The following is a 56,072-nucleotide window of genomic DNA, read 5'->3' as shown; positions in this document are numbered from 1 at the left end:
TTGGACGATTTTCCAGATCACCAGGTCATTCTGACCTATCCCAATGCAGACGATGGCGGCCGCAAGATCATTCCGCTGCTCAATGACTATGCTGCCGGACGGTCAAATGTCCTGGCAATGCCATCGCTTGGGCAGGTTCGCTACCTCAGCGCAGTCAAACATGCCACAGCCGTGATTGGGAACTCCTCCAGTGGAATTATCGAAGTCCCGGCATTTGCTGTTCCGACGGTCGATATCGGACAACGTCAAAAGGGTCGGCTGGCAGCCGCCAGCGTCATTCATTGTGATGCCAACCGCCTTGCAATCAAGACCGCCATCAAGGCGGCCGTAAGCATGCACGCCAAACTTGCAGGAAAGCCTGTGGCCAACCCCTACGGACAAGGGGATGCCAGTGGCCGGATTATTAGCCTGCTTAAGAATCTGCCCACTAACGTGGTCAAAATATTCCATGATTTGAACAAGGATGCCACGCAATGACCCAGATAATTGCCGAAGCCGGAGTAAACCATAATGGCCATGAAGATCTGGCGTTCGAACTCGTCAAGGCTGCTCATGCTGCCGGTGCCGATATAATCAAATTTCAGACCTTTAAAGCAAGCAAGCTGGTAACCGCTACTGCACGCCAAGCCGAGTATCAGCAAAACAATACCGGCAAGACGGAAAGCCAACTAGCCATGCTCAGCCGGCTGGAACTCTCCTATGAAGCGCATCACCGCCTGCTGGCCTATTGCCGTCAGCTCGGTATCGAATTTCTGTCCACGGCGTTTGATAACGACAGCCTGATCTTTCTGGTGGAAGACCTGAAGCTTGCGACACTGAAAATCCCGTCTGGCGAGTTGACCAATGCACCATTTGTGCTGGCTCATGCACGTACCGGCTGCAAGCTGATCGTTTCAACAGGCATGGCAACACTGGCCGAAGTAGAAGCAGCGCTGGGTGTTATCGCATTCGGACTGATTGCACCTCGCGATGCCGAGCCGTCAGAAAGCGCATTTGCTAGGGCCTATGCATCAGAAGAAGGCCAGGCGGCCCTGACCAGCCAAGTCACACTCCTGCACTGCACAACCGAATACCCGGCCCCGCTGCACGAAATCAACTTGCGAGCAATGGACACCATGGCGGCTGCTTTTGGACTGCAAGTGGGTTACTCCGATCACAGTGCCGGTATCAGCGTGCCGATTGCTGCGGTAGCTCGGGGCGCGATGCTCATCGAGAAGCACTTCACTCTAGATAGGAACATGGAAGGACCTGATCACCAGGCATCGCTTGAACCGCAGGAACTGGCTGATATGGTACAAGCCATCCGTGATGTGGGCCTTGCACTGGGCAACGGCCGTAAAGGTCCCCAACCGTCCGAAATCAAGAACAAAGAAATCGCACGCAAGAGTCTTGTCGCGGCCAAGGAAATCCAGATAGGTGACCCTTTCTGCGCAGAAAACCTGGAGATTAAGCGCCCCGGCACAGGTACGAGTCCCTATCGTTATTGGGGTTTGTTAGGCAAAGCAGCCCAACGCAGTTATCAGGAAGGCGATGTCATCGTTGAATAAACCACTGATTATTTTGGGTGCGGGTGGCCATGCTGCGGTGCTGGTAGACATTCTCAGGCAGCAGCGCCGTGACATTATGGCAATAATCAGCCCAGGCAACGACGTACTACGACCAGTGTTCGATGGCTTGTCACGCTGGCATGATAATGATGATGTACTACAGTGTGCTCCCGACGAGGTCGAGCTGGTAAATGGCCTTGGCTCCTTGCCTGGCAATACCCACCGCCAAAAGCTATATGGCGACTTCGTTTGCAAGGGCTATGTCTTTGCAAAAGTTATTGCTGACAGCGCGGTGATTTCTCCCTATGCGCATTTGGGTGATGGCGTTCAGGTGCTGCACAAGGCTGTAGTACAAGCAGGGACAGATATCTCAGAAAACACCATCATCAATACAGCTTCTGTCGTTGAACATGACTGTTGTATCGGTGCTCATAACCATCTAGCGCCAGGTAGTGTACTCAGTGGAGGAGTTCACACTGGCAACAGTGTGCATATCAGCACTGGAGCTGTAGTAATTCAAAATATCAATATTGGTGATGATGTTGTTATTGGTGCGGGTGTCACCATCAACAAAAACGTAGCAGAAGCCGTTACGGTATATGGCGCGCGCCCCTTTGTAAAAACGCACTGAAAGAAAGAGCAACAAGTGCAAAAAGACTGGAAAAAAGTTCGACTGTCCCCGACCCAAACGCTTCGTGAAGCATTGGCCATCATCAACGAAGAAGCTTTGCGCATTGCATTGGTCGTTGATGAATGGCAAAAGCTGCTTGGCATTGTGACGGATGGAGACATCCGCCGGGCTCTTCTCAAGGGCCTTGGTCTCGAAGCCCCAGTGAATCTTGTCATGAACCGGACACCTGTTCTTGTTGGTCCCGACATGGGGCGCGCCCATGCCTTGGCACTCATGCAGCAGAAAAGCGTTCTCTCCCTCCCAATTGTTGATGATAATGGCACGTTATTGGGACTAGAAACGTGGGAGCATGCACTTGAGCCATCCCGCTATGACAATCCCGTGTTTCTGATGGCTGGAGGTTTTGGCACAAGGCTTAAGCCACTCACCGACCATTGTCCGAAGCCTTTGTTAAAGGTGGGGGATCGCCCCATTTTGGAAACACTGCTGCTAAGCTTTATTCGCCACGGCTTTTCCGATTTTTATATTTCTACCCACTACATGCCGGAGCAGATTCGCCAACACTTTGGCGATGGCAGCAAATGGAATGTCACCATCACTTATGTGCATGAAGAAAAGCCGTTGGGTACTGGCGGAGCGCTCGGTTTGTTACCGAAGACACTGCCGGATCTGCCACTGATCATGATTAACGGTGATGTACTCACCACGGTAGATTTTGATCGTCTTTTAGCTTTTCATAGTGAGCATTTGCCAGCAGCCACTATGTGCGTGCGCGAGTATGACTATCAGATACCTTATGGTGTCATCCAGGGAAATGGCCACCGTATCATCAGCATGGTGGAAAAACCGATTCAACGTTACTTTGTCAATGCTGGCATCTACGTTGTGAGCCCCCATGTGTTCAAATCCGTACCAGCACACCAACGCATTGACATGCCGACTTTACTGGAGCAACAAATGGAGGCAGATAAAGATGTCTTGATGTTCCCTATCCACGAGTACTGGCTGGATATTGGCCACATCGATGATTTCAGGCGAGCCCAGACAGATATTTATGGCTTAGGATTATGAGAAGTGACATTTGCATCGTTGTTGTAGGCTTGGGAAATATTGCACGCCGGCATCGGCGTAACCTGCGCCAGCTTTTTCCGGAAAGCACAATTGTTGCCGTATCGGCAAGTGGCCGCGAGCCACAAGAAGCAGTTTGCAACGCCGACAAGGTGGCGTCATCAATCGACGCAGCGCTTGCCATACCGTCTGCATTTGCCATTGTGGCTTCACCTGCCAGCTACCACTACCAGCATGCAGCGCCGTTTATTAACGCCGGAGTTCCAGTATTAATCGAAAAACCGGTTGTAGCGGATAGCAGCGATGCAGCCCGCCTACAAGAGTTGGCCCGCAGAACAAACACGATGGTCGCTGTTGCCTATTGTCTGCGTTATCTACCCTCTACGATTATCGCCAAGCAGCTACTTGATGCAGGTGATATTGGACACATTCATAACGCTCTAATAACGATAGGGCAGTTTTTGCCTGATTGGCGCCCGACCACCGACTTCAGACAGTCGGTCTCGGCACGACAAGCCTTGGGTGGCGGCGTCTTACTCGAGCTAAGCCATGAGCTGGACTACCTGCAATGGTTACTAGGCCCTCAACAAGTATTACATGCTGTGCTGCGCAACTCACGGGAGCTGGATCTGGAGGTGGAAGAAATTGCCGATATGGTGATGGTAAACACTCGGGGAACCATTAGCACCCTGCATATGGATTTCTTGCAAAAGCAGGCTTGCCGCCGTTGCACTTTCATCGGCAGCAAGGCCCGACTGGAGTGGGACCTGATAGCTAATAGCGTAACCCGTCACAGTGCGGATGGTACCGTAAGCTGCTATAGCCAGCCAAGTTGGGACAAAAATGGTATGTATTTGGCCATGTTGGAGGATTTTATGGCTGCCATAGCAGGCAAGCCCAACAACTGCATAACGCTGGATGAGGCATTGGCTACTGTAGAACTGATAGAACAGATAAAGAAAATGGCAACACAAGGGAAAGTCCAATGACCATTCATGCCTTCATTTTTGCACGCGGCGGCTCGAAAGGTTTGCCGGGGAAAAACATCAAGCTACTGGCAGGCAAACCCCTCCTTGCCTATTCGATAGAGGTTGCGAAGCAGTTACCTGAAATTTCACAAGTTTTTGTTTCAACCGATGACAAAGATATTGCTAGCGTTGCTGTCGAGTATGGTGCAACGGTCATCCCCAGGCCTGATAACCTGGCGCAGGACGACACTCCAGAATGGTTTGCCTGGCGCCATGCCATTAACTGGGTAAAAGAACGGTACGGTGAGTTTGACGATTTTGTTAGCTTGCCAGCCACCAGCCCACTGCGAAGTGAGCAAGACGTGCAAACAGCCATCAAGAAGCGGCGGCAAACCGGTGCAGATATCTGCATCAGCGTCACCCCTGCCTCGCGCAGCCCCTATTTCAATATGGTAAAGGCTACGGCCGAAGGCGAGGTTGAATTAGTTATTCCTCCGACCGGAGAAGTGCAGCGCAGACAAGATGCGCCCACCGTTTTCGACATTACTACCGTGGTATATGCCACCACACCACACTTTGTACTGGAACAGTATGGCCTATTTAGTGGCAAGGTGGTGGCAATAGAGGTTCCTAAACATCGTGCGGTGGACATTGACGACATCTGTGATTTTCGCCTAGCCGAAGTCATGCTGTCCTACGGAGAATAAACATCATGTTGCTCAACAAGAAAATTCTGGTAATGGGTGCGGGTGGCTTACTGGGCAGCCACCTGGTGCCCGCCCTGCTGAAAGCAGGTGCTGCGGTTATCGCTACCGATATCAGCGTGGCACATATGCAGCAACGCCTGTACCCTCAAGGCATCGACAATAACCAGCCTAGCCTACTTTTGCGTGAGTGCGATATTACCGATGCTGAACAAGTAAAGCAGCTTCTGCTTGAGTGCGAGGGGTTGTCTGGTGCAGTGAATACCACGTATCCGCGTAACAAGCAGTACGGTGCACATTTCTTTGATGTAACTGCCGAGAGCTTCAATGAGAATCTGTCGCTGCACTTGGGCTCGTCCTTCCTGTTCATGCAGCAGAGTGCAGCCTATTTCAGACAACAACAGCGACCATTCTCGCTGGTAAATGTTGCATCCATCTATGGTGTAGTAGCTCCCAAATTTGACATCTACGCAAACACCCCAATGACCATGCCGGTAGAGTATGCCGCCATCAAGTCAGCTATCATTCACTTGGGCAAATACGCTGCCGCTTATGTCTGCGACAGCCGGTTTCGTGTCAATACTGTAAGCCCTGGCGGCATTTTCGACCATCAGCCCGAGCCTTTCCTAACAGCCTACAAGGCGCAAACCCACGGCACGGGGATGCTAGATGTAACAGAAGTGCTAGGGAGCATTATTTATTTGCTTTCCGATAGTTCCCGCTATGTCACTGGGCAGAACATAGTCATTGACGATGGCTTTTTACTGTGAAAATTACGGTCGTCAGATTTGTCAATATCACTGCAAGATTCATAACTCTTGCTTCCAAATTTGGTTTTTTGTTTTTTATAGCCAAGTTTTTAACGGAGAACGAAGTTGGCCTGTATGGGTTAATTTCCGCTGCTATTGTCTACGCAGTTGGATTTGTCGGGTTGGAGTTCCATGTATACAGTTCTAGAGAGCTTATTGTTTCAGGCAACGACCGCAGAGGGTTTGTTCTAAAAAACAATATAATGCTATACTTTTTGTCTTATATTATCTCATTTCCCTTGTTGTCGTTAATTTTCTTTTTAAATCTTATTCCTTTCGATTATTTGTTCTATTTTTTCTTGTTGGTGATAGTTGAGCATTTTTCTCTGGAGCTATATAGAGTGCTGACGGCTCTATCTAGAAATTTGTCCGCCTCTATTGTTCTTTTTGTTAAGTCTGCATTCTGGTTTGTTTTGGCCGCCCCATTGTTTTTTTATTCCAAAACCTTCCACAGTCTTCACTTCATACTTGGATTTTGGCTCTTAGGCGGATTTTTAGCTTGCTGCTATGGCTTATATGAACTTAGGGATTTAGTAGGGTTGTCGCTACGCGCTCAGATTGACAAAGACTGGATAAGGCAAGGGTTAAAGAAAACCTCTCTATTTTATTTTTCAACAATTTTTGTTGTCCTTATGCTAAGTGCCGATAGATTTCTTGTTAATTATTTTGGCGGAATTATACAGGTTGCCCCTTATGTAGTTTTCATCGGCGTTGCAAATGCAATGATTTCCCTAGTAGAAGCAGGTGTATTTGTATTTTATTACCCTAAATTGGTTGCGGCTGTTTTTGAGGTGCGTTTTTTTGATTTTCAGAATCTTTATAAGAAAATGTCAGCCCAGGCAGTGCTCTCATTTTTTGCATTTTCTATTTTGTCGGCATTCTTTACCATTTTCGCATTTCGTTACCTAGGCAAAGCCGTTTACCTTAATTCAAAAATGATGTTCTTTTTGGTGTTGCTTTCTAGTTTTTTTAAAGTACTATCTATGATTCCACAGTATGCCCTTACAGCACTCAAGAGAGATAATTGGATTGCCACGATTAATTTCATCTCCGTAGTACTGTTTTTTCTGATTGTTTTTGGGCTTGGCTTCTGGATCGAAGAAATGTCAGTTCCCGTGGCCCTAGTCGTTGTTTATTTTTTCCAGTGGTTTACCAAGCAGAAAGCCTGTCAAGCATGTTTATCCTTCAGATATAAAAGTCTGGCAGGTGAAATAAAATGACAAAAACCTTGCAGCTACATTGTAAATTCATTTTTACGATGTTTTTTTCATTTATCATCGCCGGTTTGTCGTTGATCGCAATCCCCGCCGTGTCAAAAATTCAGGAATTAAATTTTATACTTCTCCTTAATTCAACTTTTCTTCTGTTTGTTACTTTAGGCTCAGTTCTTTGCATTTTGATTCTGACTGGCTTTAAGCCAAAGCCTGGCCGAAAAATAGAAGGAGCACAAATGGTTGCAAATTTCAAGCTTGCAGCCTATGGCTCTTTGAGTGGCATCTTGATGATGTCTTATGATCGGGTGTTTATTCGAGGAATTGATTATACACAAGGATTGCGAGCCTCTCGCTATGAGTGGCTAGATACAACCGGAGGTTCTCTCTCCAGCATTCTTGGCAATTTATTAGTGCACCTAGCCTATTATGGAATTTTCTTGTGTGTTGCACATGGCTATAAAGTCACAAAGAACATGAGGTATTTCGTCATGCTATCATCCCTTGTCGGCATATTTGGCCATGCTGCATTAAATGGTGGGCGAAGCAATATTCTTTTGGCAATAGTGATTTTTATTATTGCCAGAGTTGTTCGTCGCGCACCGAAAGAAATTGAAAGCAGGATAGTCAAGAGGTCCAGATGGGCTTGGCTTAGCGGCTTGATCATATTAGTAATTGCAGTTAGATACGTTGCATATATCATTCAATCGAGTGCTGATATTGGTGGCGTTGATTTAAAGACCATTACCTATCTTGGCATAGATATGCTTTATGGAAAAGAAACTGATTTTTTCCATAAAATTGGAGGGGTGAATGAATCTCTATATTTTCCAATCTATGCTCTTGCATATTTGTACCATGGGAACTGGACGTCGCAAATCGCATTTGCTATTAGCCAAAGACCTGGAAGTTATGTTTTTTTTCCAATAAGCGTAATTCTTAATAATATGGGAATCCTAGATAAGCCTCTTGAACCTGGATATTTTTCTGATGTTGGTGCATTTATCAGCCTTCCTGGTGCATTTTTCTATGATTTCTCTTGGGTGGGAGTTGTGGTCCTATCAACTTTGTTGGGATTTCTTGTAGGACTATCCATACTATTTGCAGGCGCAGGCCGAGTCGGATCTATAAAAATGGCCGTTATTTTATATGCATTATACATGACCATCTTGGCCCCCATAGTACCTGGATATGGCTTCGCATACTTAAATTTTATCGTCTTTGCATTTGTTATGGCTGATTTTTTTAATTCCATTATTTACGGACGAAGAACATGCTTTCTAAGTTGAGTAGGAATAAAAGTATAGATTTTTTGATCATATATGAGCGAAAAAATAGGGAGCTAGAGAACGCTATTCTTTTGCAATCAGAATTAGAGCGCAGGGGCTTTGTATGCAAAATTGCACAATTTTATGATGGCGCCGCTTTTAATATTTTTAACCATAATCCTCCTGGGGTAATAGTTGTCCCGCATTTATATGATACGAACGAAGTCGCTCGTGTTGTCGCAAGATTCGGCCGCCCATCTGCAATCGTCAACTTACAATATGAGCAGGTCCTATCTGAAAAGTGGGAAAAACATGGCCATCACAATCCAAAAGGATTAGCTATTTATGGGCATCATGTTTGCTGGGGATGGAAAACCGTTGATCGGCTTCACAATGCAGGAGTTCCAAGAGATAACCTTCATTTGTTAGGGGCTATTCAACTTGATTTGTTACGCAGCGAGTTTACCCAGCCTGAAAATTCAAGAAAGCAGCTTGCAAAAGAGTTTTGCCTGCCTGATGCTAAGGCATGGAATTTATTTTTGTCTAGCTTCACGTATGCCGACATAGAAGAACATCGTCTAGCGATGAATGAATCTGTCGCAGGCACAAACTTGAGTTCTTTTGTAAAGATTCACACAAAATCAAGAGATGAAATTCTGATTTGGTTTGAACGTATTTTGGAAATCGATGTAGAGACGATATTTATTTATCGCCCACACCCTGATGAGTTAAACCTTGAAAAGGTTTTAAAACTTCAAGAGAAATTCGATAATTTCCATGTTATATCGGCTTTTGCAGCCAAGGTTTGGATTGAGGCAAGTGACAAAATTTTCTCTTGGTATTCTACTACGATAGTAGAGTCACACTTTCTTGACAAGGCTTATTCTATTTTGCGTCCGTATGAGTTGCCAGATTATTTTGACAGCGTACTATTAAGACATGGGGTGTTTGTAGAAACCTACAGTGATTTCAAAGGGATTTACCTATCTTCATCTAAAGTCAAATCCAAGGCATTAGATAATAAATTTATTGACATGTACTATTCCACTGACAATGCGCAGCCATCCTTTGTGTTGCTTTCAGATTTTCTTGTTAATTTGCTGGGTCGATCGACAAGGCTTATCACGCCTAATTGGAAATTGATTTTTAAGTATAAAATAATTTCACTGGCTGTCCTGTTGGTGTATTGGCTCTATTGCACTTTCAGCCTTGAGTCGATCAAGCCTTTAAAATTTAAATTTCTGGCAAATTGGTTTAAAGAGTTTAAAACTCAAATTGCAGACGGCCAAGAGCTGAATTCTATTAGAAAAACTATTGATAGCAGAATCGGTCCGAGCTAAATTCATGAGAATTTCTAGCCTGTTTTATCTCTTGTATCGACAAGCCAGGTGTGCTTACTCCAGGCGCCGCTATCGCCTGCGTTTCGCAGGGAGGAATGTCTTAATTGCGGGCGGTTGCCGGATCTCTAGAGATTTGGTGGTCGGTGATTTTTCATACATAGGTCCAAACTCAATAGTTTGCCCAAAAGTTAAAATGGGGCGTTTTGTAATGTTTGGCCCGTCAGTAGTGATTATGGGGAAGGATCATAGGTTTGACATTATAGGCCAGCCAATGATTTTTTCGGGAAGAGAGCCACTAAAAGGCACCACCATTGGTGACGACGTTTGGATTGGGGCGGGTGTATTTATAATGGAGGGTGTTACCGTAGGTGCCGGTGCAATAATTGGTGCTAACTCAGTAGTTACTAAGGACGTGCCGGCTGGCGAAATACATGCCGGCAATCCCGCCAAAAAAATCAAGGAGCGCTTCTCCTCCCACAATGAGCTACAAGTTCATTTGGAAAAATTGGCCAAGGGAAATTATAAGATTTGTTATTCGGAGCGACGATAACCATGTTTTTCTTTAAAAAAACCCTTCTCATTACTGGCGGTACCGGCTCTTTCGGAAATGCAGTTCTGCATCGCTTTCTGAATACGGACATCAAGGAAGTCCGCATCTTCAGCCGTGACGAAAAAAAGCAGGACGACATGCGGAAGAAGTACAACAGCCCCAAACTGAAGTTCTATATCGGCGATGTACGCGACTACACGAGCGTGCTGAATGCGACACGGGGCGTGGACTACATTTTCCACGCAGCCGCCCTGAAGCAGGTGCCGTCCTGCGAGTTCCACCCGATGGAAGCGGTCAAAACCAACGTGATGGGCACCGAGAACGTACTTGAGGCTGCCATTGCCAATGAGGTGCAGCGCGTCGTGTGTCTGAGCACCGATAAGGCGGTGTACCCCATCAACGCCATGGGCATTTCCAAGGCAATGATGGAAAAGGTCATGGTGGCCAAGTCGCGCAATGTCGACGAGAACAAGACCATGATCTGCGGTACGCGCTACGGCAACGTGATGGCGTCGCGTGGCTCGGTGATTCCTTTGTTCGTCGATCAATTCCGGGCAGGAAAGCCACTGACCATCACCGATCCGGCCATGACCCGTTTCATGATGACGCTGGATGACGCTGTAGAACTGGTTCTCTATGCCTTCGAGCACGGTCGCAACGGCGATATCTTCGTGCAGAAAGCCCCTGCCGCCACGGTTGAAACACTGGCCCATGCACTGCTCGGCATCCTGGATAAACCTCACCATCCAGTACATGTGATCGGCACTCGCCACGGTGAGAAGCTGTATGAAGGTCTGCTCAGCCGGGAAGAAATGGCAGTGGCAGAAGACCTGGGGGGCTACTATCGGGTGCCACCAGACTTGCGTGATCTCAACTACGGCAAGTTCGTGGAACAAGGCGATACGCGTATCAGCGAAATGCAAGACTACAACTCTCACAACACCGAGCGACTGGACGTGGCAGGCATGCAAAAGCTGCTGTTCAAACTGGACTTTATCCGTGCAATCCACGACGGCCTCGATGCCGAGCCGGAGGCTTGATCATGAAATTGGTAATCACTGGCGCACATGGCTTTGTCGGCAAGAACCTGCAAGTTCACTTGCAAGAGGCTGGCTATAGTGACATCCGCTGTATTGGCCGGGACTCGTCCCAGGAAGAGCTGAGGGCGGCGCTGGCCGATGCGGATTTCGTATTTCATCTGGCAGGCATCAACCGCCCACAGGACGTGACCGAGTTCCATACCGGCAACGTCGGGCTGACTGAAATACTGCTTGCCGAATTGCAATCGGCCGGCCGAGCCGTGCCGGTGGCTTACACCTCGTCCACCCAAGCCACCCTGGACAACCCCTATGGCGTCAGCAAGCTTGGGGGCGAGCATGCCCTGCTGGCCTACGGGCAGAAAACTGGCGCCCCCGTGTATGTGTTCCGGCTCCCGAACATTTTTGGCAAGTGGTGTCGCCCCTTCTACAACTCCGCTGTAGCGACATTTTGTCATCAGATCGCTCGCGGTGAGCCAATTACCATTCACAATCCTGATGCGCCGCTACGCCTGGTGTACATCGATGATGTCTGCCGTTGCCTGATCGACTTGCTGGGCAGCGACGCCACTTTGCCCGGCTATGTCGAAGCCTCTCCAGTTTATGACGCCACGGTAGGCGCTCTCGCTGACCAGATTCAGGCATTCCGTAATAGCCGTGAAATGCTGGTAACCGAGCCTGTGGGCACGGGTCTTGTCCGGGCACTCTATGCCACCTATGTCAGCCACCTGCCCCACGATGACTTTGCCTATACCGTGCCCAGCTATGGTGACTCCCGTGGAGTGTTCGTGGAAATGCTGAAAACCAAGGACTCCGGCCAGTTCAGCTTCTTCACGGCGCATCCGGGCATTACCCGGGGTGGGCATTACCACCACAGCAAGACGGAGAAATTCCTGGTAATCAGAGGTGAAGCCCGCTTTGGCTTCCGCCACATTCTGACAGGAGAACGGTTGGAACTTGTTACCTCCGGCAGCAAGCCGCAGATCGTAGAAACCATTCCAGGCTGGATACATGACATCACCAATATTGGTGATGACGAGATGATCGTCATGCTGTGGGCTAATGAAATTTTTGACCGGCAGAATCCGGACACTATCGCGCACAAGGTTTGACATGAAGAAATTAAAAGTAGCCACCGTAGTCGGCACCCGCCCCGAGATCATCCGACTGTCCCGTGTACTGGCTCGCCTTGATCAGTACTGTGACCATGTATTGATCCACACCGGCCAGAACTACGATTATGAGCTGAACCAGATTTTCTTTGATGATCTTGGCGTCAAGAAACCGGACTATTTTCTGTCCGCTGCCGGCAAAAATGCAGCAGAAACCATCGGTCAGGTGATTATCGCGGTGGACCGCGTGTTGGAAGAGGTAAAGCCGGACGCGTTGCTGGTGCTGGGGGATACCAACAGTTGCCTGGCCGCCATCCCGGCCAAGCGCCGAAAGATTCCCATCTTCCACATGGAAGCCGGTAACCGTTGCTTCGACATGCGCGTTCCGGAAGAAACCAACCGGCGCATCGTCGACCATACTGCCGACATCAATCTGACCTACAGTGACATCGCACGCGAGTATCTACTACGCGAGGGCTTGTCGCCGGACCGTGTCATCAAGACCGGCAGCCCGATGTTCGAGGTGTTGACATACTATCTCCAGAATATCGAGGCGTCCGATGTGCTGTCTCGCCTGGGTCTGGAGCAAGGCAGGTTCTTCGTGGTGAGCGCGCACCGCGAGGAGAACATCGATTCCGATATCAACCTCGCTAAGTTGGCCGAAACCTTGAATACGGTCGCGGAGCATTACGGCGAGCCGGTGATCGTATCCACCCACCCGCGCACACAGAAGCGCATCGATGCCAAGGGGCTGGTTTTCCATCCGCAGGTAAGGCTATTGAAGCCACTGGGCTTTACTGATTATGTGCATCTGCAGATGAAGTCGCGCGCGGTGTTGTCCGATAGCGGCACGATTACCGAGGAGTCATCCATCCTCAACTTCCCTGCGCTGAATATTCGGGAGGCTCATGAGCGTCCGGAGGGCATGGAAGAGGCTTCGGTGATGATGACGGGCCTGGATGTAGAGCGGGTGATGCAGGCACTCAACATCCTGCAAGATCAGCCCCGTGGAGAGGGACGTCTGTTGCGCCTGGTAGCTGACTACTCCATGCCCAACGTATCCGACAAAGTGATACGTATCATCCATAGCTACACCGACTACGTGAAACGTGTGGTATGGAGGCAGAACTAAGATGCGCCTAGCCTTGGTCATTGATGACTACCTCCCCGACAGTACGCGGGTCGGGGCAAAAATGATGCACGAACTGGCCTTGGAGTTACTACGCCAAGGCCATGAGCCATTTGTCATTGCTCCGGGGGGGCATCAGAAGCATAGCTTGCTCGAAGATACCATAGATGGAATTCCTATTCTTCGTTTCCGGAGTGGTCCGGTAAAAGACATCTCCAAGGTGAGAAGAGTTATTAATGAATCCCGTTTGTCAAGAAGAGCGTGGGGAGCGACAAAAAAGCAAGTCCAATCCAAGAAAATTGATGGCATCGTTTATTACTCCCCATCTATATTTTTTGGTGGACTGATAAAAAAAATAAAATCCACTTGGAGCTGCCCTTCTTTCTTGATTTTGCGGGATTTTTTCCCGCAATGGGTCATTGATAACGGAATGATCAAAGAAGGGTCTCTAATCGCCCGCTACTTCCGCCATCATGAGAGGAAGAGTTATGAAGCTGCGGATCATATTGGTTTGATGTCTCAAAAGAATCAAACTTTTTTTCAAAGTCATCATCCAGGGTTAATAACCTCCGTCCTCCCTAATTGGGCAAGCTTGGAACCTTCACCAGCCCCAACTCGGGAAGAGAGTTTCCGTGAAAAGCTGGGGTTGCTAGATAAAACCATTTTCTTTTATGGTGGAAATATTGGTCATGCACAAGATATGAGCAATTTGATGCGATTGGCATTGTCAATGAAGGGCGACTCGACTTCACATTTCCTTTTTGTTGGTCAAGGAGATGAGGTTGAGCTTGTCCAGAATTTCATCCAGGAAAAGGCCCTAAACAACGCCACCTACCTTCCACCAATATCGCAGGAGGATTTCAAAAAATTGCTTCACGAGGTGGACGTAGGGCTATTCAGTCTTTCTCGTGATCATAAAGCGCACAATTTCCCTGGTAAGCTCTTGGGCTATATGGTCAACAAGATCCCAATTCTCGGAAGTGTGAACCCGGGCAACGATCTGCTAGACATTATTCTGCAGCATGATGCAGGTTTTGCATTTGAGAATGGGCAAGACGAGCAACTTCTCCAGTCAGCCAGACTATTGGCCTCTAACTTAGAGACCAGGAAGCGTCTTGGTGAAAATGCAAGAAGGCTTCTTGTTGAGCATTTCTCAGTAGAGTCGGCCGCCAAGAAAATCGTTGACCACCTCTCTAACCATAGGCAACTCCTGATTTGAACCACTAGATCGCATATCTGTGATCTGCTCCCCTTAGGCCTTACCAATCGAAAGGAGAGAGAAGTCCGTCTCCGAAGGAGAATGACGGACATGAAGAAGAGTAGATTCACCGAAGAGCAGATCAGCGGTTTTCTCAAGCAGGCGGAACTGGGCATGGCCATCAAGAAGGTCTGCCGTCAGGGCGGCTTCTCTGAGGCTACCTTCTACAAGTGGCGAAGCCGATACGGCGGCTGAATGTCGCCGAACTTCAGTGCTTACGAGATCTAGAGGCCGAGAACGCCCGCCTCAAGAAGTTGCTGGCCGAAGCCCATCTGGATATTGAGCCCTCAAGGTGGCCTTCGGGGTAAAGCATTAGCCCCGCCGGCCAAACGGCAGGCCATCAGTATCATGCTGGCCAGCGGCCTGACGCTATCCGAGCGCCGGGCCTGCCGGCTTGTGGGGCTCTCCCGAGATGCCTGGCGGCATCCGCCACAAACAGATGCGCTGACGTGTCAGCTGACGGCACGCATCATCGAGATCGCGCTGACTCGCCGCCGTTTTGGCTACCGGCGGGGGTATGACCTGCTGCGCGCCGAGTTTCCCATTATCAATCACAAGCGGGTGTACCGCTTGTGCCGCGAGCCAGGGCCTGGCCGTCAGGCGACGCAACCGTCTGTGCAAGCTGATTGGCGTGCGTACGCCATTGCAAGCTGCCACGCAGTTGAACGAGGTATGGAGCATGGATTTCGTCAGCGACCAGTTGCCCTGAGGCCGGCGTTTGAAATGCCTGACGGTAGCCGATGACTTCAGCCACGAAGCGGGGCAGATTGCGGTAGATTTCTCGATGCCCGGCCAATACGTTCCGCGCATGCTAGATCAGATTGCACAATTTCGCGGCTATTCATCCGCGGTCAGGACGGATAACAGGACAGAATTCACCAGCCGGGTCTTCATGAGCTGGGCGCGAACGCATGGCATCCAGCATATACTGATCCAGCCGGGCCGGCCGATGCAGAACCGGTACATTGAAAGCTTCAATGCCAGATTCCGTGATGAGTGTTTGAACGAACACTGGTTTACCAGCCTGCGCCATGCACAGGTCGTGATCGAAGCCTGGCGGGAGGAGTACAACAACGAAAGGCCAAAGAAGGCCCTTGGCGGCTTGACGCCGGCGGCCTACGCCAAATCACTCGCGGAGAAATCAGGTAAATTAAGCTCGGACTCTAAAGCGCTCTGCTACTGAAAACGGGGGACGTCGCATAGACACCGCCACTTTCTAGCCAGGCCTGTTTGATTTGCCCCAGCAAACGCTGGTCTTCGCGGGCGCGGGGCGAATGCGGGGACGCTTTCCTGGCGTAGTAGCCACTGGGATGCACAAACATGACACGACACAGGCGTCGGACTGGAAACAGCTGCTCGTAGGCCCGGATGAAGGCATACCTTACCCGGACTCTTTGGCAAAGTATGCGGCGGCCTTTTTTAGGATGTCGCGCTCCTTGGTGACCCGTTTCAGCTCTGCCTTGAGGCGGTGAATTTCGGCTTGCTGGTCCGCTGATTCGACCGGCTTGGCACGCTTGGGGTCGTAGCGTTTCAGCCATTGATACAGGCTGTGGGCAGATACGCCGAGATGGCTGGCGACTTCGGCGACGGGGTAGCCGCGTTCAGTGACCTGTTTGACGGCTTCGATCTTGAACTCTTCGGGGAAACGCTGCCTGCTCATGACTCCTCCTTGTAGGGCCAAGTGTGAGGCTCACGAGGTATCTAGGAAAGGAGGGGCGATTCAAAAATGTGTTAAAATGATGGCATAGTTATTGTTTGATTTGTGGAGTGCTTGGTGAGTAAAGCTCTACTTATGTAGAGTCGGATGTTCGGTAGCTTTCTAGCTGACTCTGCAGGTTGGCTGCAGCCCTATGGGGTAGTTGAGCTTAATATGTTATTGTATTTAATTGTGGCTTGAATTTCAATTGTTACAAATATTAATAATTTCTGAGGAAATTAACATGTTCATCAGCTTATTCTTTGGAGGGCTGACGGTTGCCATGCTTACAGCGATTGCAATTATCCGCAGTGCTCATCTACATGAGCACTTGTCTATGGATGGCGATCTGTCCGGTCCACAGAAATTTCACACCACCCCCACCCCCCGGGTGGGGGGGGTGCCCATCATGGCCGGTTTGATGTTGGCGGCGGCCGTAGCTTGGTGTGAGGGTTTGTCAGAAATTGCTACTTTGCTGCTGGCTGGTCTGCCGGTATTCTTGGCCGGTTTAGTCGAGGATTTGACCAAGCGGGTACGCCCACTATACCGCTTGTTGTTTGCTTTTGTGTCCGCCGCCATGGCTGTGTGGTTGTTGGGGGCAGTATTGCCGGTACTCGGCATTGCTTGGCTGGATGAAGCCTTGACGGCACTGCCTTGGCTGGCGTTGTTGGTCACGGTATTCGCCGTGGGTGGGGTGTGCCATGCCACGAATATTATTGATGGCTACAACGGGCTGATGGGGGGAGTAGCCATGACGATGGCTGCGGCCTTGGCCTATGTGTCTTTTGCCGTGGGCGACACAGCGCTACTGGCCATTTCCGTCTCCATGATGGGGGCTATTTTGGGTTTCTTGGTGTGGAATTTTCCGCGCGGGATGATCTTTGCGGGTGATGCTGGAGCTTATCTGATTGGCTTCTTGCTGGCCGAGGTATCGGTGTTGCTGGTGGTTCGCCACCCTGGCGTGGTGTCCCCGTGGTTTCCCATGCTGCTGATGATTTATCCGGTATTTGAGACGCTCTTTTCTATCTATCGCCGTAAAAAACGTCAAGCAGCAGCTGGTCTGCCCGATAGTATGCATTTTCACCAGATGGTTTACAAGCGACTAGTGCGGTGGATGGTAGGTAAGCGCGAGGCCAAGCATCTGCTGCGCCGTAACAGCCTGACGGCCCCGTACTTGTGGAGTGTTGCCTTGTTCTCTGTAATGCCGGCAACTTTATTCTGGCAATATGAATGGGTGTTGCAGCTGTGCTGCGCCCTGTTTGTGCTGATGTATGTGTGGCTGTATCGCCGAATCGTGCAGTTTCGCGCTCCGCGTTGGTTGGTGCTGCGTCGTGTCGAGAGTGATGCCCGCTCCAAGCTGATTGTCCGCTCCCGCTAGTTGTTTTTTCCACCCGACGTCCCCACCGTATTGAGTAGCACGTGACTTTAAGAGTCCAATTCACCATGACAAAGAGATTGGACATAAAGAAACAATTCACCGAAGAACAGATCATCGGCTTCCTGCGCGAAGCAGAAGCCGGCATCCCGGTTGCCGAACTATGCCGCAAGCACGCCTTCTCGGAAGCCAATTACGACCTCTGGCGCAGCAAGTTTGGCGGGATGAGTGTGTCGGAAGCCAAGCGCCTTAAGGAACTGGAAACCGAGAACGCACGACTGAAGAAACTCCTGGCCGAGACGATGCTAGAGAACGAAATTGCCAAGGAAGCCCCCCGAAAAAAGTGGTAAGCGCACCGTCACGGCGGGAACTGGTGCACCACCTGGTGGAAAAGGGCTCAGTGAGCGTCGATCGCTGCGTTTGGCTGGTATCAGCCCCAGTTCATTCCGTTACCAGCCCGCCACCGACCGCAATGCCACCTTGGAAGCGAAGATCATCGCGCTCGCGCAACGTCACCGGCGCTACGGCGCTGGCATGTTTTACCTGAAGTTGCGGCAGGCTGGCATGGCGTCAATCACAAACGGGTGGATCGACTCTATGCCGAGGCGGGTCTGCAAATTCGCCGGAGGAAGCGCAAGAAGGTACCGGTGGCAGATCGTCACCCGCTGGCCCGCCCCTTGGCTGCCAATCAGGTCTGGTCGATGGATTTCGTGTCCGACCGGACGGCAGAGGGTCGTGTCATCAAGAGTCTGACCGTCGTCGATGACGCAACGCACGAGGCGGTAGCCATTGTGCCGGAGCGGGCGATGAGTGGCCTGCATCTGACGCGCATCCTCGACCAGCTGGCGCAGACACGTGGTTTGCCAAAAGCGATCAGAACGGATAACGGCAAGGAATTCTGCAGCCGCGCCATGCTCACCTGGGCGCATGCCCGCGGTGTTCAGCTCTTCCTGATTGAGCCCGGCAAGCCCAATCAGAATGCGTATATCGAATCGTTTAACGGGCTCCAGGATGGGGGCCTGAACGAGCACTGGTTCACCAGCCTGCGCCATGCGCAAGTCGTGATCGAAGTCTGGCGTAGGGAATACAACAACGAAAGGCCCAAGAAAGCCCTGGGTGGTTTGACGCCAGCAGCCTACGCCAAATCACTCGCTGAGAAATCAGGTAAATTAGCCTCGAACTCTAAAGCCCTCGGCTACTGAAAACGGGGGGGCGTCGGATTTATAAAAATTCGATCGTGCTTGCTCTTGAAATCCCCTCATTGCGTCCCTACCATTAGCACTCGCAAGCGCCGAGTGCCAGTCGCTCGGTCAATCTGCTGATTTGATAGGTATCCATCTTTCAACAGCCACTGCTATTAGGAGAGATCAATGGCAATTCGTCCTTTACACGATCGTGTTGTTATCAAGCGCCTTGAGGCTGAAGAGAAGACAGCTTCCGGCATCGTTCTGCCTGGCGCCGCTGCTGAAAAGCCGGACATGGGCCAAGTCGTTGCTGTGGGTAATGGCAAGATTCTGGAAAACGGCGAGCGTCGCGCACTGGAGCTGAAAGTCGGCGACAAGGTGATTTTCGGCAAGTACTCCGGCCAGACCGTCAAGGTTGACGGCGACGAGCTGCTGGTGATGCGCGAAGAAGACGTGATGGGCATCGTCGAGTAATCCGACCCGTTACCGTTTATTGAACAGAATTCTGGAGATTGAAGAACATGGCTGCAAAAGACGTACGCTTTGGTGATTCCGCCCGCGCCAAGATGGTGGTGGGTGTCAATGTGCTGGCTGATGCCGTAAAAGTGACCCTGGGCCCGAAAGGCCGCAACGTGGTACTGGATCGCTCTTTCGGCGCGCCGACCATCACCAAGGATGGTGTTTCCGTTGCCAAGGAAATCGAACTGAAGGACAAGTTCGAGAACATGGGCGCGCAGATGGTGAAGGAAGTCGCCTCCAAGACTTCCGACGTGGCCGGTGACGGCACCACTACCGCCACCGTACTGGCCCAGGCCATCGTGCACGAAGGCATGAAGTTCGTGACCGCCGGCATGAACCCGATGGACCTGAAGCGCGGCATCGACAAGGCCGTGGTAGCCCTGGTTGGCGAGATCGCCAAGATCGCCAAGCCTTGCGCGACCACCAAGGAAATCGCCCAGGTGGGTTCCATCTCCGCCAACTCCGATAGCGATATCGGCGACATCATCGCGACCGCGATGGAAAAAGTGGGCAAGGAAGGCGTGATCACCGTTGAAGACGGCAAGTCGCTGAACAACGAGCTGGACGTGGTGGAAGGCATGCAGTTCGACCGCGGCTACCTGTCCCCGTACTTCATCAACAACCAGGAAAAACAGATCGCCGCACTGGACAATCCGTTCATCCTGCTGTTCGACAAGAAGATCTCCAACATCCGCGACCTGCTGCCGGTACTGGAGCAGGTGGCCAAGTCCGGCCGTCCGCTGTTGATCATCGCCGAAGACGTGGAAGGCGAAGCGCTGGCCACCCTGGTGGTGAACACCATCCGCGGCATCCTGAAAGTGGTTGCCGTGAAGGCGCCAGGCTTCGGCGACCGCCGCAAGGCCATGCTGCAGGACATCGCCACCCTGACCGGCGGTACCGTGATCGCTGAAGAAGTGGGCCTGACCCTGGAAAAAGTGACCCTGGAAATGCTGGGCCAAGCCAAGCGCGTTGAAGTGGGCAAGGAAAACTCCACCATCATCGACGGCGCCGGTGACGTTGCCGCCATCCAGGCGCGCGTGGCCGAGGTTCGCCAGCAGATCGAAGCCGCGACTTCCGACTACGACCGCGAAAAACTGCAAGAGCGCGTGGCCAAGCTGGCCGGCGGCGTTGCCGTGATCAAGGTTGGCGCTGCCACCGAAGTGGAAATGAAAGAGAAGAAGGCCCGTGTCGAAGACGCGCTGCACGCGACCCGTGCCGCCGTTGAAGAAGGCGTGGTGCCTGGCGGTGGTGTGGCTCTGCTGCGTGCCCGTTCCACGCTGACCAGCCTGGCTACCTCCAACGCCGACCAGGCTGCCGGTGTGAAGATCGTGCTGAAGGCGATCGAAGCGCCGCTTCGCCAGATCGTGCAGAACGCCGGTGACGAGCCATCCGTGGTAGTGAACAAGGTACTGGAAGGCAAGGGTAACTTCGGTTACAACGCGGCGTCCGGCGAATACGGCGACATGCTGGAAATGGGCGTACTGGATCCAGCCAAAGTGACCCGCACCGCACTGCAGAACGCGGCGTCCATCGCCGGTCTGATGCTGACTACCGACTGCATGGTTGCCGAACTGCCGGAAGACAAGCCAGCGATGCCGGACATGGGCGGCATGGGTGGTATGGGCGGCATGGGCGGCATGATGTAAGCAGCCTCGCTTCCGCGAAGCCTTGAAAACCCCGCGCTACGGCGCGGGGTTTTTTATTGCGGCCAACCTTGCGCCAAGGTTGGCCGCATTGTTTTCCGGCGCTGCTCTGGCACAATGGCGGCAATTCAAGGAGATGATCATGCAATTGACGGAATTGCTGGCGGTGCTCGACGCCAAACTGGAGCCGGCCCGCTTCAAGGATTACGCCCCCAACGGCTTGCAGGTGGAGGGGCGCAGCGAGGTCAGGAAGATCGTGACCGGCGTTACCGCCTCGCAGGCGCTGATCGACGCCGCCATCGCGGCACAAGCCGATGCCATCGTGGTGCATCACGGCTATTTCTGGAAAAACGAGGCGGCGCCGATCGTCGGCATCAAGCGCCAGCGCATCGCCAGCCTGTTGCAGCACGGCATCAGCCTGCTGGCCTACCATCTGCCGCTGGACGCCCACCCCGAGCTGGGCAATAACGCGCAGCTGGCGCGGCAGCTGGGCATTGCCAATCCGCAGCCGACCGCGACGGAGCCCCTGCTGTGGCAGGGCGATTGGGGGCAGGGCACGGCGGCCGATTTTGCCGCGCAGCTGGCCAGTCGCCTGGGGCGCACGCCGCTGCTGCTGGGCAACGCACAGCGCCGTGCCCGCCATATCGCGTGGTGTACCGGCGGCGCGCAAGGCTATTTCGAGCAGGCGATCGCGCTGGGGGTGGACGTGTTCATTTCCGGGGAAGTGTCCGAGCAGAACCTGCACCTGGCCGAAGAGACCGGTGTCGTATTTCTTGCTGCAGGTCATCATGCGACCGAGCGTTATGGTGTAAAAGCACTGGGTGAATGGCTGGCTACGCAACATGCATTAAATGTTCAGTTTATCGATCTGTACAACCCGGTTTAATGCGATGTCCATGACGTCAATCAGGTGATTTGTCGTCTATGCGCTTCAAGTTCCATCCGGTAATCAGGTAGAATTACGAGGTTTTAAGTTTAGAGCTCGGTTTCCACGTTTGAGGATGACTGTAATGAGTGAACAACACGTTGACACGGGGCGCCGTCGCTTTCTGACGGTGGCCACCAGCGCGGTTGGTGGTGTGGCGGCAGCCGGGGTGGCTGTGCCGTTTTTGATGAGCTTTGCGCCGTCTGAGCGTGCCAAGGCTGCTGGTGCGCCGGTCGAGGTCGATATCAGCAAGCTGGAGCCGGGTCAGAAGATCAACGTCGAATGGCGCGGCAAGCCGGTATGGGTGCTGTCCCGCACCCCGGAGCAGCTGAAGAACCTGGCGACCATCGAAGGCGAACTGCTGGATCCGAAATCGGAATCGCCGGAACAGCCGGAATATTGCAAGAACGCGACCCGCTCCATCAAGCCGGAGATCCTGGTCGCGGTCGGTATTTGTACCCACCTGGGCTGTTCGCCAACCCATCGCCCGGACATCGCGCCTGCCGATCTGGGTCCGAAGTGGGTCGGTGGTTTCTACTGTCCTTGCCACGGCTCCAAGTTCGACTTGGCCGCCCGTGTCTACAACGGTGTGCCGGCGCCGAAGAACATGGAAGTCCCGCCGCACAAGTACATGTCCGATACCCGTCTGCTGATTGGCGACGACAAATAAGCGAGGGGAGAACACATGAGCAAAGGACAACAACTGCTGAACTGGATCGATGACCGCTTCCCGCTGTCGTCGATGCTGAAAGAGCACGTTACCGAATACTACGCGCCGAAAAACTTCAACTTCTGGTACTTCTTCGGCAGCCTGGCGATGCTGGTGCTGGTGATCCAGATCGTGACCGGCATTTTCCTGACCATGAACTACAAGCCGGACGGCACGCTGAACGGCGCCGGTATCCCGGTGGCGTTCGCCTCGGTCGAGTACATCATGCGCGACGTGGCCGGCGGCTGGGTCATCCGTTACATGCACTCCACCGGCGCCTCCATGTTCTTCGTGGTGGTTTACCTGCACATGTTCCGCGGCCTGATCTACGGTTCCTACAAGCAGCCACGCGAGCTGGTGTGGGTGTTCGGTACCCTGATCTTCCTGTGCCTGATGGCGGAAGCGTTCATGGGCTACCTGCTGCCGTGGGGCCAGATGTCGTTCTGGGGGGCGCAGGTGATCGTCAACCTGTTTGCCTCGATCCCGGTAATCGGTCCGGACCTGTCGGTCTTCATCCGTGGTGACTTCGTGGTCGGCGACGCAACGCTGAACCGCTTCTTTGCGCTGCACGTGATCGCGGTGCCGCTGATCCTGCTGGCGCTGGTGGTGGCCCACCTGATCGCACTGCACGAAGTCGGCTCCAACAACCCGGACGGCGTCGAGATCAAGAAGCTGAAGGACGACAAGGGCATTCCGCTGGACGGCATTCCTTTCCATCCTTACTACACCGTGAAAGACGTGCTGGGTGTGGCGGTGTTCCTGATCGTGTTCTCCGCGATCGTGTTCTTCGCGCCGGAGATGGGGGGCTACTTCCTGGAGCATCCTAACTTCGACCAGGCCGACCCGCTGAAGACCCCTGCACATATCGCGCCGGTATGGTACTTCACCCCGTTCTACGCGATTCTGCGTGCGGTGCCGTCGTTTGCCGGTACCCAGGTATGGGGCGTGCTGGCGATGGGCGCAGCGGTGGTGCTGATCGCCTTCCTGCCGTGGCTGGACAAGTCGCCGGTGAAGTCGATCCGCTATCGCGGTTCCAAGTTCAAGGCCATGCTGGTGCTGTTCATCATCAGCTTCATCGGTCTTGGCATCCTGGGCGCGCTGCCGTCGACCAACGTGCGGACCGTCGTTGCCCAGATCTTCTCTGTGGTGTACTTCGCATTCTTCCTGGCCATGCCGTTCTACACCAAGAATGATGTGGGTTCGACCCCGGTTCCGACTCGCGTCACCATGAGCACGCCTGCCCGTCAGGTACGCTTCGCAGTACTGGTGATCGTGACGCTGGTGGCCGCAACCCTGTTTGCGAAATTCATCTGATAGAGGGGGCACTATGAACAAGACTATTCGTCAACTGATCGCCGCTGTCGCCCTCGTTGTTCCTGCTGCCGGCGCATTCGCGTCCGCGGCCGGTCCGGCGCTGGAAAAGGCGCCGATCAACGTCCAGGACACCGAAAGCCTGCAGCGCGGTGCGCAGATTTTCGTCAACAACTGCCTGTCCTGCCACTCGGCCAGCGCCATGCGCTACAACCGTCTGACCGAAATCGGCCTGACCGAAGACCAGATCAAGGGCAACCTGATGCTGGCGACGGACAAGATCGGCGAGCAGATGAACGTGGCGATGGACAAGAAGGATGCCAAGGTATGGTTCGGTGCGGTACCGCCGGACCTGTCGGTGATCGCGCGTTCGCGTGGCGCCGACTACCTGTACGGCTACCTGCGCGGTTTCTACCGCGACGAGACCCGTCCGACCGGCTGGAACAACCTGGTGTTCGACAAGGTGGGCATGCCGCACATCCTGTGGAACTGGCAGGGTGAGCAGGTGCTGGAAACCGTGAAGAATGCGGAAGGCCACGAAGAGCACAAGCTGAAGCTGGTCAAGGCCGGTACGCTGACCAAGCTGGAAAACGGCAAGGCCAATACCGCCGAGTTCGACAAGCGCATGGCCGACCTGACCAACTTCATGGTGTACATGGCCGAGCCGATGCAGGTCAAGCGCCAGCAAATCGGTTACATGGTGCTGCTGTTCCTGACCCTGCTGCTGCTGCCGCTGGCCTACTTCCTGAAGAAGGAATACTGGAAAGACGTGCACTAAGCGGGTTCTGACAGAAAAAAGGCGATGCTGCGGCATCGCCTTTTTTGTTTGCAATCAATGGCTTGTTAAACTTTTCTGGTAATTGTCAAGCCAAAAGTGCTAAAATTGCCTGTTATTTCATCAATTTGCCCGCTTTAAGGAATCCGATCCGCCATGATGACCCTCTATTCCGGTACTACCTGCCCTTTCAGCCAGCGCTGTCGCATCGTGTTGTTCGAGAAAGGCATGGACTTCGAGATCATCGACGTGGATATCCACAACAAGCCGGAAGACCTGGCTGTGATGAACCCGTACAACGAGGTACCGGTGCTGGTCGAACGCGACCTGATCCTGCATGAGTCCAACATCATCAACGAGTACATCGACGAGCGCTTCCCGCACCCGCAGCTGATGCCGGCCGATCCGGTGATGCGTGCCCGCGCGCGCCTGTTCCTGTTCCGCTTCGAGCAGGAGCTGTTCGTGCACGTCAAGGCGCTGGAAAACGGTGCCAGCGGTAAGGAAGCCACCAAGGCCCGCGACGGCATTCGCGACGGCCTGGTGACCATCGCCCCGATTTTCGCCAAGCAGAAGTTCATGCTCGGCGAAGAGTTCTCGATGATCGACGTGGCGATTGCGCCGCTGATGTGGCGTCTGGAGCACTACGGCATCGACCTGGGCAAGAGTGCGGCGCCGATCCTGAAGTACGCCGAGCGCCTGTTCCAGCGCCAGTCCTTCATCGATTCGCTGACGCCGGCTGAAAAAGCCATGCGCAAGTAAGGAATGGCCGTGTCGACCAGTACCAAGCCCTACCTGATCCGCGCGCTACACCAGTGGTGCACCGACAACGAGCAGACACCGTACCTGGTGGTGCACGTCGATGGCAGCGTCACGGTACCGCTGGAGTTCGTGAAGGACAACGAGATCGTGCTCAACATCGGCTACAACGCCACCAAGAACCTGCAGATCGACAATGACTGGCTGTCGTTCTCGGCGCGCTTTGGCGGGGTCAGCCGCGACATCTGGGTGCCGATCGGCAATGTGCTGTCCATCTTCTCGCGCGAAACCGGCGAGGGCATGGGCTTCGAGCTGGAGCCGGTCACCGGCGAGCGGCCGCAGCCGGTCGGGCCGGAGTCGGCCGCGACAGACACGCCGGCCGGGGGCAAGGACAAACCGTCGCGCTCGCACCTGCGTATCGTCAAGTAGGCCACGCGGCACGCGCGCACAAAAAACCGCCCGATATCGGGCGGTTTTCTTTTGCCACGCAAGCGGCAAGGTTGGCCGCAGGCCGCCCGTGCGCTTGGGCGCAGAGTCGGGCGGTTGCCGACGCGGCTCTGTCGGCGTCTACCCGCCACATCGGGGGTGGCAAGAAAAAACCGCCCGGCAAGCGGGCGGTTGCGATTGCGGCCAACGTTGGCCGCGTAGGCATTTGTTTACTCGATACGCTCGCCGTGCAGTGCCACGTCCAGGCCTTCGCGTTCTTCTTCTTCGCTGACACGCAGCCCCATCACCGCATCGATGATCTTCAGCAGCACGAAGGTGACGATGGCGCAGTAGACGGCGGTCGCCAGTGCACCCACGGTCTGGGTCATCACGCTGCCTTCCACACCGCCGATTTCCTTCACCGCAAACACGCCGGTGAGGATGGCGCCGATCAGGCCGCCGACACCGTGCACACCGAAGGCATCCAGCGAGTCGTCATACTTCAGCATGTGCTTCAGCGAGGTGGCGCTCCAGTAGCACACCAGACCGGAAATCAGGCCGATGGCCAGTGCGCCTTTGGCGTCGACAAAACCGGCTGCCGGGGTGATGGCCACCAGGCCGGCGACGGCGCCGGAGACGATGCCCAGTACCGACGGCTTGCCCTTGGCGATCCATTCCGCCGCCATCCACGCCAGCGCGGCCATGCCGGTGGCAACCTGGGTGGCGACCATCGCCATCGCGGCGCGACCGTCGGCCGCGACCGCCGAGCCGGCGTTGAAGCCGAACCAGCCGACCCATAGCATCGAGGCACCGACCATGGTCAGCACCAGGTTGTGCGGCGCCATCGCTTCGCGGCCGTAACCGACCCGCTTGCCCAGGACCAGTGCCGCTACCAGACCGGCAATACCGGCGTTGATGTGCACCACGGTGCCGCCGGCGAAGTCGAGCACGCCATGGTCAAACATCCAGCCGCCCGGTGCCCATACCCAGTGTGCGACCGGCACGTACACGACCAGCGACCACAGCGCCATGAACACCATCATCGACGAAAACTTCATGCGTTCGGCGAAGGCGCCGGCGATCAGCGCCGGGGTGATGATGGCAAACGTCATCTGGAACATCATGAACACGCCTTCCGGAATGGAGGCGGCCAGCGGGTGTACCGTCAGCTTGGCTTCGTCCTTCAGGTACAGCATGCCGTCGAGGAAGATGCGGTCGAAGCCACCGATGTACGGGTTGCCCGGCATGAAGGCCAGGCTGTAGCCGATCACGGCCCACAGCACGGTGATCATGGCGCAGATGGCAAAGCTTTGCATCAGCGTGGACAGCACGTTTTTCTTGCGCACCATGCCGGCGTAGAACAGGGCCAGGCCGGGAATGGTCATGAACAGCACCAGCGCGGTGGAGGTCAGCATCCAGGCGGTGTCGCCGCCGCTGATGGTGCTGGTGGCAACCAGTTGTGGCAGGTTGGCAAAGCTGGGTGCCGCGAACAGTGCCGACAGTAGCGCCGAGGCGCCGATGGACAGTTTTTTCATTGTATTTCCCCTTGCATCAAGCTTCAGACGGCATCGGCGCCGGTTTCGCCGGTGCGGATACGAACGACTTGCTCCAGATCCATCACGAAAATCTTGCCGTCACCGATCTTGCCGGTGCGGGCGGCGTTCTCGATGGCCTCGACCACCTGATCCAGCAATTCGTTGGCGATGGCGATTTCCAGTTTGACCTTGGGTAGGAAGTCGACCACATATTCCGCGCCACGATACAGCTCGGTATGCCCCTTCTGACGACCGAAGCCTTTGACTTCGGTCACGGTAATGCCCTGAACACCGATGGCAGAAAGCGCCTCCCGGACTTCGTCAAGCTTGAACGGCTTGATAATCGCGCTGACCAGTTTCATGTTTGACTCCTTGATGCGAGGTTGTGCGTAAAAAGACGATTCGGCCAATGCATGAACTGTGCCAGCAGTGTATTTTCCTTATTTATCAGCAGCATAGTCTGTGCTTTCCTTTTTGGTGCATCATTTTTCGCGCCTTGCACTGCAATCCGGCCATCGCATGCCTCAGTGTGGTGCGCGCGTGTTCCTGCAGGGGTGTACGCTTTTTGCTAAACTCAGATTCGATCCATCATGACAAAGTCAAGGAACTGCCATGCTTAGCCAGAAACTGTTCGATGAAATCAGCAACAAGATCAGCGAGACCATCGCCGCCAGTCCGGCCAAGGACATCGAGAAAAACATCAAGGCGATGATGGGCGCCACCTTCGCGCGCATGGATCTGGTGACGCGCGAGGAGTTCGACGTGCAGCAGGAAGTGCTGGCCCGCACCCGCGAGCAGCTGACGCAGCTGGAAGCGCGTCTGCAGGCGTTGGAAGCCGCTGCCGGGCCTGCAACCGGCGCTCCTGCGGCGGATGCCCCCGCGGCAGACACCGAGGCCCAATAAGCCCATGACGCTGGCCGTTTGCTTCAGTCGTGCCCTGTCCGGCTTGTGTGCGCCACAAGTCAGCGTCGAGGTGCACCTGTCAAACGGCTTGCCGTCGTTCACGCTGGTCGGCCTGCCGGATACCGAGGTCAAGGAAAGCCGCGAGCGGGTGCGTGCCGCGCTGCTGCAATCCGGCTTTGATTTCCCGGCGCGGCGCATCACCGTCAATCTCGCGCCGGCGGATCTACCGAAGGAGTCCGGGCGTTTCGATTTGCCGCTGGCGGTCGCCTTGCTGGCCGCAGCCGGGCAACTGCCGGCGGAGCAGCTGGCCGGCTACGAACTGGCGGGCGAGCTGGGTCTGGGCGGCGAATTGCGTCCGGTGCGTGGCGCGCTGGCGATGGTCAGTGCCGCGCGCGACAGCGGTCGCGCCTTCATCCTGCCGCGTGCCAGTGCCAACGAGGCGGCGCTGGTGCATGGGGTCTGCATCTTTGCCGCCGATACCCTGGCCGAGGTGTGCGCGCATCTGGCCGGTATCGCCCGTTTGCCGGAGGTATCGGCAACGCTGACGCTGCCAGCGGAACAAGGCTATCCCGACCTGTCGGAGGTTCGTGGCCAGGGTGCGGCCAAGCTGGCGCTGGAGTTGGCTGCCGCCGGTGGCCACAGCCTGCTGATGCAGGGACCGCCGGGCACCGGCAAGTCGATGTTGGCCGCACGCCTGCCCGGCATCCTGCCGCCGATGACGCTGGATGAGGCGCTGGAGAGCGCGGCGGTGCAGTCGTTGGGTAGCCAGGGCTTTGCCCTGTCCCGCTGGCGGACTCGCCCCTACCGCTCGCCGCACCACACCGCTTCCGCGGTGGCGCTGGTCGGGGGCGGCTCCGATCCGCGCCCCGGCGAGATCAGCCTTGCCCATCGCGGCGTGCTGTTTCTGGACGAGCTACCGGAATACGATCGCAAAGTATTGGAGGTGCTGCGGGAACCGCTGGAGAGCGGCGAGATCCATATCTCCAGAGCCGCGCGGCAGGTAAGCTATCCCGCGCGTTTCCAGTTGCTGGCCGCGATGAATCCCTGCCCGTGCGGCTATCTGGGTCATCCGCGCAAACCCTGTCGCTGTACGCCCGAGCAGGTCAGCCGATATCGCGCTAAAATATCGGGCCCGCTGCTGGACCGCTTTGACCTGATGGTGGAAGTCGGCGCCCTGTCGCTGGACGAACTGCAGGCCTTGCCTAGCGGCGAGGGCAGCCAGATGGTACGGGAACGGGTGGCCACGGCACGCGAGCGGCAGTTGCAACGGCAGGGCAAGATCAATGCCGAGTTGAACTCGGCGGAGCTGGCCGAGGTCTGTCCGTTGCCCGAGGCAGAAAGCGCATTACTGAACCAGATGCTGGACAAGCTGGACTTGTCGGCGCGTGCCTACTTCCGGGTGCTGCGCATCGCACGCACGCTGGCGGATATCGGCGGGCACGCCTATCCCGCGCGGGCGCATCTGTTGCAGGCAGTACAATTCAGGCGAGGGTTGGCCAGCTTTGGCAGTCGTTGAATCCCCGTGTTGTTGGCAATACCCTCCATTTAGTGAGTTTCATGAGTAATCGAGATTTGAAGCAGGTGCGTAGTTCTTCCCGCAAACCGTCCAGCAACAGCAAGGGCGGTGGCGGCATGATGGCCGGCGTGCTGGTCGGTCTGATCGTCGGCGTCGGCGTGGCGATCGGCGTGGCGTTTTACATGAACAAGGCCAGCGTGCCGTACAGCAATCTGGAGCGCTTGCAGGCCACGCGCTCCCCTGCGTCGGCACCGGCCGCCGAGGTGCTGGCGCCGGGGGCGAAACTGAGTACCGCCGAGCCGGCACCGGTGGTGACGGCACCGAAAGCGGCGGCATCGCAAAGTGCCGCCGTGGCACCGCAGGACGACGAGCAGCGCTTTGATTTTTACAAGATCCTGCCGGGGCAGCTGGAAGCGGTGCCGGTCGATCCGGCACAGGGAACTGATGCGAAGACCGAGCGTCCGACAGCAGCACCGGTCAGGCTCTATCTGCAGGCTGGTGCATTCAATAACGAAAGCGATGCCGACAATATGAAGGCCAAGCTGGCGTTGATGGGGGTGGAGGCCAACATCCTGTCCAGCAATGTGCCGGAAAAAGGCCTGATTCACCGGGTGCGAATCGGACCGTTCGAGCGTGCCGCCGATGTCGACGCCCTGCGTCAGCGCCTGCGGCAGGACGGTATCGATGTCGTGGTGGTGAAGTTGTCTGCCAAACAATAATCGAGTGGATTTCATGATGAAAAAATGGGTATTAGCCGCTTTGTTCCTGTCGTCGTCGCTGGCGCAGGCCGCGCTGGTCGAAGGCCGTGACTACACCGTGCTGGCCAAGCCGCAGCCCACCGTTGCCGCGGGCAAGGTGGAGGTGATCGAGTTCTTCTCTTACGCCTGCATTCACTGCTACAACCTCGACCCGGCACTGGAGGCCTGGCGCAAGAAGCTGCCGGCCAACGTGCAGTTCCGTCGCGAGCAGATCGTATGGAACAAGCCGATGGAAGGACTGGCCCGCCTGTTTGCCACCCTCAATGCCACCAAGACACTGGAAAAGCTGCACCAGCCGGCGTTTGACGCGGTGCTGAAGAAGAACATCAATCTGGCGGAGGAGGACAAGCTGCGCCAGTGGCTGCCAAGCCAGGGCGTCAATGTCGCCAGCTTCATGCAGACCTACAAGTCGTTTGGCGTGAATGCGCAGGTGGCCCGCGCCAGCAAGATGACGCGCGATTACGCGGTACAGGGCACGCCGGCGATCGTGGTCGGCGGCAAGTACATGGCGCAGCCGGCGGAACCGGCACGCCTGCTGCAGGTGGTCAACGAGCTGGTGGCCAAGGTGGCGAGCGGCAAATAAGCGTCGCATGCGGGCAATGCAAGGGTCGTCTGTGGACGGCCCTTTTATTATTGAAGTGAAAGATCGGGGGCGTGGTGGACTGGCTGTTTTTGGCGAAAGCATTGTTGTTGGGGGTGGTAGAGGGCTTGACCGAGTTCCTGCCGGTATCCAGTACCGGCCACCTGATCGTGGTCGGCGACCTGATCGGCTTCTTTAACAAGGGCAAGGTGTTCGAAGTGGCGATCCAGCTGGGGGCAATCCTGGCGGTACTGTTTGAGTACCGGCAGCGCTTTGTCAGTGTCGCTACCGGTTTGCGTTCCGATCCCAAGGCGCAACGCTTCGTGCTGAACCTGCTGGTGGCGTTCCTGCCGGCGGCGGTGATGGGCCTGCTGTTCATCAAGCAGATCAAGTACTACTTCTTCAACCCGGTCAGCGTCGCCACGGCGCTGATCGTTGGCGGCTTGCTGATCCTGTACGCCGAGCGCCGCACCCACACCGCGCGGGTACACCAGGTGGACGACATCGGCTGGCGCGATGCGCTGAAGGTCGGCTGTGCCCAGGTGCTGGCGATGATTCCGGGCACCTCGCGCTCCGGCGCCACCATCATCGGCGGCATGTTCTTCGGTCTGGATCGCAAGGTCGCCGCCGAGTTCTCCTTCTTCCTGGCGGTGCCGACCATGTTTGCCGCCACCTTTTACGACCTGTACAAGCACCGCGACGTGCTGTCGCTGAACGATGCGCCGATGTTCGCGGTCGGCTTCGTGGCCGCCTTTGTCAGTGCCTTGCTGGCGGTGCGTACCCTGGTGCGCTTCATCGCCACCCATACCTACGAAGTCTTTGCCTGGTACCGTATCGTGTTCGGTGTGGTCATTCTGGCGACCTGGTACTGGGGCTGGGTAAGCTGGAACGTTTAATGCTTGACGTCGGGATCCCGACAAGGTAATATTGTTTTCTCAGTCGCGGGATGGAGCAGTCTGGTAGCTCGTCGGGCTCATAACCCGAAGGTCGTAGGTTCAAATCCTGCTCCCGCAACCAAGGATTTTAAAAGCCGTCAATCAATCAGATTGACGGCTTTTTGTCGTGCACGTTTTTTGTGCAGGCCGCTGGCCACAATGGTGCGGCCATGAAAAAAGCCACCCGACGGGTGGCTTGGTGCCTGCAAGGTTGGCCGCAACTCAGATGCGGCGGGCCAGCTCTTCCGCCTTGCCGACGTAACCGGCCGGGGTCAGCTCCAGCAGGCGGACTTTTTCCGCTTCCGGAATTTCCAGGCCCTTGATGAAGGCGGACAGGGTGTCGCGGGTGATGCCGTCCTTGCCGCGGGTCAGCTCTTTCAGCTGCTCGTACGGGTTCGGCACGCCGTAGCGGCGCATCACGGTCTGGATCGGCTCGGCCAGCAGTTCCCAGGTGGCGTCCAGGTCGGAAGCCAGCATCGCCGGGTTGATTTCCAGCTTGTTGAGGCCCTTCATCAGCGCCTTGAAGCCGAGCAGGGTGTAGCCGAAGCCGACACCCATATTGCGCAGCACGGTGGAGTCGGTCAGGTCACGCTGCCAGCGCGACAGCGGCAGCTTCTCCGCCAGGTGGCCCAGCACGGCATTGGCGAGGCCGAAGTTGCCTTCCGAGTTTTCGAAGTCGATCGGGTTGACCTTGTGCGGCATGGTCGAACTGCCGACTTCGTCCTTCTTCACCTTCTGCTTGAAGTAGCCCAGCGAGATGTAGCCCCAGATGTCGCGATCCAGGTCGATCAGGATGGTGTTGATGCGCGACAGCTGCTGGTACAGCTCGGCCATGTAGTCGTGCGGCTCGATCTGGATGGTGTACGGGTTGAAGGTCAGACCCAGGCCGGTCACGAAGCGGCCGGCCAGGCTTTCCCAGTCCACGTCCGGATAGGCGACGATGTGGGCGTTGTAGTTGCCGACCGCGCCGTTGATCTTGCCCAGCAGTTCCTGCTTCACCAGCTGCTCGCGCTGGCGCTTCAGGCGGTACACCACGTTGGCCAGTTCCTTGCCCATGGTGGACGGGGTGGCCGGCTGGCCGTGGGTGCGGCTCATCATCGGCACGGCAGCCTGCTCGTGTGCCAGCTGCGACAGCTTGGCGATCACTTCGTCCACGGCCGGCAGCATCACGGTGTTGCGGGCCGTCTTCAGCATCAGCGCGTGCGACAGGTTGTTGATGTCTTCCGAGGTGCAGGCGAAGTGGATGAATTCGCTGGCGGCCATCACTTCCGGGTTGCCGGACAGGCGCTCCTTCAGCCAGTACTCGATCGCCTTCACGTCGTGGTTGGTGCGGGCCTCGATCGCCTTCACTTCTTCGCCGTGCTGGATCGAGAAGTTGTCGATGACGTCGTCGATTTCACGGATGGTGGCGGCGGAGAACGGCTTTACCTCCTCGATGCCCGGTTCGGCTGCCAGCATTTTCAGCCATTCCAGTTCGACCTTGATGCGCGCCTTCATCAGGCCGAATTCGGAGAAAATGGCGCGCAGTGGCTCGGCCTGGCCGGAGTAGCGGCCGTCGAGCGGGGAGAGGGCGGTCAGCGTTGTCAGATTCATCACTCAGTGCTTCCAGGTTGCTGGCCAGCAGGGCTGGCCGGTTGCTTCAAAAAGAAATGGGTACCAAGGTTGGCCGCAATCAGGCGGCCAGACGGCGCGCGATGCCGGCGGCCAGCTTGTCGGCGGCGTCCGGGCAAAAGCGGAAAAACAGCTCCGGCTCGATCATTTCCAGCTCCATGATCGCCAGTTGGCCGTCGTTGTCGCGGATCAGGTCGACGCGGGCGTACAGCACGTCGAACGGTACCGCCGCCACCGCGGCCTCGGCGAACAGGATCTCGTCGGCCGACGGCTCGAAGCGGTGCACGGTGCCGCCGTGGTCGTCCTGCACGCGGAAGTCGCCGGCCTTGGCGGTCTTGCGGATGGCGTGGGTGTACTGGCCGTCGATCACCATCAGCGACAGCTCGCCCTGTTCCAGGATGTTGCGCTGGAACGGTTGCAGCATCAGCGCCTCCTGTTCCACCAGCTCGCCGAAGGTGCACTCGTGCCGTTCGCTGTCGAGCGCGTGGAAGCGATAGGTGTGGCGGGCGGCGCCGGAGACGGTGGGTTTCAGGATGAGCTCTTCCCAGCCGCTCTCGGCGACGATGTGTGCCAGTGAGCGCGGATCGCCGCGTTCGATGAACAGGGTCGGCACGATGTTGACGTCGCTTTCGGCCAGTGCGCCGAGGTAGTGCTTGTCGATGTTCCAGTGGATCAGGCCCGCCTCGTTGAACAGGCGGGTGCTGCGGCTGACCTGGGTCAGCCACGGCGCGAATTCGGCGAAGCGGTGGAAGTAGTCCCAGGTGCTGCGGAACACGGCGGCGCGGCATTGCGTCCAGTCGTAGTCCGGATCGGCCCAGTCCTTGCGGCCAACCTTGAGGCCTTGCCGTTCCAGTGCAGCCAGCACCAGGTTGTCCTCGGTGTGCACCTGCTGGCTGTACCAGTCGGCGGCATCCAGCGACAGCAGTTTGTGATCGGTCAGCACGACAACGTCGTAATGCATAGGCGGTACTCTATCGGTGTGCAAGGTGAAAAACGGGGCCGGCCGTCGCCGGCGCCCGTTCACTTACATGCCAGGCATCATGCCTTTCATGCCCTTCATCAGTTTCATCATGCCGCCCTTGGACGAGAACTGCTTCATCATCTTCTGGGTCTGCTCGAACTGCTTCAGCAGGCGGTTGACCTCCTGCACGCTGACGCCGGAGCCGGTGGCGATGCGGCGCTTGCGGCTGGCTTTCAGCAATTCCGGCTTGCGGCGCTCTTCCATGGTCATCGAGTTGATGATGCCCTCGATGCGGCGCATGGATTTCTCGGCCTCGGCGCCCTGCACGCCCTTGGCCAGCTGGCCGATCTCGCCCGGCATCTTTTCCAGCAGGCTGGTCATGCCACCCATCTTCTTCATCTGCTGCATCTGCGCCTTGAAGTCCTCGAGGTCGAAGCCCTTGCCGGACTTCAGCTTCTTGGCCATCGCCTGCGCTTCTTTTTCGTCGATGCCCTTCTGCACATCCTCGATCAGCGACAGCACGTCACCCATGCCCAGAATGCGGCTGGCGAGACGGTCGGGGTGGAACGGTTCGAGGCCGGTCAGTTTTTCACCGACACCGATGAACTTGATCGGCTTGCCGGTGATGTGGCGAACCGACAGCGCGGCACCGCCGCGCGAGTCGCCGTCCATCTTGGTCAGGATCACGCCGGTCAGCGGCAGGGTCTCGTTGAAGGCCTTGGCGGTGTTGACCGCATCCTGGCCCTGCATCGCGTCGACCACGAACAGGGTCTCGATCGGGTTGAGGAAACCGTGCAGCGCCTTGATCTCGGCCATCATCGCGTCGTCGATGGCGAGGCGGCCGGCGGTGTCGACCATCAGCACGTCGAACAGGTGGCGCTTGGCGTGATCCAGCGCGGCGGCGGCGATGTCCAGCGGCTTCTGGTCCGGAGACGACGGGAAGAACTCGACGCCGACCTGTTCGGCCAGCGTCTTCAGCTGTTCGATCGCGGCCGGGCGGTACACGTCGGCGGAAACCACCAGAATCTTCTTTTTCTGGGTTTCCTTCAGCAGCTTGGACAGCTTGCCGACGGTGGTGGTCTTACCGGCGCCCTGCAGACCGGCCATCAGCACGATCGCCGGCGGCACGGCGGCCAGGTTCAGCGCGTCGTTCTTGTCCCCCATCAGCCGCACCAGCTCGTCGTTGACGATGCCGATCAGCGCCTGGCCCGGGGTCAGGCTGCCCATCACTTCCTGGCCCAGCGCGCGTTCCTTGACCTGGGCGATGAAAGTCTTGACGACCGGGAGCGCGACGTCGGCCTCCAGCAAGGCCAGCCGCACTTCGCGCAGGGCGTCCTGGATATTGGTTTCGCTGATGCGCGCCTGGCCACGAATGGTTTTCAGCGCACTGCTAAGTCTGGAAGTAAGGTTGTCGAGCATGCGGTGTCCTTCTGTCTGCCAAGCAAGGGCTGCTTTGGTGTAGACTCTTTAATCGTTTATTTTACCACGAGCCGCCCCCGGTTCGCAGACCTGCCACACCTCCATGAGCGGATTACTTTTCATCTTGGTCACTTTGTTGACTTTTGGTTACCTAGGCCTGGCGGTTCACTATCTTGGCCACTGGCGCGGACACGTGTTGTGGCCACGCCGGAGCGCTATCGAGCACTCCCTGCTGGGGGCGCTGCTGCTGCTGCACGCCATCGTGCTGACGCTGCCGGTTTTCCATAGCGGCACGGTGAGCCTGGGGCTGGGCACCGCGCTGTCGCTGCTGTCGTGGATGATGTTGCTGATCTTCTGGACCGGCAGCTATTTTTCGCGCATGGAAGGACTGCAGACCTTCTTGGTGCCGGTTGCGTTCGTCGCGGTGTTGCTGGCGGAAATCCTGCCGCTGCCGCGCAATACCTACGCCGTGAACGATGTCGCTTTTCTGCTGCATATGGTGGTGTCGCTGCTGGCCTACAGCCTGTTTGCCATCGGGGCGCTGATCGCGATCCTGATGCTGATGCAGGAGCGGGCGTTGCACGAGCGCAAGCCGGGCCGTCTGTCCGGCAAGCTGCCGCCGTTGATGGTGATGGAAAACCTGATGTTCCAGACGCTGGGTACCGGTTTCCTGCTCTTGACCGCCAGTCTGGCCAGCGGCGTGCTCTTTTCCGAGGAGGTGTTCGGCAAGCCGGCGGTATTCAGCCACAAGACCGTGTTTGCGGTGACCTCCTGGCTGGTGTTCGGCGCCTTGCTGGTTGGCCGCAAGTACCGCGGCTGGCGTGGCCGGATGGCGATACGCTGGACGCTGGGCGGTTTTGCGCTGTTGTTGCTGGCGTACATCGGAACCAAGGCGGTCATGCAATTTGTCTTGCACTGACGTTTATTTATTTGGGATATTTGTTGCGCGGTCATTAAAAACCATGGGAGCCAAATGATGAAACTGTTCTTCGCTGCATTGCTGTCCCTGCTGTTCTCCGTGGCGGCGCTCGCTGCCGTCAATGCCAACACCGCCAGCCAGCAGGAGCTGGAGTCGCTAAACGGCATCGGTCCGGTCAAGGCCAAGGCGATCATCGACTATCGCACCAAGAATGGCCCGTTCAAGAGCTACGCCGATCTGGAAAACGTCCCGGGCATCGGTGCCAAGACCCTGGAAAAGCTGAAGGCGGATCTGCAGGTCGGTGGCGGCGCAGCCAAGGCGGCGGCCAAGACACCGGCAGCCAAGGCGCCAGCAGCCAAACCTGCTGCTACCGCCAAGCCAACCGTGGTCCCGGCACCGGCTCCGGCGAAAAAGCCGTAAGCTGGGCACCCGCCAGTTCCAACAAAAAACCTGCACCGTGGTGCAGGTTTTTTTACGGCCATACGGCGTGATTAGCCGTCGGACAACACCTTGATGTGTGCCGCGGCACTGCGGCCCAGTGCCGACAGGTCGTAGCCGCCCTCCAGTACCGACACGATGCGTCCCTCGCAATGGGTGGCCGCCAGCTGCAGCAGCTTGCGCGTCACCCACTCGTAGTCGGCCTCGGTCAGCGCCAGCGAAGCCATGTCGTCTTCGCGGTGGGCGTCGAATCCGGCCGAGATGAAGATCATCTCCGGCTTGAATTCTTCCAGTTGCGGCAGCCACAGGTACTCGACCGCCTCGCGGAATTCGCGGCTGCCGCTACCGGCTTTCAGCGGTACATGGTGCATGTTTGCCCCCAGCGGCTGGTCGCCGCTGTAGGGAAAGAACGGATGCTGGAAAATCGACACCATCATCACCCGAGGGTCATCGCGGAAGATCTCCTCGGTGCCGTTGCCGTGGTGGACATCGAAATCGACGACGGCAATGCGCTGCAACTTGTAGCTGGACAGCGCATGGGCAATGCCGACCGCGATATTGTTGAAAAAGCAGAAGCCCATCGAGCGGGCGCTTTCGGCGTGGTGTCCCGGCGGCCGGATCGAGCAGAACGCATTCGGCGCCTCCTTGTTACACACCATGTCGACCGCCTTCACCACCGCACCGGCGGCGCGCCTGGCCGCCTGCAGGGTGCCGGGGCACATCGCGGTATCCGGGTCGACGCGGAAGGTGCCCACCGACGGCGAGCACGCCTCGATGTATTCAACGTAATGGGGCGGGTGCACGCGGGCCAGTTGCTGTTCGCTCACCAGTGGCGCCTCCACTTCCTGCAGGCTGTCAAACAGCTGCGCCGCCATCAGCTGGTCCTTGATGGCGACCAAGCGCTCCGGGCATTCCGGATGGCCGCTCCCCATATTGTGCTGCAAGCAGTCGGAGTGGCTGATAAAGGCGGTGAGACCACCGCCGGTCAGGTGCGATTTGAGCCAGGTGAGCACGCGCGTTTCCTTGTTGCGTTGTGGTGGCAAAAGGGATATATGAAATCTTTATAAAGTGTGCGGCCAACGGACTTCAAATGCAATCCATCTCCTTTGCGTATCGTCAACTGAACGCGCTGATTCTGGGTAAACCGCTGCAAATCCGCCTGGCGCTGACCTGCATGCTGGCCGGTGGCCACTTGCTGATCGAGGATGTGCCGGGGGTCGGCAAGACCACGCTGGCGCATGGTCTGGCCGGCGTGCTGGGGCTGGACTATCGGCGGGTGCAGTTCACCAGCGACCTGCTGCCGGCCGACATGCTGGGGGTCAGCCTGTTCCGTCCCGACGAAGGGCGCTTCGAATTCCAGCCGGGGCCGGTGTTTTCGCAGCTTTTGCTGGCCGACGAGATCAACCGTGCCTCGCCCAAGGTGCAGTCGGCGTTGCTGGAAGCGATGGAGGAGCGGCAGGTGTCGATCGACGGCCAGACGCACGCGCTGCCCAAACCGTTTTTCGTGATCGCCACCCAGAATCCGGATGGGCAGCTGGGTACCTTCCCGCTGCCGGAGTCGCAGCTGGACCGCTTCCTGATGCGCATCTCGCTGGGCTATCCGTCGCCGGAGTCGGAGCGTGCGCTGCTGCTGGCCGGTGACCGGCGGCAGGCCTTGTCGGCATTGCCGGCAGCGCTGCAGGCCGGCGAGCTGCTGGCGCTGCAGCAGAAGGCGGCGAAGGTCTCCGCCAGCAGTGCGCTGGCCGACTACGTGCTGGCCTTGCTGCTGGCCAGCCGCAAGCGCGAATTGTTCGTGCACGGCCTCAGTCCCCGTGCCGGGCTGGCCATACTGGCCGCCGCCCGCGCCTGGGCGATGCTGGACGGGCGCGACCACGTGCTGCCCGAGGACGTGAAGGCGGTGTTCGTCGTGGTGTGCGCGCATCGCCTGCAGTCGCGGCTGCCGGGCATGAGCAGTATCGATGCCGCACAGCGGTTGCTGGACCATGTCCCGCTGGCGTAAGGCGGCGTCGTCCTGGCTGCTGCGCCGGTTGCCGCGTCAGCCGCAGCTGGTGCTGGGGCAGTCGCGCATCTACCTGCTGCCGACTTCGTTTGGCTGGGGCCTGCTGCTGGTGGCGTGGGCGGTGTGGATCGGCGCGCTCAACTATGCGGTCAGTCTCGCCTATGTGTTGTCGTTCTGGATCGTGTCACTGGTGCTGATCGCGGTGGTGCTGGCCTATCGCCAGCTGGCCGGCCTCGCGATCCGTTGCGGAGCGGCCGACGATGTGGTGGCCGGCAGTCACGCGCTGTTTCCGCTGCAATTGCAGTGGCCGGAGGGCGAGTCGCGCTTGTTGCGCCTCGGCTGGCATGACGAGGCCGGCGGCGTGCTGCTGGACCGTCCCGGCGAGGTGCTGTTGCCGCGACTGACGCTGCAACGCGGCCAGATGACGATACCGCCGCTCCGGGTCTATTCCGAATCGCCATTGGGGCTGGTGCGGGCCTTTGCCTATCTGCGGCTGCAGGCGCAGGTGTGCGTTTATCCGCAGCCCTGCGCCGACGAGCGGGCGGCGGCCAGCCTGCCCGACGGCGGCCAGTCGCGCGAACCGCAGCCGGTGCCGGGCGAGTTGTTTTCCCACCTGGTGGCCTGGCAGCCGGAGCTGGGTGCCCGGCGCATCGCCTGGAAAGCCTACGCCCGCCGCGGCGTGCTGCTGGCGCGGCGTTTCGAGGAGCCGCAGGCGGCGCGCTCGACCTGCCTGCTGGAGTGGTCCGCCTATCCGGCGCAGATGACGGCCGAGGCCCGCCTGTCGCGGCTGTGCTGGCAGTTGCTGGCGGCCGCGCGGCGCGGCGAGGATGTCGTGCTGCGGCTGCCGCAGCAGGAGTTGCGGCTGACGGCGGGCGAGGTGCGTCCGGGCTTGCGCGCACTGGCCGGCTTTGGAGTGCGCGATGCGCAGTGAACCGCGCCTGGCCCACTTTGCCGTGCTGGCGGCGCTGGCGCTGACCGTGCTGCCGCTGTTCCTGCAATTGCCGCCGTGGGTGCCGCTGCTGTTTGCGCTGCAGCTGGGCGGTCGCGCGTGGCTGGCGTGGCAGGGCCGGCAACTGCCGCATCGCGTGTGGCTGCTGCTGGCGATGATCGTGCCGGTGCTGCTGTTGTGGCTCAGCCTGCGCACCCTGGTTGGCCGCGAAGGCGGCGTGGCGCTGCTGCTGTTGCTGACCGGATTCAAGGCCTTCGAGACGGTGACGCTACGCGACTGGCGCGTATTGCTGGGGCTGGGCTTTTTCCTGGCCGCGACGCCGCTGCTGTTTGACCAGAGCCTGCCGTCGGCCCTGTGGCTGCTGCTGTCGCTGTTCGTGCTGACCTGGGCGATGGTGTTGCTCGCCGGGGGCGACAGTGCCGCCAGCCCGCGTGCCGCCGCGCAGGCGCTGCTGTATGCGATGCCGCTGATGCTGCTGCTGTTCGTTGCCATGCCGCGGCTGCCCGGCCCGCTGTGGAGCATGCCGACAACGGACCAGCGTGCCACCAGCGGTCTCAGCGACAGCATGGCGCCGGGCAGCATCGGGCAGATGATCCCGTCGCAGGAGCCGGCGTTTACCGCCCAGTTTCGCGGTCGCCAGCCGGCGCGCGAGCAACTGTACTGGCGGGTGATGGTGTTCGACCGTTTCGACGGTGCGCGCTGGACGGCGGGCAGTGTGCCGGACAGCGCCGCCGCCTTGGCATCGGGCGCGGCCGGCGAGCTGTCGTACTCGATCACCGCCACGCCGTTCAAGGGGGCGCTGCCGGTGCTGGAGCACGCGGTGTGGGCCGGCGAGGGCGTGCAGCAGGGCACCGCCCAGCTGGTGCGACGCATCGATGCCCGCAACGAGGCGCGCCTGCGCTACGACATGCGCAGTGTGGCACAGGCCGCTTATCCGGCGACGCTGAGTGCCGAGCAGCGTGCTCACTATCTGCAACTGCCTGCGGCCAACCTTCGCACCCGGCAGCAGGGGGAATTCTTCGCGCGCCAGTTCCGGGACGAGACCGGGCGTCTGGCGGCACTGAGCGCCTGGCTGCAGCAGCAGGGACTGCGCTACACGCTGTCGCCACCGCTGCTGCAGGGCGATGTGGTCGACGACTTCCTGTTCTCCAGCCGCCAGGGTTTCTGCGAGCACTTCGCCTCGGCCTTCGCCACCCTGGCCCGTGCCGCCGGCCTGCCGGCACGAATCGTGGTCGGGTTTCAGGGCGGCGAATTCAACGCGGGCGGGCAGTTCTGGCTGGTGCGCTCCTCCGATGCCCACGCCTGGACCGAGGTCTGGCTGCAGGGACGCTGGCAGCGGGTGGACCCGACGGCGCTGGTGGCGCCGTCGCGCATCGTTAGCGAAGTCGGCGAACTGGTGCCGGAGGCGCAGGCGGTGTTGCCGGTGCTGGGACGCCGTCCGCCACAGTGGTGGCACACGGTTCATGCGCAATGGCAGCGCGCGGGTTTTGTCTGGCAGCAGTGGGTGGTGGACTACGATGCCCGGCGGCAGCAGAGCCTGTTCCAGCGCCTGGGGCTGGGCCGGGTGGGCGTGGGCAGCGTGATGACAATCCTGCTGCTCGGCGGCGTGTTGCTGGTGTTGCCGTTGCTGTTATGGCTGTTGTGGCGCCGGCCTCCGGTGCGCAGCTATCCGGTGCGCGGCTGGCAGCTGCTGGTGTCGCGCCTGCAGGAGGCCGGTGTCGCGGCGCAGGCCAGCGACACGCCGGCGCAGCTGCGCGACAAGGCCACGGTGCTGGCGGCTGTGCAGCAACAACAGCTGACGCGCCTGCTCGCTGACTGGCAGCAATGGCGTTACGCCGAGGGCGCCACCGACTCCGATCCGCGCTGGCGCGGCTGGTGGTGGCAGGTGCGCCGCTTCCGTCCGCCAAGGTTGGCCGCAAAAAAACGCACAGGGCGTTAGCGCTGTGCGTTTCGTTGGTTGGCGAGCTTCAGAGCAGGAAGTCCTTGGAGATGCCCTTGCGGCGCAGGATGCGGCGCAGGTGCTCCAGTGCCTCGATCTGGATCTGGCGCACCCGTTCCCGGGTCAGGCTCAGCGTGGCGGCCAGTTCTTCCAGCGTGCAGATCTCGTGGTTGTTGAGACCGTAGCGGCGCTCGATCACCATGCGCTGCTTTTCGGTCAGCTGCGACAGCCATTCGTGCACGAAATGTTCGATCTGCACATTGTGCAGCTGGGTGTCCGGCTCCTCGTGCTGCTCGTCGGGAATCGACTCGCCGATCGACAGCATCGGATCGATATCCAGCGGTGCATCCAGTGAGGCCATGCGTTCGTTGAGGCTCATCACCTTGCGCACTTCTTCCACCGGCTTGTCGACCAGATGGGCGATCTCGTCCAGGGTCGGCTCGCGGCCGATCTGGCTTTCCAGATGGCGAGAGGCACGCAGGTAGATGTTGAGTTCCTTGATGACGTGTACCGGCAGGCGGATGGTGCGCGACTGGTTCATGATTGCGCGTTCCACGCTCTGCCGGATCCACCAGGTGGCATAGGTGGAGAAGCGGAAGCCGCGCTCAGGATCGAACTTCTCCAGCGCGTGCATCAGGCCGATGTTGCCTTCCTCGATCAGGTCGAGCAGCGCCAGCCCGCGATTGATGTAGTGCTTGGCAATATTGACCACCAGCCGCAGGTTGTGCTCGATCATCTTCTGCCGGGCGGCGAAGTCGCCTTGCACCACGCGGCGTGCCAGCGCCACTTCTTCCACAGGCGTCAGCAGGGCATTGTTGCCGATATCGTTGAGGTAGATCTGGGTGACGTCGGTGACCTCGCTGACCGTCGGGCTGACACTGCTTTCCTCGGCCTCAGCGGTTTCCTTGGCTTCTGCCTCCTGCTCTACCTCTTCATCCAGCACTTCTTCAAGTAGTTCCAGATCATCGCTCATGATGCTTTCCCCCGCTTGCAGTTACCCCGATGCAGGGGAGTCCCTGCTAGGGTTTAGCTTCCAGAAACTTGCTCGGATCGACCGGCTTGCCCATCTCCCGGATCTCGAAATGGAGTTTTACCTGATCTGCGTCGGTATCGCCCATTTCGGCAATTTTCTGGCCCTTCTTGACCGCTTGTCCTTCTTTGACCACTAATGCACTGTTGTGTGCGTAGGCTGACAAATAAGTCTTGTCGTGGCGGATGATGATCAGCTTGCCATAACCACGCAGACCGCTGCCACTGTAGACCACCTTGCCGTCATTGGCCGCCATTACCGGCTGGCCCAGTTTGCCGCTAATGTTGATGCCCTTGTTCTGGTCCGAGAAGCCCCGTACCACCTTGCCCTGCGTCGGCCACTGCCACTGGTTGCCTGTCGCGGCCGAGCTTTCCGGGCGGCTGTTGTCAATCACCACGCCGGTCGTGGCCGGAGCCGTCGTGCCGGCGACCTTCGGTGGCTGTTTCTCTTGTGGCAGCTTCTCCTGCGGTACGGGCGGCTTGCTGCTGCCTTCTGCCAATTGAGGCAGCTGCTTGTTCGCATTCTCCGAGTACGGCAGCTTCAATGCCTTCGGGTATTGTTTCAGCGTCTCGTTACCGTTCTTGGCGACGCTGCCGACCGTATTGCTTGCTGTTGCCACTTCGGCTGGCGGCTTGGCCACCGTCACCAGGCTGGGGGTGCCGGGTGGGGTCAGGCGCAGTGTCTGGCCAACCTTGATGTTGTAGCCATCCAGATTATTCCATTCCGCCAGATCCTGATAGCGCAGACCATTATTAACCGCAATGCGGTACAGCGTTTCGCCGGCCTGTACCTGGTGCGTGCTGCCGGCCGTCGGTGTGTTCGCCTTCGGCAGTGAGCCCAGCCGGATCGGGCTGCTCTGCGTGCCACCCGCTACCGGGTTGCTGCTTGCGGCCTTGCTGCCGGTGGCGGTGCTGCCGAGAACGCTGGCTTGGCCGGCCACAATCGGTGCCGGAGTCGGGCTGCTGGTGGCGCAGGCGGCCAAGAGCAGCGGCAGGACGCAAGGCAGCGGTCGGATCAGTTTAAATACATGCTTGTACATTGTCTTAAAGGTGTTATAAGCCAGTTCTGAGCTGGCTGTAAATTGTCTGACAATCTGGCTGGTGTGTGTTGTTGCGTTTGTGCCCTGCATCATTGTTTGCCGGGTAGCAGCGGCACAAAGCGGACGGCTTCCAGCCGGGTTTCCTGAATTGCGGTGGCGGTCTTTTCGTACAGCCACAGAAACTGCTCCTGATCACCGATCGGCAGGACCAGCCGGCCGCCGGTGGCCAGTTGTGGCAGCAGCGCCGGCGGCACCTGGCGGGCGGCGGCGGTCATGATGATGCCGTCAAACGGTGCCACGTCGGGCAGCCCCTGATGGCCGTCGCCATGAACCAGTCTGGCATGGACCAGCTTGGCATTGCGAAGGTTCAGCCGTGCCTTGTCGAGGATGCCGGACAGGCGCTCTACGGAGTAGACCTGGGCGCCGGTTTTCAGCAGCACGGCGGTCTGGTAGCCGCAGCCGGTGCCGATCTCCAGGATCTTGCCGGGGCTGCTGCGTCCTTCCAGCAACTTTTCGGTCATGCGTGCCACCGTCAGCGGCTGGGAGATGGTCTGTCCCTGTCCGATCGGCAGCGACACGTCATCGTAGGCGCGGGTTGCCAGTGCCTGGTCGATGAACAGGTGGCGCGGCACCTCGTACATCGCCGCCAGCACCCGCTCGTCGCGTATGCCCTGCTGGCGCAGGCGCTCGATCATGCGCAGGCGCGTGCGCTCGGAAATCATGCCGTAGCTGCCCTGGGCAAGGCTTACTGGTTGAGCCATGTGCGGATGAATCCCATTTGTTCGCTGGCGGTCAGGTCTATCATCAGCGGCGTGACCGAAATCCGGTTATGGCGAATGGCGTGGAAATCGGTGCCGGCGCCGGCGTCCTGCTCCGGGCCGACCGGGCCGACCCAGTACACGGTGTCGCCCCGCGGATTCTTGCCGGCAATCACCGGCTCGGCATGATGACGGCGGCCGAGGCGGGTGACCTCGATCTCTTGCAGCTGTGCCACCGGTACGTCGGGGACATTGACGTTCAGCAATACCGGGTGGGTAAACGGTGTCTTGAGAATGTTGGCCATCAGCAGGTCGACGGCATGACAGGCGCTGGCGAAATGGTGCTGCTTGCCGGCAAGCGAAACGGCGACCGCCGGAATGCCGAGCAGGAAAGCTTCGGTGGCGGCGGCGACGGTGCCAGAGTACAGCGTGTCGTCGCCCATGTTCGGACCGTGGTTGATGCCGGAGAACACCATGTCTGGCTTGAAATCCAGGAAGCCGGTGACGGCAACGTGCACGCAGTCGGTAGGTGTGCCGTTGACATAGTTGTAACCGGAAGCCGCCCGCTTCACGCTCAGTGGCCGGTCCAGCGTCAGCGAGTTGCTGGCGCCGCTGCGGTCGCGCTCCGGCGCCACCACCACCACCTCGCCGTACTTGGCCAGGGTGCTGGCCAGGGCCGCGATCCCCGGCGAGAAATAACCATCATCATTGCTAACAAGAAATTTCATGGCAACCTTCCGTCCAGACCTCCCGATTGTATCCGCGTATGCCGGTGGCGCAAAATTTCTCTGTCTGCTTGTTTTGGCGTGCCGCTGCAGAATGAAAAAGGCCGGCATGAGGCCGGCCCGGAGTGTTGTGCAGTACCGTCGACTCAGGCGTAGTAGCGCTGGCTGAAGTCGAGCATGCGTTCGATCGGCAGTCTGGCGGCGTCCATCTCGGCCTGGCTCAGGTAGTCGATGCGGGTGCCCTGGCCCTGCTGCGCACGCTTGACCGCTTCGATGGTGTTCATCTTCATGTACGGACAGGAGTTGCACTGGCAGCCGGCGTAGATAGGCGCCTGGCGGATGTCCAGTTCCGGGCGGGCCAGACGCATGTTGTAGAGGATGCCGTCTTCGGTGGCGACAAAGATCACGTCGCTGACCGCGCCGTCATAGGCCTTGATCCAGTTGAGCATGCCGGAGGTGGAGCCGACGTACTGCGCGCGCTTGAGCACCGGCAGCGGGCTCTCCGGGTGGGCAATCAGGTAGGCCTTGCTGTTGACGGCTTCCAGTGCCTCGTTGAGGGCGGCCTCGTTGAACTTGTCGTGTACCTCGCACACCGCCGACCACAGTGGCATGTCGTAGCCGTACTGGTAGTTGAGGTAGCCGCCCATGTTGCGATCCGGCGAGAAGATGACTTTTTTGCCTTGCTCGTACAGGTGAGCAATGATGTCATCGACGTTGCGGCTGGTGACGATCCAGTCGGAGAGTGCCTTGTGTGCGGCCGAGGAGTTGATATAGGACACATGCACGTGGTCGGGGTAGCTCTCGCGCCACTGGCGCAGCGCATCGACATCGGTCTGTGTCACCAGTGAGCAGGTGGAGCCGGCATCCGGCAGGATCACTTCGGCTTGCGGGTTCAGGATTTTTGCCGTCTCGGCCATGAAGCGCACGCCGGCGAAGACAATGATGTCGGCATTGGATTCGCGCGCGAACAGGGACAGCTCCAGGCTGTCTCCCACCTTGTCGGCCATTTGCTGGATTTCGGGCTGAGTGTAGTAGTGCGCAAGTGTAACGACGCGTTTAGACATGGTAGCAATCCCCGGCACGGGCATGAGCCCTGGCTGTTGGCGTTGATTCTTGATGCGGCGCAACAAAAATGCAGCGCCAAACAGGGAAGATTAGCAATAATGTTCGTGCGGCGCTACTGTCGAGATGCGTTGTATGCCGACGGCAAGTGGCCGTTGTATCTTTACACATCTGCAATGGCAACCGGCTATCGCGTGCGCCACTCGGGCCGGAAACCTCTGTCCATCAGGATGGCAAAACTATGAAACCGCACTATCTGACTCCCTTGTTTTCCCCTCGCAATGTTGCCGTGATCGGCGCCAGCGATACGCCCGGCTCGGTGGGGCAGGCGGTGTTTGCCAATCTGCTGGCCGGCAACTTCCAGGGCAAGCTGTATCCGGTCAATCTCAATCACCGCATCGTCGGCGGCATTGCCGCCACGCCGTCGGTGCGGCTTATCGAAGGGCCGATCGATCTGGCGGTGGTGACCACGGCGTTGCGCGGTCTGCCGGCCATCGTCAAGGATTGCGGCAAGAAGGGGGTCAAGGCGATCCTGCTGGCCAAGGATTTTTCCGATTCCGAGGACGTGGAGCGCGCGGCGATGGACGAGGCGCGCTCGCTGGCACGCCACTACGGCATCCGCATTCTAGGTCCCAACGTGCTGGGGCTGATGCGGCCGGTGGCCGGCTTCAATGCCAGCAACTACAACAGCCGGGTGAAGGCGGGCAATCTGGCGCTGGTGTCGCAGTCCTCGGCGCTGTGTACCGCGATGCTGGACTGGGCCGACAGCAAGGGTATCGGCTTTTCCAGCGTGGTATCGGTCGGCGAGGCGCTGGACGTCGAGTTCGGCGAAATCCTCGATTATCTGATCGCCGACAACTTCACCCAGGGCATCCTGTTGCACGTGCACCATGTGCACGATTCGCGCCGCTTCATGAGTGCGCTGCGGGCGGCGGCGCGGACCAAGCCGGTGGTGGTGGTGAAGTCCGGCCGTTACGAGGATGACGTGATCGGCGTCACCCACTCCTCGAACATGGTCGAAAGCGGCGACGTGTTCGATGCCGCGCTGTCGCGGGCCGGTGTGCTGCGGGTGGCTACCATTGCGCAGCTGTTTACCGCCGCCAAGGTGCTTGCGGCCAACTATCGCGTCACCGGCAAGCGCCTGGCGATCGTCACCAACGGCATCGGCCCCGGCGTGCTGGCGGCCGACAGTGCCTATATGTACGGCGTGGAGCTGGCCAAGTTGTCTGCCGCCAGTCTCGACCTGCTCAACGAATCCCTGCCGCGCAACTGGTCCGGCAGCAACCCGGTCGACATCATCGGCGACGCCAGCCCGGTGCGCTTCCGTACCGCGGTCAAGGTCTGCCTCGACGATCCCAATGTCGACGGCGTACTGGTGATCTTCACGCCGCAGGCCGGCACCGACCACCTGACCACCGCGCAGCTGATGGTCGGCTTGCAGCGCGAGAGCAACAAGCCGCTGTTCCTGTCGTGGCTGGGCGATGCCAAGGTGTCGGAAAGCCGTGAGCTGTTTTCCAAGTCGAAGTGCGCGCATTTCCGCGCGCCGGAGTTCGCCATCGAGGTGTTCCGCAACCTGGCCTCCTACCACCAGAACCAGCAGTTGCTGCTGCAGACGCCGGGGCCGCTGGAAGGCGAGCGGCTGGTGCCGGACGTGCTCAGCGCCCGCGCGGTGATCGCCGCGGCGCAGGCGGAAGGGCGCAGCATCCTGTCGGAGCGCGAGTCGAAGGCGGTGCTGGCCGCCTTCAACATCCCGGTCAACCCGACAAGGTTGGCCGCAAGCGAGGACGAGGCGGTGCGCTACGCCGCCGAGATCGGTTACCCGGTGGTGCTGAAGATCGATTCGCCGGACATCATCTACAAGTCGGATGTCGGTGGTGTCGAACTCAATATCAGCAACGAAGCCACACTGCGCGACGCCTATCGCGGCATCATCGGTCGCACGCTGCAGGCACGGCCGGAGGCGAAGATCGTCGGCATCTCGGTGCAGCCGATGCGCAAGCGCCGTTTTGCCCGCGAGCTGATGGTGGGCGTGACCCACGATGCCTCGTTCGGGCCGGTGATCACCTTCGGTGCCGGCGGGATCGCGGTGGAAGTGATGCAGGACCGCGCCTTGAGCCTGCCGCCGGTCAACCACTATCTGGTTGAGCGCATGATCGACAAGACCCGCATCGGCAAGATACTCGGCCCGTTCAAGAACATGCCCGGCATCGATCTCGAGGCGCTGAAGAATATTGTGCTGCACGTGTCGGAGCTGGTGTGCGAGCTGCCGGAAGTGCGCGAGATGGACATCAATCCGCTGATGGCGGACGAGTCCGGCGTGGTGGCGCTGGACGCACGCATCATCGTGCAGCCGACCACGGCGACCAAACCGTACGGCCACATGGCAATCATGCCGTACCCGGTGCACATCGTGCACTGCGCGATGCTGAAGGACGGCACCACGGTGATGATCCGGCCGGTGCGCCCGGAAGACGCGCAGATGCAGCAGGAGTTCGTGCGCAACCTGTCCGAAGAGAGCCGCTACAACCGCTACATGTCCAGCATCAAGCAGCTGTCGCAGAGCATGCTGGTGCGCTTCACCCAGCTCGACTACGACCGCGAGATGGCGCTGGCGATGGTGCGGCAAACCGATAACGGCGAAGAGCAGCTGGCGGTGGCGCGCTACATCACCGATCCCGACAACGAGAGCTGCGAGTTCGCGCTGGAGGTGGCCGACTCGTGGCAGGGCAAGGGCATCGGCGTGACCCTGATGCAGGCGCTGTTCGACGCGGCGCGCGAACAGGGGCTGAAAACCATGGTTGGCGAGGTGCTGGCCGGCAACAAGGGCATGCTGAAACTGATGGCGCGGCTGGGCTTCGTGGTGACCACGCATCCGGAAGACCGGGCGCTGACCATCGTGACCAAAGACCTGCAGGGCGAGGCGACGGTGAAGTCGCTGCAATAAGCGCTTGCGGTATAAGGGAAAAGTGCCATAAAATCGGAAGCTTTTCTACGATTCCGTAATTTTAAGGACAATCGACAATGGTAGTGATTCGTCTTGCACGTGGTGGCTCCAAGAACCGCCCGTTCTACAGCGTGGTAGTAACTGATTCCCGCAGCCGTCGCGATGGCCGCTTCATCGAGCGCGTTGGTTTCTACAACCCGGTCGCCAACGAGAAGGAAGAGCGCGTTCGCCTGTCCATGGACCGTCTGAACTACTGGATTGGTACTGGCGCACAAGTATCTGATTCCGTTGCAAAACTGCTGAAAGAGCAGCCAAAAGCCGCTTGATCTCCGTTGATCTGCCAATAACGGAGCCTGAGCGCATGCGTGATGATGATCTGGCAATAATGGGTTTTGTCCGCGGCGCGTTCGGTGTTCGTGGCTGGATCAAGGTACACGCGGATACCCAGTTCGCTGACAGCCTGTTTGACTATCCGGTCTGGTGGATCGGCAAGGAAAACGACTGGAAGCCTTTTACGTTCAAGGACGGGGCGGTGCAGCCAAAGAATCTGGTGGCACAGCTGGAAGAAGTCACTGGGCGTGAGCAGGCTGAGGCGATGCGTGGCCTGAAAGTTGCAGTACCCAAGGCGGAATTGCCGCCTGCCGAAGAGGGCGAATACTACTGGTCGGATCTGATCGGTATGGACGTCATCAACGCGGAAGGCCTCTGTCTGGGCAAGGTTGTGGATCTGATGGAAACCGGTGCCAATGACGTGCTGGTGATCAGCGGTGAACACGGCCAGATCCTGATCCCGTTTGTGGCTGCCTATGTCGGCGATGTCGACACGCAGAGCAAGCAGATCAAGGTCGAATGGGGGCTGGATTACTGATGCAGCTTGATGCGGTATCACTGTTCCCCGAAATGTTTGATGCCATCACCCGCCACGGGGTCACCCGTCGGGCGCTGGAACAATCGATCTGGCAGTTCTCGGCGTGGAATCCGCGTGATTTCACGACCGACAATTACAAGACAGTCGACGATCGCCCTTACGGCGGCGGCCCCGGAATGGTCATGATGGCCAATCCGCTGGAGCAGGCCATTGCGGCCGCGAAAGCCAGGCAGCAGCAGCAAGGTGTCGAGCGTAGCCATGTCGTGTACCTGTCGCCTCAGGGGCAGCCGCTGACGCACCAACGGGTGGCAAGCCTGGCCGCAATGCCGGGCCTGATCCTGTTGTGCGGGCGTTACGAAGGCATCGACGAGCGCTTGATCGACCAGGAGGTCGATGAAGAGATTTCGGTCGGTGACTACGTGCTGTCCGGTGGTGAATTGCCGGCGATGATCGTGATGGACGCGGTGGTACGGCTGTTGCCGGGGGTGCTCAATGACATGCAGTCCGCCTACGAAGACTCCTTCGTGGATGGTCTGCTGGATTGCCCGCACTACACGCGTCCGGAAGAATACCGGGGTGTCCGGGTACCGGAGGTTCTGCTTTCCGGTAACCATGCCCTGATCGCCAAATGGCGGCTGCAGCAGTCTCTCGGACGCACCTGGTTGCGCCGGCCGGACTTGCTGAAAGACCGCATTTTGACAAAACAGGAATCTCGGCTGCTGACGGAGTTTCAGCAGGAACAAGATTCCCTGAAAAACAAGGAGTAGTAACATGAATCTGATCCAGCAACTGGAACAGGAAGAAATCGCTCGTCTGGGCAAGACTTTCCCTGAATTCGCACCTGGCGACACCGTTGTCGTGCAAGTCAAGGTTAAGGAAGGTAACCGTGAGCGTCTGCAGGCTTACGAAGGTGTTGTGATCGCTCGCAGCAACCGTGGTCTGAACAGCTCTTTCATCGTGCGCAAACTGTCCGCCGGTGAAGGCGTTGAGCGTACCTTCCAGCTGTACTCCCCGCTGATGGCTTCCATCGAAGTGAAGCGTCGCGGTGACGTACGTCGTGCCAAGCTGTACTACCTGCGTGGTCGTACCGGCAAGTCCGCACGTATCAAGGAAAAGCTGCCAAACCGCAAGTAATCCACTTGCGAAGGCTTTGCCTCAAGAAAGCGCCAGCCTGTTGCTGGCGCTTTTTTCATGTCCGTACGCAATAAAAAAACCATGGCACAGCACACTCAGTCCCTCTCGTTGGCGCCGGCATTGGACGGCTTTCTCGATCACCTCTGGCTGCTGGATAACCTGTCGCTGAACACGCTGGCCGCCTACCGCCGCGATCTGGGGCGGGTGCAAGAGTTGCTGCTGGCACAAGGCACGACGCTGGAGGAGGCCGATACCCCGGCGCTGGAGCAGGTGATGCTGGCGCTGATCGAGGTCGACAAGCCGGCCACGCGCGCGCGGCGTCTGTCGGCGGTGCGGCGCTATTACCAGTACCTGTGCCAGCAGCAGCTGCGCGATGACGATCCGGCGGCCAGACTGCAGGCGCCGCGGCTGGGACTGCGCCTGCCGACCTCGCTGTCGGAGCAGCATGTGGAGGCGCTGTTGCAGGCACCGGATTGCGAGACCCCGCTCGGGCTACGCGACCGGGCGCTGATGGAGGTGCTGTACGCTACCGGCTTGCGCATCAGCGAACTGGTCGGTCTGCAGCTGGGGCAGTTGCATCTCAACGACGGTTATCTGCGTGTGGTCGGCAAGGGCAACAAGGAGCGGCTGGTGCCGCTGGGCGAGGTGGCCGAGGACTGGTTGCGGCGCTATCTGGCTGGGGCACGCACGCTGATCCTGGGGGCGCATCGCTGCGATGCGGTGTTTGTCAGTCGCCGCAAGCAGGCGCTGACCCGGCAGATGGCCTGGGTGCTGATCACGCGCTACGCGCGGCAGGCGCAGTTGCCGCCATTGAGTCCGCATACCCTGCGCCATGCCTTCGCCACCCATCTGGTCAACCACGGCGCCGACCTGCGCGTGGTGCAGCTGCTGCTGGGCCATGCCAGCCTGTCCACCACCCAGATCTACACCCATGTCGCGCGCGAACGCCTGAAAGCACTGCACCTGGCGCATCACCCGCGCGGCTAAGGTTGGCCGCAGGCAAGAAAAAACCCCGCGTCGTGACGCGGGGTTGTGCTTTGGACGTCAGTCTCAGGCAACGTCGGCGGTTTCCTCGAAGCTCAGCTGAACCTTCTCCGCGTCGTCGATGTCCACCGTCACCTCGCCGCCATTGGCCAGGCGGCCGAACAGCAGCTCGTCGGCCAGCGCCTTGCGGATCATGTCCTGGATCAGGCGTGCCATCGGGCGGGCGCCCATCAGCGGGTCGAAGCCCTTCTTCGCGAGGTAGGTGCGCAGCTCGTCGGAGAAGTGGACCTCCACTTTTTTCTCTTGCAGCTGCTGTTCCAGTTGCATCAGGAACTTGTCCACCACTTGCAGGATGATCTGCTCGTCCAGCATGCGGAACGGGATGGTGGCATCCAGCCGGTTGCGGAATTCCGGGCTGAACAGGCGTTTGATGTCCGCCATTTCATCCCCGGCCTGCTTGCTGTTGGTGAAGCCCATGCTCGGCTTGGCCAGCGCTTCGGCACCGGCGTTGGTGGTCATGATGATCACCACGTTGCGGAAGTCGGCCTTGCGCCCGTTGTTGTCGGTCAGCTTGCCGTGATCCATCACCTGCAGCAGCACGTTGAAGATGTCCGGATGTGCCTTCTCGATTTCGTCCAGCAGCAGCACCGCGTACGGCTGCTTGTTGATGGCCTCGGTCAGCAGGCCGCCCTGCTCGAAACCGACGTAGCCCGGTGGCGCACCGATCAGGCGCGATACCGCATGACGCTCCATGTATTCCGACATGTCGAAGCGGATCAGCTCGACGCCGAGGAAGTAGGCCAGCTGTTTCGCCACCTCGGTCTTGCCGACGCCGGTCGGGCCGGAGAACAGGAAGGAGCCGATCGGTTTCTGCGGGTTGCCGAGGCCGGAGCGGGCCATCTTGATGGCGCTGGTCAGCGCCTCGATCGCCTTGTCCTGGCCGAACACCACGTTCTTCAGGTCGCGGTCGAGGTTTTTCAGCACGTTGCGGTCATCGCTGGAGATGGTCTTCGGCGGAATGCGCGCAATCTTGGCGATGATTTCCTCGATCTCGGACTTGTTGATCACCTTCTTCTGGCGCGACTTCGGCAGGATCTTCTGCGCGGCGCCGGCTTCGTCGATCACGTCGATCGCCTTGTCCGGCAGGTGGCGGTCGTTGATGTAGCGGGCGGACAGCTCGGCGGCGGTGGTCAGCGCCGACACGGTGTACTTCACGCCGTGGTGCTCTTCAAAGCGGCTCTTCAGTCCCTTGAGGATTTCCACGGTCTGTTCCACGGTCGGTTCCACCACGTCGATCTTCTGGAAGCGGCGCGACAGCGCGCTGTCCTTCTCGAAGATGCCGCGGAACTCGGTGTAAGTGGTGGCACCGATGCAGCGCAGGCTGCCGTTGGACAGCGCCGGCTTCAGCAGGTTGGACGCGTCCAGCGTGCCGCCGGAGGCGGAGCCGGCACCGATCAGGGTGTGGATCTCGTCGATGAACAGGATCGCGCCCTTGTCTTCCGACAGCTGCTTGATCACCTGCTTCAGGCGCTGCTCGAAGTCGCCGCGGTACTTGGTGCCGGCGAGCAGGGCGCCCATGTCCAGCGAGTAGACGGTCGCGGTGGCCAGCACATCCGGCACGTCGCCGCCGACGATGCGGCGGGCCAGACCTTCGGCGATGGCGGTCTTGCCCACACCGGCCTCGCCGACCAGCAGCGGGTTGTTCTTGCGGCGGCGGCACAGGATCTGGATCACGCGCTCGACTTCGCTGGCGCGGCCGATCAGCGGATCGATCTTGCCGTCACGGGCCAGCTGGTTCAGGTTCTGGGTATAGCTTTCCAGCGCCCGGCCAGGGTTGGCCGCGGCTTCTTCCTGGTCGGCGTCGTTGTTCTCGCTGTGCTCGCTGCTGCCCGGGCCGCTGGCTTTCGGGCTTTGCTTGGTGATGCCGTGCGAGATGAAGTTGACCACGTCCAGGCGCGAGGTTCCCTGCTGGTGCAGGTAGTACACGGCATGGGAATCCTTTTCGCCGAAGATCGCGACCAGGATGTTGGCGCCGGTGACCTCTTTCTTGCCGGAGGACTGCACGTGCAGGATGGCGCGCTGGATCACGCGCTGGAAGCCGAGCGTGGGCTGGGTTTCCACTTCGTTGTCACCCGGGACGATCGGGGTGTGTTCGTCGATGAAATCGCCCAGCTGCTTCTTCAGCTGTTCGATATTGGCGCCGCATGCGCGCAGCACTTCGGCAGCAGACGGATTGTCTGTCATCGCCAGCAGCAGATGCTCAACGCTGATGAGTTCATGCCGCTTGCGCCTTGCCTCCATGAATGCCATGTGCAGGCTTACTTCCAGTTCTTGGGCAATCATCAGTTTTCCTCCATGACACACTGCAGCGGTTGCTGGTGCGCCCGTGCGTGCTGCGAAACTTGTTCAACTTTGGTCGCGGCGACATCTTTAGTATAAACACCGCAAACGCCTTTGCCTTCTGTATGTACCTGCAACATGACGCGTGTTGCCTTGGTCTCGTCCATGTAAAAAAACTGCTGCAACACGGCGACCACAAAATCCATCGGGGTAAAGTCATCGTTCAGCAGCAAGACCTTGTACAGGGGTGGTGGGGCCGTCTTGCTGCGGGACGCCTGGAGCGTCGTGTCATCCTGATACTGCGTAGACATGTGGGCTTTCTACTAATTTCGTGCTTGCTTGAAGTTTGGTTCGCGGTGCTTTTTTTTCAAGAGTAACGCATGGTATTGTGCTTGTCGCTTGACGTCTTGGTACGGCTGGCGTAAAAACGAACTGTAAGTTGGCTTACCAGTTTGCATAAGGTTGTCCTTTGCATGCTTGTAGGCTCGAATTGTCAGGCTGCTGCAGCCTGTTTTCATTATGCATGTAAGGATAGTTACAGATGGCAACTGGTATTGTTAAATGGTTTAACGACGCTAAAGGTTTCGGTTTCATCACTCCTGATGGCGGTGGTGACGACCTGTTCGCGCACTTCTCCGCGATCAATATGCAAGGCTTCAAGACCCTGACCGAAGGTCAGCGTGTATCTTTCGACATCGTCCAGGGCCCTAAAGGCAACCAGGCGTCGAACATTCAGGCTGCCTGATTTAGCCGCGTCTGACGCAAAACCCCCGCC

The 56,072-nt window shown here is 58.2% G+C and carries 56 protein-coding genes, 1 tRNA gene and 2 pseudogenes (1 of these 59 cut by a window edge); 45 read left to right on the top strand and 14 right to left on the bottom strand.

Annotated features, from left to right (window positions below; genetic code table 11):
- The 16 genes and pseudogenes from neuC to IE100_RS04970 form a co-directional block, all read left to right on the top strand.
- Positions 1 to 477, top strand: the end of a protein-coding gene (gene neuC, locus IE100_RS05045; RefSeq protein ID WP_189373017.1) for a UDP-N-acetylglucosamine 2-epimerase. 687 nt of this gene lie to the left of the window's left edge; only the last 477 of its 1,164 coding nucleotides appear in the window; the start codon falls outside the window, past its left edge; its stop codon occupies positions 475 to 477.
- Positions 474 to 1,547 (top strand): N-acetylneuraminate synthase, encoded by a 1,074-nt coding sequence (gene neuB / locus IE100_RS05040; RefSeq protein WP_189373016.1) that lies wholly within the window; start codon positions 474 to 476, stop codon positions 1,545 to 1,547. The genes neuC and neuB overlap by 4 nt, the downstream gene beginning before the upstream one ends.
- The gene (locus IE100_RS05035) at positions 1,540 to 2,178 is read left to right on the top strand and encodes an acetyltransferase (RefSeq protein WP_189373015.1); all 639 of its coding nucleotides are present in this window, start codon (positions 1,540 to 1,542) and stop codon (positions 2,176 to 2,178) included. The genes neuB and IE100_RS05035 overlap by 8 nt, the downstream gene beginning before the upstream one ends.
- A 15-nt stretch (positions 2,179 to 2,193) precedes the next feature.
- Positions 2,194 to 3,249: a nucleotidyltransferase family protein gene (locus IE100_RS05030; protein WP_189373014.1), complete on the top strand. Its 1,056-nt coding sequence runs from the start codon at positions 2,194 to 2,196 to the stop codon at positions 3,247 to 3,249.
- The gene (locus IE100_RS05025) at positions 3,246 to 4,235 is read left to right on the top strand and encodes a Gfo/Idh/MocA family protein (protein WP_189373013.1); all 990 of its coding nucleotides are present in this window, start codon (positions 3,246 to 3,248) and stop codon (positions 4,233 to 4,235) included. The genes IE100_RS05030 and IE100_RS05025 overlap by 4 nt, the downstream gene beginning before the upstream one ends.
- Positions 4,232 to 4,921, top strand: coding sequence for an acylneuraminate cytidylyltransferase family protein (locus IE100_RS05020; protein ID WP_189373012.1), 690 nt, complete (start codon positions 4,232 to 4,234; stop codon positions 4,919 to 4,921). The genes IE100_RS05025 and IE100_RS05020 overlap by 4 nt, the downstream gene beginning before the upstream one ends.
- Before the next feature lie 5 nt (positions 4,922 to 4,926).
- A complete protein-coding gene (locus IE100_RS05015; protein WP_229800230.1) occupies positions 4,927 to 5,688 on the top strand; it encodes an oxidoreductase in 762 nt (253 codons plus the stop codon).
- Positions 5,685 to 6,947: an MATE family efflux transporter gene (locus IE100_RS05010; protein ID WP_189373011.1), complete on the top strand. Its 1,263-nt coding sequence runs from the start codon at positions 5,685 to 5,687 to the stop codon at positions 6,945 to 6,947. The genes IE100_RS05015 and IE100_RS05010 overlap by 4 nt, the downstream gene beginning before the upstream one ends.
- Positions 6,944 to 8,227: an O-antigen polymerase gene (locus IE100_RS05005; RefSeq protein ID WP_189373010.1), complete on the top strand. Its 1,284-nt coding sequence runs from the start codon at positions 6,944 to 6,946 to the stop codon at positions 8,225 to 8,227. Before IE100_RS05010 ends, IE100_RS05005 begins: the two co-directional genes overlap by 4 nt.
- Positions 8,212 to 9,546: a surface carbohydrate biosynthesis protein gene (locus IE100_RS05000; RefSeq protein ID WP_189373009.1), complete on the top strand. Its 1,335-nt coding sequence runs from the start codon at positions 8,212 to 8,214 to the stop codon at positions 9,544 to 9,546. The genes IE100_RS05005 and IE100_RS05000 overlap by 16 nt, the downstream gene beginning before the upstream one ends.
- Positions 9,547 to 9,550: 4 nt before the next feature.
- On the top strand, positions 9,551 to 10,096 hold the full coding sequence (locus IE100_RS04995; RefSeq protein ID WP_189373008.1) for an acyltransferase: 546 nt from the start codon (positions 9,551 to 9,553) through the stop codon (positions 10,094 to 10,096).
- Between the two features lie 2 nt (positions 10,097 to 10,098).
- Positions 10,099 to 11,136 (top strand): polysaccharide biosynthesis protein, encoded by a 1,038-nt coding sequence (locus IE100_RS04990; protein WP_189373007.1) that lies wholly within the window; start codon positions 10,099 to 10,101, stop codon positions 11,134 to 11,136.
- A gap of 2 nt (positions 11,137 to 11,138) precedes the next feature.
- The gene (wbjC, locus tag IE100_RS04985) at positions 11,139 to 12,245 is read left to right on the top strand and encodes a UDP-2-acetamido-2,6-beta-L-arabino-hexul-4-ose reductase (RefSeq protein WP_189373006.1); all 1,107 of its coding nucleotides are present in this window, start codon (positions 11,139 to 11,141) and stop codon (positions 12,243 to 12,245) included.
- A 1-nt stretch (position 12,246) separates the two neighbouring features.
- On the top strand, positions 12,247 to 13,377 hold the full coding sequence (gene wecB, locus IE100_RS04980; RefSeq protein ID WP_189373005.1) for a non-hydrolyzing UDP-N-acetylglucosamine 2-epimerase: 1,131 nt from the start codon (positions 12,247 to 12,249) through the stop codon (positions 13,375 to 13,377).
- A 61-nt stretch (positions 13,378 to 13,438) separates the two neighbouring features.
- Positions 13,439 to 14,593, top strand: coding sequence for a glycosyltransferase family 4 protein (locus IE100_RS04975; RefSeq protein ID WP_229800229.1), 1,155 nt, complete (start codon positions 13,439 to 13,441; stop codon positions 14,591 to 14,593).
- Between the two features lie 90 nt (positions 14,594 to 14,683).
- Positions 14,684 to 15,815: pseudogene (locus tag IE100_RS04970) on the top strand (IS3 family transposase).
- A 16-nt stretch (positions 15,816 to 15,831) separates the two neighbouring features.
- Here IE100_RS04970 and IE100_RS16390 read toward each other — a convergent pair.
- A pseudogene (locus IE100_RS16390) lies at positions 15,832 to 16,292 on the bottom strand (transposase); the annotation flags it as partial.
- Between the two features lie 280 nt (positions 16,293 to 16,572).
- Here IE100_RS16390 and IE100_RS04960 point away from each other — a divergent pair.
- The 11 genes from IE100_RS04960 (at position 16,573) to IE100_RS04915 (ending at position 25,954) form a co-directional block, all read left to right on the top strand.
- On the top strand, positions 16,573 to 17,706 hold the full coding sequence (locus IE100_RS04960; protein WP_189373002.1) for an MraY family glycosyltransferase: 1,134 nt from the start codon (positions 16,573 to 16,575) through the stop codon (positions 17,704 to 17,706).
- Positions 17,707 to 17,771: 65 nt separating this feature from the next.
- Entirely contained in the window at positions 17,772 to 18,053 is a 282-nt protein-coding gene (locus IE100_RS16580; protein ID WP_373295296.1) for a transposase, read from the top strand.
- 60 nt (positions 18,054 to 18,113) lie between these two features.
- Positions 18,114 to 18,905: an IS3 family transposase gene (locus tag IE100_RS04955; RefSeq protein ID WP_373295298.1), complete on the top strand. Its 792-nt coding sequence runs from the start codon at positions 18,114 to 18,116 to the stop codon at positions 18,903 to 18,905.
- A gap of 168 nt (positions 18,906 to 19,073) precedes the next feature.
- Entirely contained in the window at positions 19,074 to 19,361 is a 288-nt protein-coding gene (gene groES / locus IE100_RS04950; protein WP_047966754.1) for a co-chaperone GroES, read from the top strand.
- Positions 19,362 to 19,408: 47 nt separating this feature from the next.
- The gene (groL, locus tag IE100_RS04945) at positions 19,409 to 21,052 is read left to right on the top strand and encodes a chaperonin GroEL (RefSeq protein WP_189373001.1); all 1,644 of its coding nucleotides are present in this window, start codon (positions 19,409 to 19,411) and stop codon (positions 21,050 to 21,052) included.
- Between the two features lie 139 nt (positions 21,053 to 21,191).
- Positions 21,192 to 21,935 (top strand): Nif3-like dinuclear metal center hexameric protein, encoded by a 744-nt coding sequence (locus tag IE100_RS04940; protein ID WP_189373000.1) that lies wholly within the window; start codon positions 21,192 to 21,194, stop codon positions 21,933 to 21,935.
- 124 nt (positions 21,936 to 22,059) lie between these two features.
- Positions 22,060 to 22,644 (top strand): ubiquinol-cytochrome c reductase iron-sulfur subunit, encoded by a 585-nt coding sequence (petA, locus tag IE100_RS04935; RefSeq protein WP_189372999.1) that lies wholly within the window; start codon positions 22,060 to 22,062, stop codon positions 22,642 to 22,644.
- Positions 22,645 to 22,659: 15 nt separating this feature from the next.
- A complete protein-coding gene (locus IE100_RS04930) occupies positions 22,660 to 23,997 on the top strand; it encodes a cytochrome b (RefSeq protein WP_189372998.1) in 1,338 nt (445 codons plus the stop codon).
- Between the two features lie 13 nt (positions 23,998 to 24,010).
- Entirely contained in the window at positions 24,011 to 24,772 is a 762-nt protein-coding gene (locus IE100_RS04925; protein ID WP_189372997.1) for a cytochrome c1, read from the top strand.
- A gap of 153 nt (positions 24,773 to 24,925) precedes the next feature.
- Positions 24,926 to 25,528: a glutathione S-transferase N-terminal domain-containing protein gene (locus tag IE100_RS04920; RefSeq protein WP_189372996.1), complete on the top strand. Its 603-nt coding sequence runs from the start codon at positions 24,926 to 24,928 to the stop codon at positions 25,526 to 25,528.
- A 9-nt stretch (positions 25,529 to 25,537) separates the two neighbouring features.
- Positions 25,538 to 25,954: a ClpXP protease specificity-enhancing factor gene (locus IE100_RS04915; RefSeq protein ID WP_189372995.1), complete on the top strand. Its 417-nt coding sequence runs from the start codon at positions 25,538 to 25,540 to the stop codon at positions 25,952 to 25,954.
- Positions 25,955 to 26,181: 227 nt separating this feature from the next.
- Here the strand turns inward: IE100_RS04915 and IE100_RS04910 are convergent, their stop codons facing one another.
- The gene (locus IE100_RS04910; RefSeq protein ID WP_120810423.1) at positions 26,182 to 27,486 is read right to left on the bottom strand and encodes an ammonium transporter; all 1,305 of its coding nucleotides are present in this window, start codon (positions 27,484 to 27,486) and stop codon (positions 26,182 to 26,184) included.
- Between the two features lie 23 nt (positions 27,487 to 27,509).
- The gene (gene glnK, locus IE100_RS04905; RefSeq protein ID WP_189372994.1) at positions 27,510 to 27,848 is read right to left on the bottom strand and encodes a P-II family nitrogen regulator; all 339 of its coding nucleotides are present in this window, start codon (positions 27,846 to 27,848) and stop codon (positions 27,510 to 27,512) included.
- A gap of 250 nt (positions 27,849 to 28,098) precedes the next feature.
- Between glnK and IE100_RS04900 the strand changes: the two genes are divergently transcribed.
- The 6 genes from IE100_RS04900 (at position 28,099) to IE100_RS04875 (ending at position 32,260) form a co-directional block, all read left to right on the top strand.
- Entirely contained in the window at positions 28,099 to 28,389 is a 291-nt protein-coding gene (locus tag IE100_RS04900) for an accessory factor UbiK family protein (RefSeq protein ID WP_189372993.1), read from the top strand.
- Positions 28,390 to 28,393: 4 nt separating this feature from the next.
- Positions 28,394 to 29,905 carry a YifB family Mg chelatase-like AAA ATPase gene (locus tag IE100_RS04895; protein ID WP_189372992.1) on the top strand — a complete coding sequence of 504 codons (1,512 nt, stop codon included), beginning with the start codon at positions 28,394 to 28,396 and terminating at the stop codon, positions 29,903 to 29,905.
- A gap of 41 nt (positions 29,906 to 29,946) precedes the next feature.
- Entirely contained in the window at positions 29,947 to 30,624 is a 678-nt protein-coding gene (locus IE100_RS04890) for an SPOR domain-containing protein (protein WP_229800228.1), read from the top strand.
- 13 nt (positions 30,625 to 30,637) lie between these two features.
- Entirely contained in the window at positions 30,638 to 31,246 is a 609-nt protein-coding gene (locus tag IE100_RS04885) for a thiol:disulfide interchange protein DsbA/DsbL (RefSeq protein ID WP_229800227.1), read from the top strand.
- Between the two features lie 74 nt (positions 31,247 to 31,320).
- Positions 31,321 to 32,139 (top strand): undecaprenyl-diphosphate phosphatase, encoded by an 819-nt coding sequence (locus IE100_RS04880; protein ID WP_189372991.1) that lies wholly within the window; start codon positions 31,321 to 31,323, stop codon positions 32,137 to 32,139.
- 44 nt (positions 32,140 to 32,183) lie between these two features.
- Positions 32,184 to 32,260: transfer RNA gene (locus IE100_RS04875), tRNA-Met, on the top strand.
- A 140-nt stretch (positions 32,261 to 32,400) separates the two neighbouring features.
- Here IE100_RS04875 and purB read toward each other — a convergent pair.
- From purB to ffh, 3 genes are all read right to left on the bottom strand, one after another.
- On the bottom strand, positions 32,401 to 33,771 hold the full coding sequence (purB, locus tag IE100_RS04870; protein ID WP_189373116.1) for an adenylosuccinate lyase: 1,371 nt from the start codon (positions 33,769 to 33,771) through the stop codon (positions 32,401 to 32,403).
- Positions 33,772 to 33,850: 79 nt separating this feature from the next.
- Positions 33,851 to 34,750 (bottom strand): ATP-grasp domain-containing protein, encoded by a 900-nt coding sequence (locus tag IE100_RS04865; RefSeq protein WP_189372990.1) that lies wholly within the window; start codon positions 34,748 to 34,750, stop codon positions 33,851 to 33,853.
- 63 nt (positions 34,751 to 34,813) lie between these two features.
- Positions 34,814 to 36,169 carry a signal recognition particle protein gene (gene ffh, locus IE100_RS04860; RefSeq protein WP_189372989.1) on the bottom strand — a complete coding sequence of 452 codons (1,356 nt, stop codon included), beginning with the start codon at positions 36,167 to 36,169 and terminating at the stop codon, positions 34,814 to 34,816.
- A gap of 193 nt (positions 36,170 to 36,362) precedes the next feature.
- Between ffh and IE100_RS04855 the strand changes: the two genes are divergently transcribed.
- Together IE100_RS04855 and IE100_RS04850 are read left to right on the top strand one after the other, a co-directional pair.
- Entirely contained in the window at positions 36,363 to 37,088 is a 726-nt protein-coding gene (locus tag IE100_RS04855) for a cytochrome C assembly family protein (RefSeq protein WP_229800226.1), read from the top strand.
- 54 nt (positions 37,089 to 37,142) lie between these two features.
- Positions 37,143 to 37,508 (top strand): ComEA family DNA-binding protein, encoded by a 366-nt coding sequence (locus IE100_RS04850; RefSeq protein WP_189372987.1) that lies wholly within the window; start codon positions 37,143 to 37,145, stop codon positions 37,506 to 37,508.
- A gap of 71 nt (positions 37,509 to 37,579) precedes the next feature.
- On the opposite strand, the gene IE100_RS04845 is transcribed toward IE100_RS04850, so the two are convergent.
- Positions 37,580 to 38,539, bottom strand: coding sequence for a histone deacetylase family protein (locus IE100_RS04845; protein WP_047966788.1), 960 nt, complete (start codon positions 38,537 to 38,539; stop codon positions 37,580 to 37,582).
- A gap of 77 nt (positions 38,540 to 38,616) precedes the next feature.
- On the opposite strand from IE100_RS04845, the gene IE100_RS04840 reads away from it, so the two are divergent.
- The 3 genes from IE100_RS04840 to IE100_RS04830 are packed head-to-tail and all read left to right on the top strand — an operon-like array spanning position 38,617 to position 42,413.
- Entirely contained in the window at positions 38,617 to 39,525 is a 909-nt protein-coding gene (locus IE100_RS04840) for an AAA family ATPase (RefSeq protein ID WP_189372986.1), read from the top strand.
- Positions 39,509 to 40,456: a DUF58 domain-containing protein gene (locus tag IE100_RS04835; RefSeq protein ID WP_189372985.1), complete on the top strand. Its 948-nt coding sequence runs from the start codon at positions 39,509 to 39,511 to the stop codon at positions 40,454 to 40,456. Before IE100_RS04840 ends, IE100_RS04835 begins: the two co-directional genes overlap by 17 nt.
- Entirely contained in the window at positions 40,446 to 42,413 is a 1,968-nt protein-coding gene (locus IE100_RS04830; protein ID WP_189372984.1) for a transglutaminase TgpA family protein, read from the top strand. Before IE100_RS04835 ends, IE100_RS04830 begins: the two co-directional genes overlap by 11 nt.
- Positions 42,414 to 42,441: 28 nt before the next feature.
- Here IE100_RS04830 and rpoS read toward each other — a convergent pair whose 3' ends face one another.
- The 5 genes from rpoS to nadA form a co-directional block, all read right to left on the bottom strand.
- Positions 42,442 to 43,386 carry an RNA polymerase sigma factor RpoS gene (gene rpoS / locus IE100_RS04825; protein ID WP_189372983.1) on the bottom strand — a complete coding sequence of 315 codons (945 nt, stop codon included), beginning with the start codon at positions 43,384 to 43,386 and terminating at the stop codon, positions 42,442 to 42,444.
- Between the two features lie 46 nt (positions 43,387 to 43,432).
- Positions 43,433 to 44,575: a peptidoglycan DD-metalloendopeptidase family protein gene (locus IE100_RS04820; RefSeq protein WP_229800225.1), complete on the bottom strand. Its 1,143-nt coding sequence runs from the start codon at positions 44,573 to 44,575 to the stop codon at positions 43,433 to 43,435.
- On the bottom strand, positions 44,572 to 45,243 hold the full coding sequence (locus tag IE100_RS04815; RefSeq protein WP_189372982.1) for a protein-L-isoaspartate(D-aspartate) O-methyltransferase: 672 nt from the start codon (positions 45,241 to 45,243) through the stop codon (positions 44,572 to 44,574). Before IE100_RS04815 ends, IE100_RS04820 begins: the two co-directional genes overlap by 4 nt.
- Positions 45,228 to 45,968 (bottom strand): 5'/3'-nucleotidase SurE, encoded by a 741-nt coding sequence (gene surE / locus IE100_RS04810; RefSeq protein WP_189372981.1) that lies wholly within the window; start codon positions 45,966 to 45,968, stop codon positions 45,228 to 45,230. The genes IE100_RS04815 and surE overlap by 16 nt, the downstream gene beginning before the upstream one ends.
- A 143-nt stretch (positions 45,969 to 46,111) precedes the next feature.
- Complete coding sequence (gene nadA / locus IE100_RS04805; RefSeq protein ID WP_189372980.1) at positions 46,112 to 47,029, bottom strand: quinolinate synthase NadA; 918 nt, start codon at positions 47,027 to 47,029, stop codon at positions 46,112 to 46,114.
- Positions 47,030 to 47,268: 239 nt separating this feature from the next.
- Between nadA and IE100_RS04800 the strand changes: the two genes are divergently transcribed.
- The 6 genes from IE100_RS04800 (at position 47,269) to xerD (ending at position 52,960) form a co-directional block, all read left to right on the top strand.
- The gene (locus IE100_RS04800; RefSeq protein ID WP_189372979.1) at positions 47,269 to 49,971 is read left to right on the top strand and encodes a bifunctional acetate--CoA ligase family protein/GNAT family N-acetyltransferase; all 2,703 of its coding nucleotides are present in this window, start codon (positions 47,269 to 47,271) and stop codon (positions 49,969 to 49,971) included.
- 77 nt (positions 49,972 to 50,048) lie between these two features.
- Positions 50,049 to 50,297: a 30S ribosomal protein S16 gene (rpsP, locus tag IE100_RS04795; RefSeq protein WP_047966732.1), complete on the top strand. Its 249-nt coding sequence runs from the start codon at positions 50,049 to 50,051 to the stop codon at positions 50,295 to 50,297.
- 35 nt (positions 50,298 to 50,332) lie between these two features.
- Positions 50,333 to 50,839, top strand: a complete 507-nt coding sequence (gene rimM / locus IE100_RS04790; protein WP_229800224.1) for a ribosome maturation factor RimM — start codon at positions 50,333 to 50,335, stop codon at positions 50,837 to 50,839.
- On the top strand, positions 50,839 to 51,606 hold the full coding sequence (gene trmD / locus IE100_RS04785) for a tRNA (guanosine(37)-N1)-methyltransferase TrmD (RefSeq protein ID WP_189372978.1): 768 nt from the start codon (positions 50,839 to 50,841) through the stop codon (positions 51,604 to 51,606). Before rimM ends, trmD begins: the two co-directional genes overlap by 1 nt.
- A 4-nt stretch (positions 51,607 to 51,610) precedes the next feature.
- A complete protein-coding gene (gene rplS / locus IE100_RS04780) occupies positions 51,611 to 51,973 on the top strand; it encodes a 50S ribosomal protein L19 (RefSeq protein WP_189372977.1) in 363 nt (120 codons plus the stop codon).
- Positions 51,974 to 52,054: 81 nt separating this feature from the next.
- Positions 52,055 to 52,960: a site-specific tyrosine recombinase XerD gene (xerD, locus tag IE100_RS04775; RefSeq protein WP_229800223.1), complete on the top strand. Its 906-nt coding sequence runs from the start codon at positions 52,055 to 52,057 to the stop codon at positions 52,958 to 52,960.
- A gap of 63 nt (positions 52,961 to 53,023) precedes the next feature.
- Here the strand turns inward: xerD and clpA are convergent, their stop codons facing one another.
- Both clpA and clpS read right to left on the bottom strand, forming a co-directional pair.
- Complete coding sequence (gene clpA / locus IE100_RS04770; protein WP_189372975.1) at positions 53,024 to 55,300, bottom strand: ATP-dependent Clp protease ATP-binding subunit ClpA; 2,277 nt, start codon at positions 55,298 to 55,300, stop codon at positions 53,024 to 53,026.
- A complete protein-coding gene (clpS, locus tag IE100_RS04765; protein WP_189372974.1) occupies positions 55,300 to 55,608 on the bottom strand; it encodes an ATP-dependent Clp protease adapter ClpS in 309 nt (102 codons plus the stop codon). Before clpS ends, clpA begins: the two co-directional genes overlap by 1 nt.
- A 230-nt stretch (positions 55,609 to 55,838) precedes the next feature.
- On the opposite strand from clpS, the gene IE100_RS04760 reads away from it, so the two are divergent.
- Positions 55,839 to 56,042: a cold-shock protein gene (locus tag IE100_RS04760; RefSeq protein WP_047966725.1), complete on the top strand. Its 204-nt coding sequence runs from the start codon at positions 55,839 to 55,841 to the stop codon at positions 56,040 to 56,042.
- The last annotated feature ends 30 nt before the right edge of the window (positions 56,043 to 56,072 follow it).

The organism is Vogesella alkaliphila, assembly GCF_014652475.1.
Taxonomy (GTDB): Bacteria; Pseudomonadota; Gammaproteobacteria; order Burkholderiales; family Chromobacteriaceae; genus Vogesella; species Vogesella alkaliphila.
The sequence above is the reverse complement of the archived record's forward strand: the minus strand, read 5'-3'. Positions and strand labels throughout refer to the sequence as shown.

Bases quoted from the DNA above. Each gene is read 5' to 3' on its own strand.
- neuB (WP_189373016.1), top strand. From the start codon at position 474: ATGACCCAGATAATTGCCGAAGCCGGAGTAAACCATAATGGCCATGAA.
- IE100_RS05025 (WP_189373013.1), top strand. From the start codon at position 3,246: ATGAGAAGTGACATTTGCATCGTTGTTGTAGGCTTGGGAAATATTGCA.
- IE100_RS05020 (WP_189373012.1), top strand. From the start codon at position 4,232: ATGACCATTCATGCCTTCATTTTTGCACGCGGCGGCTCGAAAGGTTTG.
- IE100_RS05015 (WP_229800230.1), top strand. From the start codon at position 4,927: ATGTTGCTCAACAAGAAAATTCTGGTAATGGGTGCGGGTGGCTTACTG.
- IE100_RS05005 (WP_189373010.1), top strand. From the start codon at position 6,944: ATGACAAAAACCTTGCAGCTACATTGTAAATTCATTTTTACGATGTTT.
- IE100_RS05000 (WP_189373009.1), top strand. From the start codon at position 8,212: ATGCTTTCTAAGTTGAGTAGGAATAAAAGTATAGATTTTTTGATCATA.
- IE100_RS04995 (WP_189373008.1), top strand. From the start codon at position 9,551: ATGAGAATTTCTAGCCTGTTTTATCTCTTGTATCGACAAGCCAGGTGT.
- IE100_RS04990 (WP_189373007.1), top strand. From the start codon at position 10,099: ATGTTTTTCTTTAAAAAAACCCTTCTCATTACTGGCGGTACCGGCTCT.
- wbjC (WP_189373006.1), top strand. From the start codon at position 11,139: ATGAAATTGGTAATCACTGGCGCACATGGCTTTGTCGGCAAGAACCTG.
- wecB (WP_189373005.1), top strand. From the start codon at position 12,247: ATGAAGAAATTAAAAGTAGCCACCGTAGTCGGCACCCGCCCCGAGATC.
- IE100_RS04975 (WP_229800229.1), top strand. From the start codon at position 13,439: ATGATGCACGAACTGGCCTTGGAGTTACTACGCCAAGGCCATGAGCCA.
- IE100_RS04960 (WP_189373002.1), top strand. From the start codon at position 16,573: ATGTTCATCAGCTTATTCTTTGGAGGGCTGACGGTTGCCATGCTTACA.
- IE100_RS16580 (WP_373295296.1), top strand. From the start codon at position 17,772: ATGACAAAGAGATTGGACATAAAGAAACAATTCACCGAAGAACAGATC.
- groES (WP_047966754.1), top strand. From the start codon at position 19,074: ATGGCAATTCGTCCTTTACACGATCGTGTTGTTATCAAGCGCCTTGAG.
- groL (WP_189373001.1), top strand. From the start codon at position 19,409: ATGGCTGCAAAAGACGTACGCTTTGGTGATTCCGCCCGCGCCAAGATG.
- IE100_RS04940 (WP_189373000.1), top strand. From the start codon at position 21,192: ATGCAATTGACGGAATTGCTGGCGGTGCTCGACGCCAAACTGGAGCCG.
- petA (WP_189372999.1), top strand. From the start codon at position 22,060: ATGAGTGAACAACACGTTGACACGGGGCGCCGTCGCTTTCTGACGGTG.
- IE100_RS04930 (WP_189372998.1), top strand. From the start codon at position 22,660: ATGAGCAAAGGACAACAACTGCTGAACTGGATCGATGACCGCTTCCCG.
- IE100_RS04925 (WP_189372997.1), top strand. From the start codon at position 24,011: ATGAACAAGACTATTCGTCAACTGATCGCCGCTGTCGCCCTCGTTGTT.
- IE100_RS04920 (WP_189372996.1), top strand. From the start codon at position 24,926: ATGATGACCCTCTATTCCGGTACTACCTGCCCTTTCAGCCAGCGCTGT.
- IE100_RS04910 (WP_120810423.1), bottom strand. From the start codon at position 27,486: ATGAAAAAACTGTCCATCGGCGCCTCGGCGCTACTGTCGGCACTGTTC.
- glnK (WP_189372994.1), bottom strand. From the start codon at position 27,848: ATGAAACTGGTCAGCGCGATTATCAAGCCGTTCAAGCTTGACGAAGTC.
- IE100_RS04900 (WP_189372993.1), top strand. From the start codon at position 28,099: ATGCTTAGCCAGAAACTGTTCGATGAAATCAGCAACAAGATCAGCGAG.
- IE100_RS04895 (WP_189372992.1), top strand. From the start codon at position 28,394: ATGACGCTGGCCGTTTGCTTCAGTCGTGCCCTGTCCGGCTTGTGTGCG.
- IE100_RS04890 (WP_229800228.1), top strand. From the start codon at position 29,947: ATGAGTAATCGAGATTTGAAGCAGGTGCGTAGTTCTTCCCGCAAACCG.
- IE100_RS04885 (WP_229800227.1), top strand. From the start codon at position 30,638: ATGATGAAAAAATGGGTATTAGCCGCTTTGTTCCTGTCGTCGTCGCTG.
- purB (WP_189373116.1), bottom strand. From the start codon at position 33,771: ATGAATCTGACAACGCTGACCGCCCTCTCCCCGCTCGACGGCCGCTAC.
- IE100_RS04865 (WP_189372990.1), bottom strand. From the start codon at position 34,750: ATGCATTACGACGTTGTCGTGCTGACCGATCACAAACTGCTGTCGCTG.
- ffh (WP_189372989.1), bottom strand. From the start codon at position 36,169: ATGCTCGACAACCTTACTTCCAGACTTAGCAGTGCGCTGAAAACCATT.
- IE100_RS04850 (WP_189372987.1), top strand. From the start codon at position 37,143: ATGATGAAACTGTTCTTCGCTGCATTGCTGTCCCTGCTGTTCTCCGTG.
- IE100_RS04840 (WP_189372986.1), top strand. From the start codon at position 38,617: ATGCAATCCATCTCCTTTGCGTATCGTCAACTGAACGCGCTGATTCTG.
- IE100_RS04835 (WP_189372985.1), top strand. From the start codon at position 39,509: ATGTCCCGCTGGCGTAAGGCGGCGTCGTCCTGGCTGCTGCGCCGGTTG.
- IE100_RS04830 (WP_189372984.1), top strand. From the start codon at position 40,446: ATGCGCAGTGAACCGCGCCTGGCCCACTTTGCCGTGCTGGCGGCGCTG.
- rpoS (WP_189372983.1), bottom strand. From the start codon at position 43,386: ATGAGCGATGATCTGGAACTACTTGAAGAAGTGCTGGATGAAGAGGTA.
- IE100_RS04820 (WP_229800225.1), bottom strand. From the start codon at position 44,575: ATGATGCAGGGCACAAACGCAACAACACACACCAGCCAGATTGTCAGA.
- IE100_RS04815 (WP_189372982.1), bottom strand. From the start codon at position 45,243: ATGGCTCAACCAGTAAGCCTTGCCCAGGGCAGCTACGGCATGATTTCC.
- surE (WP_189372981.1), bottom strand. From the start codon at position 45,968: ATGAAATTTCTTGTTAGCAATGATGATGGTTATTTCTCGCCGGGGATC.
- nadA (WP_189372980.1), bottom strand. From the start codon at position 47,029: ATGTCTAAACGCGTCGTTACACTTGCGCACTACTACACTCAGCCCGAA.
- IE100_RS04800 (WP_189372979.1), top strand. From the start codon at position 47,269: ATGAAACCGCACTATCTGACTCCCTTGTTTTCCCCTCGCAATGTTGCC.
- rpsP (WP_047966732.1), top strand. From the start codon at position 50,049: ATGGTAGTGATTCGTCTTGCACGTGGTGGCTCCAAGAACCGCCCGTTC.
- rimM (WP_229800224.1), top strand. From the start codon at position 50,333: ATGCGTGATGATGATCTGGCAATAATGGGTTTTGTCCGCGGCGCGTTC.
- trmD (WP_189372978.1), top strand. From the start codon at position 50,839: ATGCAGCTTGATGCGGTATCACTGTTCCCCGAAATGTTTGATGCCATC.
- rplS (WP_189372977.1), top strand. From the start codon at position 51,611: ATGAATCTGATCCAGCAACTGGAACAGGAAGAAATCGCTCGTCTGGGC.
- xerD (WP_229800223.1), top strand. From the start codon at position 52,055: ATGGCACAGCACACTCAGTCCCTCTCGTTGGCGCCGGCATTGGACGGC.
- clpA (WP_189372975.1), bottom strand. From the start codon at position 55,300: ATGATTGCCCAAGAACTGGAAGTAAGCCTGCACATGGCATTCATGGAG.
- clpS (WP_189372974.1), bottom strand. From the start codon at position 55,608: ATGTCTACGCAGTATCAGGATGACACGACGCTCCAGGCGTCCCGCAGC.
- IE100_RS04760 (WP_047966725.1), top strand. From the start codon at position 55,839: ATGGCAACTGGTATTGTTAAATGGTTTAACGACGCTAAAGGTTTCGGT.